Below are 57,671 nucleotides of genomic sequence, written 5' to 3'. Positions count from 1 at the left end.
TCTCCCCACCCCTGTCGAGAGAAGGAACCCGATGGTCCGAGAACTGACCCACTTCGTCGCCGGCAAGCCCACCGCCGGCACCTCCGGTCGCTTCGGCGACGTGTACGACCCCAACACCGGCCGGGTGCAGGCCCGGGTGCCGCTGGCCAGCCGGGCCGAGGTCGAGGCGGTGATCGCCGACGCCGCGCAGGCCCAGCCCGGGTGGGCCGCGTGGAACCCGCAGCGGCGGGCCCGCGTCCTGCTGCGCTTCCTCCAACTCGTCGAGCAGGAGAAGGACGAGCTGGCCCGGCTGCTGTCCGCCGAGCACGGCAAGACCGTGGCCGATGCCCACGGGGACATCCAGCGCGGCCTGGAGGTCGTGGAGTTCGCCGCCGGCATCCCGCACCTGCTGAAGGGCGAGTTCAGCGACAACGCGGGCACCGGCATCGACGTGTACTCGATGCGCCAGCCGCTCGGCGTGGTCGCGGGCATCACGCCGTTCAACTTCCCGGCGATGATCCCGCTCTGGAAGGCCGCACCCGCCCTCGCCTGCGGCAACGCCTTCGTCCTCAAGCCCTCGGAACGCGACCCCTCGGTGCCGCTGCGCCTCGCCGAACTGCTCCTGGAGGCCGGGCTGCCGCCGGGCGTGCTGAACGTGGTCAACGGCGGCAAGGAGGCCGTGGACACCCTGCTGGAGGACCCGCGGGTGCAGGCGGTCGGGTTCGTCGGCTCCACGCCGATCGCCCAGTACGTGTACGCCACCGCCGCCGCGCACGGGAAGCGGGCGCAGTGCTTCGGCGGTGCCAAGAACCACCTGGTCGTGATGCCGGACGCCGACCTCGACCAGGCCGCGGACGCGCTGATCGGCGCCGGCTACGGCTCGGCCGGCGAGCGCTGCATGGCGATCTCGGTGGCCGTCCCGGTGGGGGAGGAGACCGCCGACGCCCTGGTGGCCAAACTGGTCGAGCGGATCGCCGCGTTGAAGGTCGGGCGCTCGGACGACCCGGCGGCGGACTTCGGCCCGCTGGTCGGCGCCGACGCGCTGGAGCGGGTCCGCGGCTACCTGGACCTCGGGGTCGAGGAGGGCGCCGAACTCGTGGTCGACGGGCGGGACTTCCGGCTGGAGGGGCACGAGGGCGGCTACTTCCTCGGCGCCTCGCTGTTCGACCGCGTGACTCCCGACATGCGGATCTACCGGGAGGAGATCTTCGGCCCCGTCCTGACCGTGCTCCGTGCCGCCGACTACGAGGAGGCGCTGCGCCTGCCCAGCGAGCACGAGTTCGGCAACGGCGTGGCCGTCTACACCCGGGACGGCGACACGGCGCGGGACTTCGCGCGCCGGGTGAACACCGGCATGGTCGGCGTCAACGTGCCGATCCCCGTGCCGGTCGCGTACCACACCTTCGGCGGCTGGAAGCGCTCCGGGTTCGGCGACCTCAACCAGCACGGGCCGGACTCGATCCGCTTCTACACCCGCACCCGCACCGTCACCTCGCGCTGGCCCTCCGGGGTCAAGGAGGGCGCGAGCTTCACCATCCCGACGATGGGCTGAGGGCGCCGTGCACGACCTCACAGAGGACCAGCTCGCCATCGCGGCGACCACCCGGGCCTTCGCCCGCGAACACCTGGCGCCGAACGCGGTCGCGTGGGACCAGGCCAAGCACTTCCCGGTGGACGTGCTGCGCAAGGCGGCGGACGTCGGCCTGGCCGGTGTCTACGTCCGCGAGGAGTCCGGCGGCTCCGGACTCACCCGCGCCGACGGCGTGCTCGTGTTCGAGGCGCTGGCCACCGGCTGCCCGTCCATCGCCGCCTACCTGTCCATCCACAACATGGTCGCCTGGATGATCGACCGTTACGGCGACGACGCCCAGCGCGCCCGGTGGCTGCCGGGCCTCAGCGCCATGGCGACCCCCGCCAGCTACTGCCTCACCGAGCCCGGCGCGGGCTCGGACGCGGCGGCACTGACCACCCGGGCCCGCCGGGACGGGGACCACTGGGTCCTCGACGGCGTCAAGCAGTTCATCTCGGGCGCCGGCGTCTCCCGGGTCTACCTGGTGATGGCCCGCACCGGCGGACCGGGGGCCGGCGGGGTGTCCGCGTTCGTCGTCGAACGCGACGACGCCGGCGTCTCGTTCGGTCCCGACGAGAAGAAGATGGGGTGGAACGCCCAGCCCACCCGCCAGGTGCTCCTGGACGGCGTCCGGCTCCCGGCCGACCGCCTCCTCGGAGCCGAGGGCGAGGGCTTCCGGATCGCCATGAACGGGCTGAACGGAGGCCGGCTCGGCATCGCCGCCTGCTCCCTCGGCGGAGCGCAGGACGCTCTGGAGCGGGCCACCGGCTATCTGGCGGACCGCGAGGCGTTCGGCGCCCGGCTCCTGCACGCCCAGGCGCTGCAGTTCCGGCTCGCCGACATGGCCACGGAGCTGGAGGCGGCCAGGTCGCTGCTCTGGCGGGCCGCCTCGGCCCTGGACCGGGGGGACCCCAGGGCGCCGGAGCTGTGCGCGATGGCCAAGCGGCACGCCACCGACACCGGCTTCGAGGTCGCCAACCAGGCGCTCCAACTGCACGGCGGCTACGGCTACCTGGCCGAGTACGGCATCGAGAAGATCGTCCGCGACCTGCGGGTGCACCAGATCCTGGAAGGAACCAACGAGATCATGCGCGTCATCGTCGCCCGCGGCCTGATCGGGGCCGCGTGATGGCCGGGACCGACCTCGACGAGGTCCTGGTCCACCGCGAGGGCCGGGCGGGCCTGATCGTCCTCAACCGCCCCGCAGCCCTGAACGCCCTCACCCACGGCATGGTGCGGAGGATCTCCGAAGCGCTGGACGCGTGGGAGGAGGACGAGCGGGTCGCAACCGTGGTCATCACCGGCGCCGGTGAGCGGGCCTTCTGCGCCGGCGGCGACATCGTCGCCATCCACCGCGCCGCCACCGGCGCGGCCCCGGGCGCCGTCGAGGAGTTCTGGCGCGACGAGTACCGCCTCAACGCCCGCATCGCCCGCTACCCCAAGCCCTACGTCGCGCTCATGAGCGGCATCGTGATGGGCGGCGGGGTCGGGGTCTCCGCCCACGGCAGCGTCCGGATCGTCACCGAGACCACGCGCATCGCCATGCCCGAGGCCGGCATCGGCTTCGTCCCGGACGTGGGCGGCACCTACCTGCTCGCCCTCGCGCCCGGCGAGTCGGGTACCCACCTCGCCTTGACCGCGGGCTCCGTCGGCGCCGCGGACGCGCTGCTCTGCGGCCTCGCCGACCACTTCGTCCCGGCCGAGCGGCTGCCCGCGCTGCTGGACGACCTGGCCGAACTCCCCGTGCACGACGCCCTCGAACGGAACGTCGGGCCCGCACCGGCCGGCGTGCTGGACGGCCGGCGGGCGTGGATCGACCGCTGCTACGGGGCCGGCACCGTGGAGGAGATCCTCGACCGCCTGCGGGACAGCGGCGAACCGGAGGCCAAGGAGGCCGCGGACCGGATCGCCGCCAACTCGCCCGCCGCCGTGAAGGCCACCCTGGCGGCGCTGCGCCGGGCCCGTACCCTCGGCCCGCTGGAGGCCGTCCTCGACCAGGAGTACCGGACCTCCTGCGCGGCGCTCTCCACACCGGACCTGGCCGAGGGGATCCGCGCCCAGGTGATCGACAAGGACCGTTCCCCGCGGTGGAACCCGTCGACGCTGAGCGCCGTCGAGCCCGCCGCGGTGGCCCGCTACTTCGCCCCGCTCGGCGACCGGGAACTCGGCCTGGCCCCCACCACACCCCTGGAGCGCTGGTGACCCGCCGCAACGGAGTCAACGGATTCAACGGAGTCATCGGATTCATCGGCCTCGGCAACATGGGCGGCCCGATGGCCGCCAACCTCGCCGAGGCCGGGCACACCGTGACCGGCTACGACCTGGCACCCGAGGCGCTGCGGCGGGCGGAGGAGGGCGGCGTCCGTCCGGCGCGGTCCGCGACCGAGGCGGTGCGGGAGGCCGACGTCGTCATCAGCATGCTGCCGGCCGGCCGGCACGTGCTGGCCGCCTACGCGGACCTGCTGCCCGCCGCCCGCCCGGGAACGCTCTTCGTCGACTGCTCCACGATCGACGTCGCGGACGCCCGGGCGGCGCACGACCTGGCCGTGACCGCCGGGCACCGGGCAGTGGACGCGCCGGTCTCCGGCGGGGTGGTCGGTGCCACGGCCGCGAGCCTCACCTTCATGGTCGGAGCCGCCGAGCCGGACTTCGAGGCGGCCCGACCGGTGCTGGAGGCGATGGGCCGCAAGGTCGTGCACTGCGGATCCCCCGGAGCGGGGCAGGCCGCGAAGATCTGCAACAACATGATCCTGGGCATCTCGATGATCGCGGTCAGCGAGGCCTTCGTGCTCGGAGAGAGCCTCGGGCTCAGCCACCAGGCCCTCTACGACGTCGCCTCGACCGCCTCCGGCCAGTGCTGGGCGCTCACCACCAACTGCCCCGTCCCCGGGCCGGTGCCGACCAGCCCGGCCAACCGCGACTACGCGGCCGGGTTCGCCGCCGCCCTGATGGCCAAGGACCTCGGACTCGCCGCCGGGGCCGCCGACGCCGCGGGCCTGCCCACGGACCTCGGACGCAGGGCGGCACAGCTGTACGCGGACTTCGCTCAGGCCGACGGGGGCGCCGGCCTGGACTTCTCGGCGATCATCACCACCCTGCGGGAGGACGGCAAGTGACCGGCTACGAGACGATCCTGGTCGAGCGCAAGGGCCGGGTGGGGCTGATCACGCTCGACCGGCCCAAGGTGCTGAACGCGCTCAACACCCTGCTGATGAACGAAGTCGTGCAGGCGGCAACGGAGTTCGACCGTGACCCGGAGATCGGCGCGCTGGTGATCACCGGCTCCGAGAAGGCCTTCGCGGCCGGCGCCGACATCAAGGAGATGCAGTCGCTCGACTTCGTCGACGCCTACCTCGGCGACTGGTTCGCCGCCTGGGACCGCTTCGCCGCGCTGCGCAAGCCGGTGGTGGCGGCGGTGGCGGGCTACGCGCTGGGCGGCGGCTGCGAGCTGGCGATGCTGTGCGACGTCCTCCTGGCGGCGGACACCGCGAAGTTCGGGCAGCCGGAGATCAAGCTCGGCGTGATCCCCGGCATCGGCGGCTCGCAGCGGCTGACCCGGGCGGTCGGCAAGGCGAAGGCGATGGAACTCTGTCTGACCGGCCGGATGATGGGCGCCGAGGAGGCCGAGCGGGCCGGCCTGGTCTCCCGCATCGTCCCGGCGGGCCAACTGCAGGCCGAGGCCCTGGCGGTGGCCGAGACGATCGCGGCGATGTCCACCCCGGCGGCCGTCATGCTCAAGGAGAGCGTCAACCGCTCGTACGAGACCACGCTCGCCGAGGGCGTCCGCTTCGAACGGCGACTGTTCCACGCCACGTTCGCCACGGCGGACCAGAAGGAGGGCATGGCGGCCTTCGCCGAGAAGCGCCCACCGGAGTTCCTTCACCGCTGACGGTCCGAGCGGTTCGCGGCGCGATGTGGCGCGATGCGGCGGACGATCCCTTGACCGGGACTTCTCCGTCTCGCCATGATGGGCCGTCATGTTGTGACTCCGCCGCTGGGGGAAGTCCGGTTCGAATCCGGCGCTGACCCGCAACGGTAGGCCGCCGATCCGATGTCGGCGGCGAGCCCGAGTACCCGGCGGCGGAGGTGTGTCGTCCCCTCCTCCCGTCGTGGTCTGCGGGCCGGAGCTCCGAGGGCTGCCCGGCTTGTTGCCGCCGTCCTCCGGGCCCCTGCGTGCGGGCCCGGAAAGGCCCACCGTGTCCTCGTTCCGACGCCCCCTGCGCCTCTTCGCGATACCCGCGCTCGCCCTCGCCACCGTCCTCCCGGCGGCCGCTGCCGCCCACGCGGCACCTGCCGCCGCGACTTCGTCCCCGACGGTCCGCCCCGACGCCGCCGCGGGCGGCTGGCTCGCCCGCCAACTCGTCGACGGCGACCACTTCGAGTCCGTCTTCAACGGGACCGCCTACCCCGACCAGGGCCTGACCATCGACGCCGTGCTGGCCTTCGCCGCCTCGCACAGCTCCGACCAGGCCGCCACGAAGGCCACCGCCTGGCTGGCCAAGCCCGAGGTCATCAGCGGCTACCTCGGCGACGGCACCACCGAGGCCTACGCGGGCGCGACCGCCAAGCTGCTGCTCGCCGTCGAGGTGCGCGGCGGGAACCCGACGGCCTTCGGCGGCGTCGACCTGCCGGCCCGCCTGCGCTCGCTCCAGACCGCCGAGGGCCGGTTCTCCGACCGCTCGCAGTGGGGCGACTACAGCAACGCCTTCGGCCAGTCCCTGGCCGTGATCGCCCTGCACCGCACGGCCGGTGGGGCCCCGGCGACGGCCGTCGACTTCCTCGCCAACAGCCAGTGCGCGGACGGCGGGTACCCGGTCGCCTTCGGCCAGGCCACCTGCGCCAGCGACCCGGACGCCACCGCGCTCGCCGCCCAGGCCCTCGCCGCGACCGGCCGCACCGCCAAGGCCGACGCCGGACTCGGCTGGCTGACTGCCCACCAGAACGCCGACGGCGGCTTCTCGGCCGCCGGGGCCGCCGCGTCCAACGCCAACACCACCGGCCTCGCCACGCAGGCGCTGCTGGCCGGCGGACGCTTCGGGGCCGGCCTCAAGGGCTGGAGCAGCCTGGTCAAGCTCCAGCAGGGCTGCGCCACGGACCCGGGCGTGCGCGGGGCGGTCGCCTACGACGCGACCGGCTTCAACCCGGCCACCGGCGCCCGGGCCACGGCGCAGGCCGTCCTCGGCCTCGCGGGCACCCCGCTGGCCACCCTCTCCGCCGCCGGTGCCCGCCCGGACGCGCCCGTGCCGGCCTGCCCGGCGACCACCCGCTGACCCCGCGAGGAGAGCTCCGATGACCGACACCATGGCGCCCGCGCGCCCGGCCCGCCGCACCCTCGGGTCGATCGCCGCCGCCGCTGCCCTCACCGCCGGACTGCTCGGCGCCTCCGTCGTCCAGGCCCCGCAGGCGCGGGCCGCCGCCTGCGACGGCACCACCGGCGTCACCGTCGTGGTCGACTTCACCGCCGTCGGCGGTGGCATCCAGACCGGCTGCGCACCCGGCGACCCGGCCAGCGGCCTGGCCGCGCTGACCGGCGCCGGGTTCGCGTACACCTTCCACCCGCGCTACCCGGGCTTCGTCTGCACCATCAACGCCCTGCCGACGACCTGCGCCAACCCCACCGGCAGCGCCTACTGGTCGTACTGGCACGCCCAGCACGGCGGCCCCTGGTCGTACAGCAACCTCGGCGCGGGCAGCTACAACCCGGCGCCCGGCGACGTCGAGGGCTGGTCCTTCGGCGCCGGCGCCCAGCCGGGCGTCACCGCGCCCTGACCTCCGGAGACACCCCGGTGCCCCGGCCCCTCCGGAAGGGGGGCCGGGGCACCGGCGGTTCAGAGTTCAGACGGTGCGGGACGTTCGGCGCCGCCGGGCGAGCTGTTCGGTCAGCAGCTGTGCGAGCGGCCCCGCGCGCCGGGGTCGGTGCGCGGGGCCGCTGTGGGTCATCGGGTGGTTCAGCAGTGGGGCAGGCCGGGCACGTTGTGGAACATCGCCGCGCCGTCCACGTAGGGTGCGAACGTCCAGGAGGACCCCGAGGGGGTGACCACACCGTACTGGTACACCCACGTGGTGTGGTACCAGACGTCGCCGTCATTGCCGACGTTCCCGCCGGCCACCCAACAGTCCGCCCAGGCCGAGTCGCCCGGCGCGAGGGTGATGTTGTTGTACTTGCCGGACCCCGCGTCGGCGGCGGTGTAGACGCCCGCGGAGTGGCTGGTGCTCAGCCGGACCCACTGCGGGGAGGAACCGATGTTGGACGGGTTCGGGTCGGCGGACGCCAGCGACGTCACGCCGACGACGGATGCCCCGGCCAGAGCGAGTGCGGCGAGCGCCTTGATCGAACGGGTCATGATGTGATTCCCCGATTCCTCCCGGCCCTCCTGTAGGGCTGGTCGGTGATGAGCAAACCGCACCTCGACCGCGCAGTCCAGGCTGCAAACCGGCCAGGTCCCGTTCCCCAGAAGTCCCCCAGGCGGACCGCGAGTTGGGGGACCGTCGGGTCGCGAAGAGGGTGGCCTGGGGCGCCGGCGTCGGGTGGTGCGGGCTCGGCCCGCCGGTGGGCCCGGTGGAGGCCGCTCCGTGCACCGGAGAGCTGACGGCAGGTCAGTTCGTCGCTTTCGTGGCTTGGCTCGTACCCGGCGTCCAGGACGGCCAGGGTCTCCGGATCAGTTGCCGTAGCGGAGCGAGACGGTGTCGCCGAGGTGGACGGTGGTGGCCCGGGTGGCGCCGGTGGCGGTGGTGCCGTCCAGGCTGACCTGCCAGGTGGAGGAGCCGCTGTTGGCCGTGCCGTTGATCGCGGTGACGGTGTCGCCGCCGGTGGACGGGGCGACCGAGGTGACGCAGCCGCTCGGGGCGGCGCCGGCGGCCGCGTCGAGGACGTCGCCGAGGGTCGCGGTGGTGCCGGTCGGGGTGAGGGTGGCGGCGCAGACCTTGAGCGCGCCGGTGCCGTCGTCGATGACCAGCGCGAGCTTGGCGGCGGTGCCGGGGACGAAGGCGGTGGCGGCGGCCCAGGCGGGCTCGCCGGTGGTGGTCGGGGTCGGCGGGGTGGCGGTGAAGCCGGCGCCGGCGACGGCGCGCAGGCCGTCGACGGAGGCGTAGGGGGAGGGGGTGGTGTCGGTGGGCAGGTACTTGAAGCCGCCGCCGGGCTTGAACTGCTGGGCGATCAGGAAGTCGACGGGGCTCTTGCCGGTGCCGCTGGTGAAGTCGGTGCCCTGGGGGTTGATGCCGCAGGCGTTGAGGCCGGAGACGGCCCAGCCGTTGGAGTCGGTGTTGACGCCGAACACGGCGTTGAAGGCGCCGGAGGCGGTGAGCTTGCCTTTGAGGAAGTTCTTGGCGGCGACGATCGCCGGGTCGGTGGCGGGGACGCCCCCGGCGCAGAGCGAGGCCATGGCGGCGCCGGTCATGTCGATGTCGCTGCCCTGGGCGAGGGCGTTCGGGTCGCCCGCGGCCTTGCTGAAGTTCCAGCCGCCGTCGTTGTGCTGGTTGGCGCGCACCGCCGTGACGGAGGTGTCGAGCAGCGGCTGCGGGACGCGAGGGCTGCCGGCCTGGGTCTTGGCGCCCGCGAGGGCTAGGAGGCCGAAGACGGTGCCGTTGAAGTTGGCGGACGGGCCGTAGTAGCCGGGTTCGGCGGTCTGCCAGTAGGCGGCGAGGTCGGCGACGAGGTTGCGGCCCGGGCCGACCCGGGCGGGGTCGATGCCGGCGGCGTAGGCGTTGAGGATGCCGCGCTCGTAGTCCGTGACGACCGGCGAGGCGCTCGGCCAGCCGGGGGCGGCGAGCTGGCCGCGGTAGACCAGGCGGGCGTTCTTGGTGGGGTCGCCGCCGGGGGTGACGTCCGCGGCGGCCGTGCCGGCGGCCGCGAGTGCGCTGAACGCCCACTCGTTGGAGAGCCCGCCGCCGGTGGCGTAGCTGCCGTCGGCGGCCTGGAGCGACTTCAGGTAGGTGACGCCGGTGCTCTTCGAGGTGGCTATCTGGGTCGGGCTGGCCGTCGCGTGGGCGGGGACGGCGGAGAGCAGGAGCGAGCCGGCCGTCAGGGCGACGGTGACGGCGGAGGCGGCGCGGGCAGGGGTGGTCCGCGAGGGGGCGAGGAGGGACACGGGACAGGCTCCTTGGGGTGGCGGACGCCGACCCTGCCCCGGAGTTCCGGCGTCCGTTCGAGGGCGCGCGACGGCCGGAGCGGTCGCCGCCCGGATCGCGTGGGCCGGCTTTCGCCATGGTGCGTGGCCGGGCGGGCATCCGGGCTCGGGGCAGCACGATCGCCACCCCACACCGCTGCGCGTCAGCCCCGGATTCGCACCGGGTTCCCCCGCTCGGCCACCGCGGACGCTACCGCACGGCGCACCGGCCGACGAGGTGATGTGATCGACATGACGGACCGTTGACTCCCGTTCGGCCGTCGTGGTCTGATGAACCGATTTTTTGCCCTCGGCATTCAGGGGAAGCCGGTCCAACTCCGGCGCTGACCCGCAACCGTGGACCCACCTGTGGTGGGTGAGCCGGAATGCCTGGACCGGGGGCCCTGTTCACAGAGCACTTGCGTCGTCGCGGACTACGACGCGGTCCGGACGGTCCCTGCCCAGGAGACCGTGGGCTGCGCCGTTGCGCCCTGCGTCGACCGACCAGGGAGTCGTCGTGAGGGTCAGCAGCAGTCGCACACGTCACAGGAACCGGGACCTCGCCTCCTTGGTGGTCGCCGGTGCTGTCGCGGTCGCCGCCTGCGGAAGCGTCCTGTTCGGGCGCCCCGGCACTGCGGCCGCCGACCCGATCGAGCAGTGCACGGCGACGACGGGCGCGATCGTCGCCGTCGACTTCACCCACTGGGGCGGCGGCGTCGTCCGGGGCTGCGACGCCCGCCCCACGACCGGGATGAACCTGCTGCACGCCGCCGGCTTCACCACCGCCGGAACCGAGCACGACGGACCCGCCTTCATCTGCCGACTCGGAACCGGGACCTTCAACAGCGGCACCCAGTACCCGACGCCGGCCGAGGAACCCTGCGTCAACACCCCGCAGGCCACCGCGTACTGGTCGTACTGGATCGCCGAACCCGGCCAACAGGCCTGGTCCTACAGCCGGTTCGGCGCCGGGACGCAGAAGCCCAAGCCCGGCGAGGTCGAGGCCTGGGTGTACGGCGGCACCGACATCGGCGGCACCAGCGGGGCACCGGGCTTCACGCCGGACTCCGTCCGGGCGAAGAGCGGTGGTTCGCCGGCTTCGCCGTCCGCCTCGCCGTCGCCCTCGGCGACCCTGACCCCGACTCCGACCTCGACCCCGACTCCGACCGGGCCGTCCGCCGCCGGTGACCCGGCGGCCGCCGCGGCCTGGCTGGCCCGCCAACTCGTCGGCGGCGACCACATGGAGAACTGGGCCGTCGAGGGGCCGGACTACCCCCGGACCGCCCTCACCGCCATCGCCCTCGCCGCCGCCGGCACGCAGGACCCGGCGCTGCGCAGGACGGTCGCCTTCCTCTCCGCTCACACCGACGCCTTCCTCCACCCCGACGGACCGGCCGGCCGGCCCGATGCGAGGGCCGCCGCACTGCTGGCCCTCGTCGCCGAGAGCACCGGTGGCGATCCCCGGGCCTTCGGCGGCCGGGACCTGATCGCCGCGCTCACCGGCCATGTCTGCACGGCGGCGGGGGAGAACGGCAAGTGCACCGCCGCCGGGGACTTCCTCGGCGCGGCCTCGCCCTGGGTTCAGTCCCTCGGCGTCATCGCCCTCCAGCGCGCCGGCGTCACGCCACCCGCCCCGGCGCTCGCCCGCTTCACGGCGCTCCAGTGCGCCGACGGCGGGGTGGCCGGATCGATGATCGTCGCTGGCGACCACTGCGAGTCCGACCCGCTCACCACCGGCCTCGCGGTCCTCGCCCTGCGTACGGCGCCCGGGTACGAGACGGCCGCGAGGAAGGCTTCGGACCAGCTCGCGGCCGGACAGCAGGCCGACGGATCCCTCCTCCCGTACCTCGGCGCCCCCGGCGACACCATCAGCACCGCGAGCGCGGCCCAGGCGTTCAAGGCCACCGGACAGGACACCCGCCGGGCCGCCGCCACGGCCTGGCTCGCCGCCCGGCAGGGCACGGACGGCGGCTTCGGCCCCGACGCGTCGACCACCGACCCGGACCCGGCGGCCACCGAGCAGGCGATCCTGGCCCTGACCGGCACCGACCTCACCAGCGTCCGACACAACCCGGACGCCACCACCCCGCCGACGACACCCGCCAGCACGCCGCCGACCTCGCCCGCGACCACGCCGCCTGCCGGGAGAGCCCCCGACGCCGCCAAGGGCAGCGCCTACCTCACCGACCCGTCCCGCCTGATCAACGGCCGCTACTACGAGGGCTTCCCGGCCTTCGCCGACTTCGGCCTCACCATCGACGGCGCCTACGCCCTCGCGGCCACCGGCACCGACGACGCCGCGCTGCGCAGGATCGTCGACTTCCTGGACCAGCCGGGCAAGGACGCCGGCGAGCGCACCGTCAACGACTGGACCGGCATCGGCACCGAGTACGCAGGCGGCGGCTCGATCGGAAAGGAGGCGCTGCTCGCCGAGGTGGTCGGCCGCAACCCGCGCGCCTTCGGCGGCCACGACCTGATCGCCGCCCTGGCCGCCCTCGTGTGTATCAAGGCCGACCAGAACACCGGCTGCGCGGCGCCCGGCAACTACACCTACGCGACCTCGGTGTTCTCCCAGGCGCTCGGCATCATGGCCCAGCTCCGGGCCGGGGACTCGACGAACGCGGCTCCCGCGATCGCCTACCTGAAGGGCCTCCAGCACCAGGACGGCTCGTGGCCGAGCCTGATCCCCGCCACCGGTGACTCCGACGTGGACAGCACGGCGATGGCCGTCATGGCCCTCGCCCTCGTGCCGGGCGACGAAGCCGCGCGGGCCGTCGACCAGGGCCTCGGCTGGCTCGCCGCGCGGCAGCTGCCCGACGGCGGCTTCCCGGGAGCGGCCGGCGACTCGACCAACTCGGCCGCGCTCGCCATCCAGGGCATGACACTGCGCCAGTCCACGTACGGCGCCCAGATCGCCAAGGCGCGCGACTTCCTGTCGGGCCAGCAGAACGGCGACGGCGGGTTCAACGTGGCCTCCGCCGGGCAGCCGGGATCGGACGTCCGCGCGTCCACGCAGGTGCTCGGCGGTGCCACCGGGATCTCGTTCGGCACGCTGTTCCGGGAGCTCGGGGGAACGTCGACGCCGACGCCCACTCCGACTTCCACCGGGACGGCGACCCCGACGGCGACCCCGACGGGTTCGCCGACCAGCACCCCGACCGGCACGCCCACGGGCACACCGACCGGCACACCTACGAACATTCCCACGAACACGCCGGGCCCGACGGGCTTGCCCGCCACGGCTGGGCCCTCGGACACCGCCGCTCCCTCGACCGGCGACGGTTCGGCCACCTGGTCGGCCGGCGGCATCGACGCCCCGGCCGATGGCAGGGGCGCGCCCGCCGGTGGCGTGGCGGCGCAGACCGGCTCCGGCAGCCTGGCCGGGACCGGAACCCAGGCCCTGACGCTGACGGCGGGTGCGGGCGTGCTGACCGCGCTCGGCGCGGCGGCCGTCCTCGTCGCCCGGCGCCGCACCGCGGCCGCCCCGGGGCGTCACCGGTGAGCCGGGGACTCGGCGGTCGGCTCGGCCGGCTGTCCGGGGCGGCGGCCCTGACCTTCGCCCTCGCGTTCGGTGGCGTCGCCGTGGGCACCGCCCCGGCGTCCGCGGCGCCGCTGCCGATCGACCAGTGCACCACCGCCTCCGGCGTGGTGCTCGCCGTGGACTTCAGCAAGTGGGGCGGCCCGCTGCTGCGTTCCTGCGGGACCACCCCGACCACCGGCTTCACCCTGCTCAACCAGGGCGGCTGGAAGACCACCGGGACCGGCCACGACGGTCCGGCGTTCATCTGCCGGATCGGCTACAGCGGCTTCCAGGGCGGTAAGCAGTTCCCGGCCCCGGACCAGGAGAAGTGCGTCCTGACGCCCCCGGCCACGGCCTACTGGTCGTACTGGCACGCCGATCCGGGCCAGAACGAGTGGTCCTACAGCCAGCTCGGCGCGATGAGCTACCAGCCGAAGCCCGGCAGCGTCGACCTCTGGATCTTCGGTGGCACCAACGTCGAGGGCACCGAGGGGCGGCCGGGCTTCTCGCCGGACAGCGTTCGCGCCCACAACTCCAGCCCCGGCGGGCAGCCCGCCGACCCCGGTCAGGGCACCACGGGCGGCTCCGGCGATTCCAGCGTCTCCGGCGGCGGGTCGACGGGTGCCACGGGTACGACCGGCGGCAGCGGCAGCGGCACCGGTTCGAGCGACGGAACCGGCGGAACCGGCGGAACCGGCGGCACCGGCGGTACCGGAAACGCAAGCGGAACCGGCAGCACCGGCACCGCCGGTGGCACCGGATCGGGCCGGGCCCCGGCCCCCGCCAAGCCCCCGGCGGGCGGAGCCCGTCCGCCCGCGCCCGCCACTACCCCGGGGCCCGGCGCCGCCGCCACCCCCGAGGACGGCATCACTCCGCCCGGAGCGCCCGAGCCGACGCCCGTGCCCGCCACACCGGTGCCGGTCGAGCCGTCCACCGCGCCGCCGACGGACACCCCGAGCGATCAGCCGACCCCGCAGACGGTCGAGGCCGCGGCCGCGCCGACGTCGACCTCCGCCGTGCCCGGCGGCGTGGTGGACGCCAATCCGGTGGCCGACGCCCCGCACGACTCCGGGTCGATGGCCCCCGCCGTCATCGCGACCGCCCTCGTGGGGGCGCTGGGCGCGGCCACCGTGGTCGTCGCGCGACGGCGCCGCCGCCGGGCCGAGTGATCCGGTGACCATGCCCGACAAACCCGACGCCGGCCCCCCGAAGCCCACCCCGAAGCCGAAGCCCACCCCCGGACGGGACGCCGGGAGCCGGCGCAGCCCCCGGAACCTGCACCCGCTGGCCTGGTGGACCTGGGCGCTCGCCCTGGCGACGGCGGCCAGCCGCACCACCAACCCGCTGCTGCTCCTGCTCGTCCTCGCCGTGCTCGGCTACGTGGTCACCGCCCGCCGGACCGAGGCCCCGTGGGCGCGCGGGTTCACCTACTACCTGTGGCTGGCTCTGACCGTGGTGGCGATCCGGGTGGTGTTCCGGTGCGTCTTCGCCACCGGCATCACCCCGCACGACCACCTGCTCTTCTCGCTCCCGCACCTGCCCACCCCCGCCTGGTACGCGGGCATCCAGATCGGCGGGCCGGTCTCCCTGGAGGCGACCCTCTCCGCCGCCTTCGACGGGCTGCGCCTGGCCTGCCTGATCTGCTGCATCGGCGCCGCCAACACCCTCGCCAACCCCAAGCGCGCCCTGCGCGTCCTGCCCAGCGCCCTGTACGAGCTGGGCGTCGCCGTGACGGTGTCGCTCAGCGTCGCCCCGCAGCTGGTGCAGAGCGTCCAACGCGTCGCCCGGGCACGGCGGTTGCGCGCCGGGCAGCGGAAGGGCATCCGCGCGCTGCGCGGCATCGTCGTCCCGGTGCTGGAGGACGCGCTGGAGCGTTCGCTGCACCTGGCCGCCGCGATGGACTCGCGCGGCTACGGCCGCTCCGGCACCGCGACCCGCCGCTCCCGCCGCATCACCGGCGCCCTGATGCTGCTCGGCATGTGCGGCCTGTGCGCCGGGGTGTACGGGCTCCTGGACGGAACCGCCCCCGCTGCCCTGGGACTTCCCGCCTTCCTCGCGGGCGCCCTGCTCTGCGTGGCGGGGCTGATCCTCGGCGGCCGGCGCGTACGGCGCACCACCTACCGGCCGGACCGCTGGCGGGCCGCCGAGTGGGGCGTCGCGGGCTGCGGGGTGACCGCCGCCGTCCTGCTGTTCGCCACCGTCGGCTACGCCGCCACCGATCTCAACCCCTCGCTCTACCCGCTCAGTTGGCCGAGCCTGCCGCTCGTCCCGGTGCTCGCCCTGCTGCTGGCCGGCGCCGCCGGGGTCATCGCGCCTCCGCCCGGACGTACCCCGGAGCCCGGACGTACCCCGGAGCCCGCCGCCGGGACCCGCCGCACCGGCGCCGACCGCACGACCCCCGAGGTGAGCACGTGATCCGATTCGACCAGGTCGGCGTGGTGTACGACGGCGAGACCGCCCCCGTCCTGCGCGACGTCGACCTGCACATCCCGGAGGGCGAGCTCTGCCTGGTGGTCGGCCGCACCGGCGTCGGCAAGTCGACCCTGCTCGGCGCCGTCAACGGCCTCGTGCCGCACTTCACCGGCGGCACCCTGCGCGGCCGGGTGACCGTGGACGGCCGGGACACCGCGCACCACCCCCCTCGCGAACTGGCCGACGTGGTCGGCGTGGTGGGGCAGGACCCGCTGGCCGGCTTCACCACCGACACGGTGGAGGAGGAACTGGCCTACGTCATGGAGCAGTTGGCCGTCCCGCCGGAGGTGATGCGCAAGCGTGTCGAGGAGACCCTCGACCTGCTCGGCCTCGCCGACCTGCGCCACCGCGCCCTGCACGATCTCTCTGGCGGCCAGCAACAGCGCGTCGCCATCGGCTCGGTGCTCACCGCGCACCCGCGCGTCCTGGTCCTGGACGAACCGACCTCGGCGCTCGACCCGACCGCCGCCGAGGAGGTGCTCGCGGCCATCACCCGTCTGGTCCACGACCTCGGCGTCACCGTCCTGCTCGCCGAACACCGCCTGGAGCGGGTCGTCCAGTACGCCGACCGCGTCGCCTACCTGCCCGGCGACGGCACGGTCGTGCACGGGCCGCCCGCCGAGGTCTTCCGGCGCACCGCGATCGCGCCGCCGGTCGTCGACCTCGGGCGGCTGGCCGGGTGGCGGCCGCTGCCGCTCTCCGTCCGGGACGCCCGGCGCGCCGCCGCCCCGCTGCGGGAGCGGCTGAACGACGTGCCCGTTCCTCCGCCGCGCCGGGCAGCGGTGGCGGGGGAACGGGTGCTGGACGCCCGAGGGGTGGTCGTCCGGTACGGGCCGGTGGCCGCCGTCCGGGAGGTCGGGCTGGACCTGCGGGCCGGTGAGGTCACGGCGCTGATGGGGCGCAACGGCTCGGGCAAGTCCTCGCTCCTGTGGGCCCTCCAGGGCTCGGGCCCGCGACAGGGCGGCAGCGTGCAGGTCCTCGGAGCCGACGGCGGGCCGGCCGCGGACCCCAAGCGGCTCTCCGCGACCAGGGCCCGGCAGCTCGTCGGGCTCGTCCCGCAGACCCCGACCGACCTGCTGTACCTGGAGACGGTCGCCCAGGAACTCGCCCAGAGCGACCTGGAGGCCCGCCGCGCAGCCGGCTCGACCGTCGCCGGCCCGACCACAGCCGGCCCGACCGCGAGGCAGATCCTCGACCGGCTCGCCCCCGGGATCCCCGACGGCACCCACCCCCGGGACCTCTCCGAGGGCCAGAAGCTGGCCCTGGTCCTGGCGATCCAACTGGCCGCCGCGCCACGGGTGGTGCTGCTGGACGAACCCACCCGAGGGCTCGACTACCACGGGAAGGAAGCGCTCACCGGCATCGTGGACGCCCTCGCCGCCGAAGGCCGTACGGTCGTCGTCTCCACCCACGACGTCGAGTTCGTCGCCGCCGCCGCCGACCGGGTGGTGGTGATGGCCGAGGGCGAGATCGTCGCCGACGGCCCCACCGCCGAGGTCATCGTCGCCTCGCCCACCTTCGCCCCCCAGACCGCCAAGATCCTCGCCCCGCTGCCCTACCTGACCACCCGACAGGTCGCCGCCGCCCTCGCGCCCGCGCAGGCCGCCCGGTGAGCGCCGTCCGGATCCCCGGCCGGGCCCGCGTCGTCGCGGCCCTGGCCGCCTTCATCGGCCTGGTCGCCTTCACCTGGCCGTTCGTCGTCGCCCCCGGAAAGTTCGGCTCCTCCTACGCCCCGCCGCTGATCTTCGGCGCCCTGCTGGCCCTGGTGCTCGCCGTCGTCATCGCGGAGATCGCGGCCGGCGGCATCGACGCCAAGGCCCTCGCCATGCTCGGCGTCCTGTCCGCCGTCAACGCCGGGCTGCGCCCGCTCGGCGCCGGCACCGCAGGAGTGGAGACGGTCTTCTTCGTCCTCGTCCTGGCCGGCCGGGTCTTCGGCCCGGGCTTCGGCTTCACCCTCGGCTGCACCTCGCTGTTCGCCTCCGCGCTGCTCACCGGCGGCGTCGGCCCCTGGATGCCGTACCAGATGTTCGGCTGCGCGTTCGTCGGCATGCTCGCCGGGCTCCTGCCGAGAACCCGGCGGCGGCGCTGGGAGGTCCCGATGCTGGCCGCGTACGGGGCGTTCTCCGGGTACCTCTTCGGCTTCCTCCTCAACCTCTCCTTCTGGCCGTTCTCCACCGACCCGAACAGTTCCATCGCCTACCTGCCGGGGCTGCCCTTCACCGAGCAGTGGCACCGCTACCTGCTCTTCGACCTCGCCACCTCGCTCGGCTGGGACACCGGCCGTGCCGTCACCACCTTCACCGCCGTGCTCGTCGTCGGCCCGGCCGTCCTCACCGTCTTCCGCCGCGCGGCCCGCCGCGCCAACTTCGAGCCCATGGTGCGCTTCGAGGCCCCGGACGGTCGACGAGTCACCGCGAACGACACCGCCATCGGCTCCGCGAGCGGCGAGGGAGTCTCACCATGCGGACGGCTTCCGTGAATTCCGCGTCGGCCCCGGCGGTTTGCCCCTAAGCTGGCGACGCAGCTGGTTCGTCCTGCCCGCCAGGCAGGACGTCGCAAGAGGGAACCCGGTGGGAATCCGGGACTGCCCCGCAGCGGTGAGTGGGAACGACCGCCGTCATACGCACTGGACCCGGGACGGGTCTGGGAAGCGATGGCCAGTAGGTACCGGACGCCAACAGGCCCGGTGCGCCCACGAGTCCGAAGACCTGCCCGTTGCCCGCCCGCGGACCGTTCCGCGTGCGGATATCCCGGTGACCTCGTGGGCGGGTCGGCGACCATACCAGGCGGGTCCGGCACGCGCATCGACGTGAGCCGCCGCCCGGTTCGTCATCCCTTCGCGCTCTCGTCCCGTCCCCGGGCACTTGAGGAGCCAGACTCGCGAAGGAGAGTCCCTTGACCACGAAGTCCGCAGCCGCGGCAACCAGGGCCACCGTGTACGGCTACCCCCGGCAGGGCCAGGGCCGGGAGCTGAAGAAGGCCATCGAGGGCTACTGGAAGGGCACGGTCACCGCCGACGCCCTGCGGGAGACGGCGGTCGGCCTGCGCCGGGAGAACTGGGCGCAGCTCGCCCAGGCCGGGGCCTCGGAAGTGCCCACCGGCGACTTCTCGCTCTACGACCACGTACTGGACACCACGGTCGCCGTCGGCGCGATCCCGGCCCGCCACCGGGCGGCCGTCGAGGCGGACGCGCTGGACGGCTACTTCGCCATGGCGCGCGGCACCCAGGAGGTCGCGCCGCTGGAGATGACCAAGTGGTTCGACACCAACTACCACTACCTGGTGCCCGAACTCGGCCCGGACACCGTCTTCACCGCGAACCCGGCCAAGGCCGTCGGGGAGTTTCGGGAGGCGCTGGCGCTCGGCCACACCGCACGCCCCGTGCTGGTCGGCCCCCTCACCTACCTGCTGCTCGCCAAGCCCGCCCCCGGTGTCGCCGAGGACTTCCAGCCGATCACCCTGCTGGACCGGCTGCTGCCCGTCTACGCGCAGCTGCTGGCGGACCTGAAGGCGGCCGGCGCCGAGTGGGTGCAGCTGGACGAGCCCGCGCTGGTGCAGGACCGCACCCCGGCCGAGCTGAACGCCGCCGCCCGCGCCTACCGTGAGCTGGGCGGCCTTGCGGACCGTCCGAAGCTGCTGGTCGCGAGCTACTTCGACCGCCTGGGTGAGGCCCTGCCGGTGCTGGCCAAGGCCCCGGTCGAGGGCCTGGCGCTGGACTTCACGGGGCCCGCCGCGGCGAACCTGGACGATCTGGCCGCCGTCGGCGGGCTGCCCGGCAAGCGGCTGGTCGCCGGGGTGGTCGACGGGCGCAACATCTGGATCAACGACCTGGAGAAGTCGCTGGCCACCCTGGCGACCCTGCTGGGCCTCGCCGAGCGGGTCGACGTCGCGCCGTCCTGCTCCCTCCTGCACGTGCCGTTGGACGCCGCCGCCGAACGCGACGTCGACCCGCAGATCCTGCGCTGGCTCGCCTTCGCCAAGCAGAAGGCCAGGGAGGTGGCGCTGCTGGCCCGGGGCCTGCGCGAGGGCACGGGGGCGATCGCCGCCGACCTGGCCGCCAACCGCGCCGACCTCGCCTCGCGCGCCAACTCGCCGATCACCCACGACCCGGCGGTGCGCGCCCGTACCGCCGCCGTCACCGCCGACGACGCCCGCCGCGCCCAGGCCTACCCGCAGCGGGCCGAGGCCCAGCGCGCCCGGCTCGGCCTGCCACTGCTGCCGACCACCACCATCGGCTCGTTCCCGCAGACCTCCGAACTGCGGGTCGCGCGGGCCGATCTCACGGCGGGCCGGATCGACGCCCCGGCCTACCGCGAGCGCATCGAGGCGGAGGTCCGGGAGGTCATCGCCTTCCAGGAGAAGGCCGGACTGGACGTCCTGGTGCACGGCGAGCCCGAGCGCAACGACATGGTCCAGTACTTCGCCGAACAGCTCACCGGCTACCTCGCCACCCGGCACGGCTGGGTGCAGTCCTACGGCACCCGGTACGTGCGCCCGCCGGTCCTGGCCGGGGACATCTCCCGCCCGCACCCGATGACCGTCGATTGGTTCGGCTACGCGCAGGGCCTGACCGACCGCCCGGTCAAGGGCATGCTCACCGGCCCCGTCACGATGCTCGCCTGGTCCTTCGTCCGCGACGACCAGCCGCTCGGCGACACCGCCCGCCAGGTCGCCCTCGCCCTGCGCGACGAGGTCACCGACCTGGAGGCCGCCGGCGCGGCCGTCGTCCAGGTCGACGAGCCGGCCCTGCGCGAGACCCTGCCGCTGCGCGCCGCCGACCGCCCGGCGTACCTGGCGTGGGCGACCGAGTCCTTCCGCCTCGCCACCTCCGGGGTGCGGGCCGACACCCAGGTCCACACCCACATGTGCTACGCCGAGTTCGGCGCGATCATGACGGCGATCGACGAACTCGACGCGGACGTCATCTCGCTGGAGGCCACCCGCTCGCACATGGAGGTCGCCGGCGAACTCGCCGGGGCCGGCTACCCGCGCGAGGTCGGCCCGGGCGTCTGGGACATCCACTCCCCGCGCGTCCCGAGCACCGACGAGGCCATCGCCCTGCTGCGCGCGGGCCTCGCGGCCATCCCCGCCGAGCGGCTCTGGGTCAACCCCGACTGCGGCCTGAAGACCCGCGGCTGGACGGAGACCCGCGCCTCGCTCGACAGCCTCGTCGGCGCCGCCCGCCACCTGCGCGCGGAGCTCGCCGGCTGACCCCCCGGTGACGCGACCCGGCCGGGCCCCGCACGCCGTGCGGCGCCCGGCCGGGTCGGCCCGGGACCGTCCCCGGGCCGGGCCGCAACGGCGGCCCGGCCCGTTTCACCCGGACCCGGGAAGCCCGAGGTTCTGGTAGATCTCCGTCGTCACCGTGGAGAAGTTCATGGTCATGAAATGCAGCCCGGGAACTCCCTCGGAGAGCAGGCGCCGGCACATTCCGGTGGCCTGATCGATACCGATCGACCGGACGGCCTTCGGGTTGTCCTGGTGCTTCAGCATGCTCTCGGAGAGATCATCGGGAATGGCGGCAGTGGTCAGTGTCGGAATCCTCCGAAGCGACCGGATACTGGTCACCGGCATGATCTCCGGAATGACCGGAACGGTGCAGCCGGCCGATTCCAGTCGATCCCGGAAACGGAGGTAGCTGTCCACGTCGAAGAACATCTGGGTGATGGCGTAGTCGGCTCCCGCCCGGCACTTCTCGATGAAGTGCCTGATCTCGGAATCCCAGTCGGGGGACCTCGGGTGCAGGTCCGGGAACGCGGCCACGCCGACGCAGAAGTCGCCGGACTCCTTGATCAGCCGCACCAGGTCGGCGGCGTACTCCACTCCGTCGGGGTGGCGGTGCCAGGTGCCCAGCGGATCGCCCGGCGGGTCGCCGCGCAGCGCCAGGATGTTGCGAACTCCCTGGTCAGCGTAGTGGCCGAGGATGTTCCGCAGTTCGGCGACGCTGTGGCCGACTGCGGTCAGGTGGGCGGTCGGCGTGAGGGTGGTCTCCTGCGCGATGCGGCCGGTGACGTTCACCGTCCGCTCCCGTGTCGACCCGCCGGCACCGTAGGTCACGGAGACGAAGGTGGGGGACAGCGCTTCCAGGCGCCGGATCGCATTCCACAGGCCGACCTCCGCTTCGGCGCTCCGGGGCGGCATGAATTCGAAGGAATAGGAAAGCCTGCCGGTCGCGAGGAGTTCGCGGACGGAGGTCGCCCGATCCGTGCGCGTGGAGGGAATTCCGAGTGTCATGGCAGGAGGTTAACCAGCCGGGCTCGCGGTAGTCCTCAGGTGTCCACTCTGTGATACGAATTCTCTCGGTGGTACGAGTTGGGAGACGGGTGGGGCGGGCGGCACAATGGGCGCATGAAAAGACCTTCGCAGGTATTGTCGGGACTGCCCGGATGGGATCGGTGCGCGGTGATGGGAGTCGTGAACGTGACCCCCGACTCGTTCTCGGACGGCGGCCGCTGGCTGGACCCGGGGCGCGCGGTGGACCGTGGACTGCTGCTGGCCGAGCAGGGCGCGGACATCGTGGACGTCGGCGGGGAGTCGACCCGGCCGGGAGCGACCAGGGTGTCCGAGGAGGAGGAACTGCGCCGGGTCCTGCCGGTGGTGCGCTCGCTCACCGACAAGGGCGTCCTGGTCAGCATCGACACGATGCGGGCCCGGGTCGCCGAAGCGGCGGTGGAGGCTGGCGCCCGGATCATCAACGACGTCAGCGGGGGCCGGGCCGACGCGGGCATGGCCCGCGCCGCGGCCAGGGCCGGAGTGCCCTTCGTCGTCATGCACTGGCGCGGGCAGTCCGCCCACATGGACGAACTGGCCGCGTACGAGGACGTCGCGGCCGAGGTGATCCGCGAGGTCGCACGGCAGATGGACACGGTGGTGTCGGCCGGGGTCGACCTCTCCCAGGTCATCGTGGATCCGGGCCTCGGCTTCGCCAAACGCCGGCAGGACGACTGGGCGCTGCTGGCGTCGCTGGACGCCTGGCGCGTACTGGGGCGCCCGCTCCTGGTGGCGGCCTCGCGCAAGCGCTTCCTGGGCGAGCTGCTGGCCGACCCGCGGACGGGCGAGGCCCGTCCGGCCCGTGAACGCGACGCGGCCACCGCGGCGGCCAGCGTCCTGGCCGCCGCGCAGGGCGCCTGGGCGGTGCGGGTACACGAGGTCCGTGACACCGCCGACGCCGTCCGGGTCGAGGCCGCGATCCGAACCAACCGGGTCTGAGAGAGGAAGTACGCGCCATGCCACGTCCGACCGGGCGGAAGATCTACGCCCACGCCAAGCTGCGCCGACTGCGCCGCGAGCACGGCATGAACCAGGTCGAGCTGGCGCGCGAGCTCGGCATCTCGACCAGCTACCTCAACCAGATCGAGCACAGCCAGCGCCCGCTGACCGCCGCCGTGCTGCTGCGGATCGCCGAGGTGCTCGGGGTCGACCCGGAGTTCTTCTCCGAGGCCGAGGAGGAACGCCTCGGCACCGACCTGCGCACCGCGCTCGCGGACGAGGCCTGTGGCGGAGCCGTGCCGACGGAGGAGATCGCGGAGGTGAGCCGGAACCACCCGGAGGTGGCACGGGCCCTGGTCGCGCTGCACCGCGGCTACCGCGAGGCGCTCGCGCGGGTCGTCGACCTCGGTGAGCCCGGCACCGGGGCGGGCATCCGCCCGGCCGAACCCCATGACGAGGTCAGGGACTTCTTCTACACCCATCACAACCACATCGCCGCCCTGGACGAGGCGGCGGAGCGGACCGCGCGGTGCCTGGCGACGACGACCGCGGGCCGCACCGCCGCCGCGCTGGCCGCCCGCCTCGGCGAGCGGCACGGGGTGCGGCTGCTGGACGCCGACCACCTGCGGCCCGGCGACCTGCGGCGCTACGACCCGGCGGCCGGCACGCTGCGGCTCTCACCGTGGCTGGCCGACGGCCGGCGTGCCTTCCAACTCGCCACCCAACTGGCCCTGCTGGAGCACCGGCCGCTGCTCGACACGCTCGTGGCGGCGGCCGGGCCCGGCCTCACCTCACCCCAGGCCGCCGACCTGGCCAGGATCGGCCTGGCCAACTACTTCGCCGGCGCCCTGCTGATGCCGTACACCGCCTTCCACACGGCCGCCGAGGAGCTTCGGTACGACATCGAGCTGCTCCAGGCCCGCTTCGGGGTCGGGTTCGAGACGGTCTGCCACCGGCTGAGCACCCTCCAGCGTCCGGGCCGACGCGGCGTCCCGTTCTCCTTCCTGCGCGCCGACCGGGCGGGCAACATCTCCAAGCGCCAGTCCGCGACCGACTTCCACTTCTCCCGCCTCGGCGGCACCTGCCCGCTCTGGACGGTCTACGAGGCCTTCTCCGCGCCCGGCCGGATCCTCACCCAGGTCGCCGAGATGCCGGACGGGAAGCGCTACTTCTGGATCGCCCGCACCGTCTCCCACGGCGGCTTCGGGCACCGCGCACCGCGCAGCGAGTTCGCCGTCGCGCTCGGCTGCGAGCTGCGCCACGCCCACCGCCTCGTCTACGCCGAGGGCGTCGCGCTCGACGCTCCGGGAGCGGCGACCCCGATCGGGCTGGGCTGCCGGATCTGCGAGCGCCGCGACTGCGTCCAGCGCGCCCGCCCGCCGGCGGGCGGGCGCCTGGCGGTCGAGCCGGACCGCCGCAGCCGCGTTCCCTACGCCGTGCTCGGTGACAGCCCCGGCACCGGGCGCTGGCCGGGGCCGTCGTAGCAGGCGAGCGGGCGGATCAGGGAGTTGTGGGCGAGCTGTTCGGTGATGTGGGCGGTCCAGCCGGTGATGCGGCTCATCACGAAGACAGGTGTGAAGACGGGGGTGTCGAAGCCCATCAGGTGGTAGGCGAGGCCGGCGGGGTAGTCGAGGTTGGGGTGGATGCCCTTGCGTTCCAGCATCGCCTCGCGCAGTGCGGCGTGCAGGGCGGCCAGCCGGGCCGTCCCGGGGTCGGCGCTGCGGGCCACCAGGGCGTCCAGGGCGGCCTGCATGATCGGGACGCGGGAGTCGCCGTGCTGGTAGACGCGGTGGCCGAAGCCCATGATCTTCCGCTTGGCGGCGAGTGCCTCGTCGAGCCACTGCGCGGCCCGGGCGGTGTCGCCGATCTCCTCCAGCATGTGCATCACGGCCTCGTTGGCGCCGCCGTGCAGGGGGCCCTTGAGTGCGCCGATCGCGGCGGTGACGGCGCTGTAGAGGTCGGAGAGGGTGGAGGTGACGACGCGGGCGGTGAAGGTGGAGGCGTTGAAGCTGTGCTCGGCGTACAGCACGAGGGAGATCTCGAAGCAGCGGACCACCTCCGGGGCGGGCACCGCGCCGAAGCACATGTGGAAGAAGTTCTCCGCGTAGCCGAGCCCGGGGTCCGGCGGGACGGGCGCCAGGCCCCGGCGGCGGCGCTGGTCGGCGGCGACGACGGTCGGCAGTTTCGCCAGCAGGGTGAGGGACTTGGCGAGGTGGGGCGCGGGGCGGCCGTCGTCCTCGGTGGGGTCCTCGGCGCCGAAGAAGCTGACGGCGGTGCGCAGCACGTCCATCGGGTGGCAGGTCTCGGGCAGCTTGGCGAGCAGTTCGGCGGTGGTGCGGTCGAGCGGGCGCAGGGCGGCCTCGAGGGCCCGGAACTCCCGCAGCTGTCCGGGGTCGGGCAGCTCGCCGTGCCACAGCAGGTAGGCGACCTCCTCGAAGGAGCGCTGGGCGGCGAGGTCCTGGACGGGGTAGCCGCGGTAGGTGAGGGAGTTGGTCTCCTGGATGACGGTGGAGATCCCGGTGGTGTCGACGACGACACCGGCGAGTCCGCGGTGGATCCCGGGTGCGGTGGTGGGCATGGCTGGTCTCCGATGCGGGGTCAGGCGCCGGGCGGGAGGGTGAAGTCGAAGACGGCCGAGTCGAAGGCCGCGTACTGCTCGTAGCCGAGGAGTTCGTACAGCCGGGAGCGGGTCTGCATGCGCGGCAGCAGCGACTCCTGGGTGCCCTCGGCGGCGAGGGTGCGCAGGCCGTCCTCCACCGCGCCCATGGCCAGGCGCAGCAGGGTGACGGGGTAGAGCGCGATCTCGTACCCGAGGTCCTGGAGGGTGCGGGCGTCGAGCAGCGGGGACTTGCCGAACTCGGTCATGTTGGCGAGCAGCGGGACGTCGACGGCCTTGCGGAAGGCCTCGAACTCGGCCTCGTCGGCGAGGGCTTCGGGGAAGATCGCGTCGGCTCCGGCGTCGACGTAGGCCTTGGCCCGGTCGATCGCCGCGCGCAGTCCCTCGACGGAGCGGGCGTCGGTGCGGGCCATCAGCAGGAAGTCGGGGTCGCGGCGGGCGTCGACGGCGGCCCGCAGGCGGCGGGTCATGTCCTCGCGGGGGACGACCGCCTTGCCGTCGAGGTGGCCGCAGCGCTTGGGGTTGACCTGGTCCTCCAGGTGCAGGCCGGCGAGGCCGGCGTCCTCCATCAGCTGGACGGTGCGGGCGGCGTTCATGGGTTCGCCGAAGCCGGTGTCGGCGTCGATCAGCACCGGGAGGTCGGTGACCCGGGTGGTCTGCTGGGCGCGGGCGGCGACCTCGGTGGCGGTGGTGAGGCCGATGTCGGGCAGGCCGAGGTCGGCGGCGAGGACGGCGCCGGAGAGGTAGGCGGCCTCGAAGCCGAGGTCCTGGATGAGCCGGGCGGAGAGCGGGTTGAGCGCGCCGGGCATCGTCAACAGCCGCCCGGTGGCGAGGCGTTCGCGCAGGGCGCGGCGGCGCTGGGCGGGGGTGGTGCGGGTGTGCAGCATCAGAACAGGCCCTTCGGGAGGAGCGCGTCGAACGCGCGCACGGTCTCGGTGTCGACGGCCGGGAACAGCTCGTCCAGGTCCGGGGCCTTCAGCTCGGCGAGGTCGGCGGCGGCTGCCAGGAAGCGGTCCTGGTCGGCGGGGGAGACGATGCCCTCGGCCAGGGTGCGGAACTTCCGCTGGTAGGCGGGGCGGTCGAAGGGGCGCGCGCCGGCCGGGTGGGCGTCGGCGACGGCCAGCTCGTCCTGGATCACCGTGCCGTCGTCCCGGGTGATCACCACACGCCCGCCGAAGGCCCGCCGGGCCGGGTCGGGGTCGTGGTAGCGGGCGGTCCACTCCGGGTCCTCGACCGTGGTGATCTTCTGCCAGAGCGCCACGGTCTCCGGGCGTTGGGCCCGTTCGGGGGCGTAGGAGCGCTCGTGGTGCCAGGCGCCGTCCTCCAGGGCGACGGCGAGGATGTACGGGATCGAGTGGTCGAGGGTCTCCCGGCTGGCGCGCGGGTCGTACTTCTGCGGGTCGCCCGAGCCGGAGCCGATGACGTGGTGGGTGTGGTGGCTGGTGTGCAGGACGACCGAGCGGACGCCGTCCAGCGGCCCGGTCCTCTCGCGCAGCCGCCGGGCCAGGTCGATGATCGCCTGGGCCTGGTACTCGGCGGAGTGCTCCTTGGTGTAGGTGTCCAGGATCGCCCGCCTCGGCTCGCCGGGCGCGGGCAGCGGCACGGTGTAGTCGGACTGCGGGCCGTCGAGCAGCCAGGCGAGGAAGCCGTCCTCACCCTCGTAGACGGGGGACGGGGAGGTCTCGCCGCGCATCGCCCGGTCCACCGCCTCGATCGCGGCCTTGCCGGCGAAGGCGGGGGCGAAGGCCTTCCAGCTGGAGATCTCGCCCTTGCGGGACTGCCGGGTGGCCGTGGTGGTGTGCACGGCCTGCTGCACCGCCTGGTACACCGTCTCGGTCGGCAGCCGCAGCAGCGCCCCGAGCCCGCAGGCGGTGGCCGCGCTCAGGTGCGCGACGTGGTCGATCCGGTGGGCGTGCAGGCAGATGCCCCGCACCAGTGCGACGTGGACCTCGTAGGCGGCGACGATGCCGCGCAGCAGGTCGGCCCCGCTGCGGCCGGTGTGCTGGGCGACGGCCAGCAGCGGCGGGATGTTGTCGCCGGGGTGGGAGTAGTCGGCGGCGAGGTAGGTGTCGTGGAAGTCCAGCTCGCGCACCGCCGTCCCGTTGGCCCAGGCCGCCCACTCCGGTGAGACCCGGGCCAGGCTGCCGAACACCCGGGCGCCCGGCGCGCCGCGGTGGGCGAGCGCCTGGGCGCGGGCCACCGTCACGGGCCGGCGCAGCAGCGACGCGACGGCCACCGCCGCGTTGTCGATCACCCGGTTGACGGCCATGTTCACGCTGGCCGGGTCCAGCTCCTCGGTGCCGGTCGCGACGGCGGCCAGCTTCCAGGCGAGCTGCTCCTCACGCGGCAGCCGGTCGGCACTGGGGTGGACGCGGACGTGGTGCTCGATCACGGGACTCCTCGGGGGCGCTCGATGGCTCTCGGTCTTGCATGACCGAGCCTGCTCGTCGGACGGCCGATGATCCAGCATGCCAATCGGTGGAATCCGTACGGCGGATTCCTGCGAACCTGCGAAACCTGCGAACCCCGCCGGGGAACCGGCTCCTCCACTTCTCCCGCACCGGCGGCACCTGCCCGCTGTGGAACGTCTACGAATCCTTCGCCGCCCCCGGCCGGGTCCACGTCCAGGTCGCCGCCATGCCCGACGGCCGGCGCTACCTCTGGACCGCCCGCGCCGTCACCCGCTCACCCGGCGGCTGGGGCCGCCCCGGCAAGACCTTCGCCATCGGCCTCGGCTGCGAACTCCGCCACGCCGCACGGCTCGTGTACTCGGCGGGACTGGACCTCGGCGACGTGGCGGCTGCCACCCCGATCGGGCTCGGCTGCAAGGTGTGCGAACGCCCGGCGTGCCCGCAGCGCGCCGCGCCCGCCATCGGCCGGCCGCTGGCGCTCGACGAGCACACCAGCACCTTCATCCCGTACCCCGCGCTGCCCGATCCCCGGAACTGAACGCCGCCGGCCGACGTACCGGTCCGGCCGTCCGAGCCCGACGCCCCTCCGTCCGAGCCCGACGCCCGGCGGTGCACCCCCGGTGGGCTTCGCGCGGGCACCGCCCGACCCGCCCCGGGAATCCTGCGGTTGCCCGGAACTTCCCGGACGTCCGGCCCGACTTCTGGGCCGGGCGCCGTCGCCGACAGCGTCCGGCAGAGCACACCCCTTCACCCCAGGAGCGCGAGCATGTGCGGGATCACCGGCTGGGTGTCCTTCCACCAGTCCTTCCACCAGGACATCGGCCACGGGGCCGCCTCCGTCATCCAGGCGATGACCGACACCATGGCCCTGCGCGGACCCGACGCCGGCGGGGTCTGGCTCGGCCGCCACGCCGCGCTCGGCCACCGCCGCCTCGCCGTCATCGACATCGAGGGCGGCACCCAGCCCATGACCGACCGCCCCGAACACCCGCAGGTGGTGCTCACCTACAGCGGCGAGGTCTACAACCACCACCGGCTGAGATCCGAACTCGCCGCCAGGGGCCACCGGTTCGAGACACGGAGCGACACCGAGGTGGTCCTGCGCGCCTACCAGGAGTGGGGAGACGCCCTGGTCGACCACCTGGAGGGCATGTACGCCTTCGCCGTCTGGGACGACCGCGAGCAGCGCCTGCTGCTGGTCCGCGACCGGCTCGGGGTCAAGCCGCTGTTCTGGGCCGAAACCGACGGCGGCCTCGCCTTCGGCTCCGAACCCAAGGCCCTGTTCGCCCACCCCGAGGTGACCCCCACCGTGGACGCCGACGGCCTGCGCGAGGCCTACAGCCTCCTGTTCAACACCGGCCCCACCGTCTGGGCCGGCGTCCGCGAGGTGCACCCCGGCAGCATGCTCGTCCTCGACCGCGACGGCATCCGCGAACGGCGCTACTGGGAGCTGACCGCCCGCCCGCACACCGACGACCCGCAGACCACCACCGAGCTGATCGGTGGCCTGGTCGACCGCGCCGCCCGTACCCAGCTGGAGGCCGACGTCCCGCTGTGCAGCCTGCTCTCGGGCGGCCTCGACTCCACCGTCGTCACCGCCCTGATCGCCGACGAACTCCGGCTCCGCGAAGGGCCGCAGGCCACGCTGCGCTCCTACGCCGTCGACTACAGCGACCAGGCCGAACAGTTCACCGGCGACGTGCTGCGTACCGGCCACGACACCCCCTTCGCCGCCGAGGCCGGCGCGTTCATCGGCACCCGGCACTCCACCGTCGTCCTCGACCCCCGTGCCCTGCTCGACCCGGACAACCGGCGCGCCGTGGTCGTCGCCCGGGACTCGCCGATCGGCGTCGGCGACATGGACACCTCGCTCTACCTGCTGTTCGGAGAGATCCGCAAGCACTCCACCGTCGCCCTCTCCGGCGAGGCCGCCGACGAGGTCTTCGGAGGCTACCCGTGGTTCCACCACCCGAAGGCGCTCGCCGCTCGCGCCTTCCCCTGGCTCCTGGTGACCGGGGACCAGGCCGCCATGCCGCTCCACCCCGACCTCGCCGCCCGGCTGCGCATCCCCGAGTTCCGCGCCGACACCTACCGCACCGCCGTGGCCGCCGTCCCCCGCCTCGACTCCGAGAGCGCCGCCGAACACCGCCTGCGCGAGATGCAGCACCTCTCGCTCACCCGCTGGCTGCGCCAACTCCTGCACCGCAAGGACCGCCTCTCCATGGCCCAGGGCCTGGAGGTGCGCGTGCCCTACTGCGACCACCGCCTCGTCGAGTACGCCTTCAACACCCCCTGGGCGATGAAGAACCACGACGGCCGGGAGAAGAGCCTGCTGCGCGACCTCGGCCGGGGCATCGCCCCCGACTCGGTGCTGTGGCGGCCGAAGAACCACTACCCGGCCACCCACCACCCCGACTACAACGCAGGCCTGCAACGGCTGGCCCGCGAGGCGCTGGACGCACCGCACGTACGGGACATCGCCGACGAGACGGTCGTCGGGGCGGCCATCGACACGCCTGCCGAGCAGTTGCCGTGGGGCCACCGGCTCCGCCTGGAGCGGGTCGTCGACCTCGCGCTGTGGCTCGACCACCACCGCCCCGCCCTGGCCCTCTGACCTCGCGGCCTCGTCGGTGGTGTGGTCGGGGTTACTTGCCTGCGGCTGTCATGGAGGTGACGGCGTCGGCGGTGGTGGCGCGGTAGTTGCCCAGGTGGGGGTTGAGGACGCGGGTGTCGCTGGTGAGTGGGAAGTTGTGGGTGGCGGCGAGGGGCATGTTGGTGTCGTCCTGGTCGGCGAGGACGTTGAGTTCGTTGATGTCGGGGGTGGTGCCGGTGGTGGCGCCGCCGGGGTTGAGGTCGATGACGGCGTAGGCGTTCTGGCCGGCGGGGACGGGGAAGCGCTGGGTGCCGCTGGCGAGTACGGGCCGGATGTTGTTGCTCTGGTCGCGGGCGGTGGAGTTGCCGAGGTTGACGCCGGGGGAGGAGCTGAGGCTGCAGGCGGTGGTGCCGGTGTTGTGGATGTCGATGACCCGCTGGCTGGGTGCTCCGGGGCGTGCGGTGACGTGGATGGAGAGGTTGTTGATGTCGCACGGGCTGGCGTCGGTGGGGGCGGGGGCGTTGCCGGTGCCGGGTCGGGCGCTGGTGGAGGGGCTGGTGCCGGACGGTGTGTGGGGTGCGCCCGTGGGGGTGTGCGAGGCCGGGCCCGTGGCCGGGGCGGTCGGTGCCCCGGTTGCGGGGGCCGCGCCGGTGGGGGCGGGTGTGACGGCCGCGGTGGTGGGGGAGGCCTTCGGGCCGGCGGCCGGGTCGGTGTTGTCGGGCCCGCAGGCGGTCAGGACGAGTCCGGCGCCGACGGCGAGGACGGCGGTGACGAGCAGCGGGCGACGGCGGCGGACGGACATGGTGGCTCCCCGATGACGGTGCGTGCTGGCTTGCTGGACACCCACCATGACGGTCAATCAGTGACTTTCGGTGGCACGCGCGGCGTCACAATCGTCAGGACATCGCGAGGATCGGACTGTGACAATCGGCCAGGCGCAACACCATTGACACCGCGAGCCCCGGGCTCACCACTTCGCTCGCCTTCAGCCCCGCAGCCCCGCAGCCGGGCCTCCCCGTTTCCTGGCCGGAACCGGGCCGGGGAGGCCGGGGGCGTCAGCGCTGGGCGGTCAGGGGCGCGTAGGCGTCGGGGCGGCGGGTGGTGTTGAAGGGGAAGAGTTCGAGCCAGTCGTGGCGCTGGTCGAGGTCGAGGTCGGCGACCAGGACGGCGGCCTCGTCGCGCGGTGCCCGGGCGAGCACGCGGCCGTACGGGTCGACGATGAACGAGCTGCCGTAGAAGGTGAGTTCGCCTTCGGTGCCGATGCGGTTGGGGACGACCATGAAGGTGGCGTTGGCGATGGCGTTGCCGGTGATGACCTGCTGCCACAGCGGCTGGGTGTCGAAGCCGGGGTGGCCCGGCTCGGAGCCGATGGCGGTCGGGTAGACGAGCACGTCGGCGCCGGCGAGGGAGTAGGCGCGGGCGAGCTCGGGGAACCACTGGTCCCAGCAGGTCGGCAGGCCGACGGCGGCGTCGCCCACCTCGGCGAGGGGGAAGGCGTCCTCGCCGGCCGGGCCCTGGCGGAACCAGGTGTCCTCGTAGTAGCCCTCGGTCACGGGGATGTGCAGCTTGCGGGTGCGCTGCACCAGGGTGCCGTCGGGGGCGACGAGGATCGCGGTGTTGTAGCCGAGGCCGTCGGGGCCGTCCGGCCCGTCGGCCTTCTCGAAGAGCGAGGCGTGCACGTGGATGCCGTGCTCGCGGGCGGCGGCCGCGGCGAACGCGAAGGTCGGGCCGGTGCGCAGGTCCTCGGGCTCGACGGCCTGCGGGTGGTCGGACTGGCGCAGCACGGCGAAGTACGGGGAGAGCGTGAGCTCCTGGAGGGCGACGAGGGCGGCGCCCTGTTCGGCGGCGAGGCGGATTCCCTCCAGCAGGCCGGCCCGGTGCTGCTCGGGGTCCGCGTGCCAGCGCTGCTGGACGAGGGCGACCCGCAGGGCGGCGCGCCGGGGCGCGCGGGTGCGGGCCGGGGACGCGGGCGGGTTCAGGGCGGTGATCAGGCGCATGGCGGGTCCTCGGGTCATCTCGGGTCATGGTGTCGGGAGCAGCGGCCGAAGCTGTGCCGGAACGTTCCGGCACGGATGACCCTAAGCCTTGCCGGAACGTTCCGGCAAGGGGGTTCGAGGAGCATGGCAGGCGCCCGGACCACGGGTGGCCTCCGGTTCTGCGTCTAGACTTCCGGGCTGTGACCAGCCGATCCGTGACCCTGTTCGACGTGGCCCGGGCGGCCGGGGTGTCCAAGAGCACCGCCTCCGACGCCCTCCTCGGATCCGGCCGGGTGGCCGAGGCGACGCGTGAACGCGTCCAGGCCGCGGCCCGAGAGCTCGGCTACCGGCCGAACTCGGCGGCGCGCAGCCTGCGCCGCTCCAGCACCGGGGCAGTGGGCCTGTACCTGCCGCGCACGGCGACCCGTCTCGACTACTACATGAAGCTGGCGTTCGGCGCCGTCGAGCGAGCCCGCGAGGACGGCCTCGACGTGGTGCTGCTGGCCCCCGGGAAGGCGGCGGAGGGCGGGCTGGCCGCCCGGGTCGACGGGCTGATGGTCATCGATCCGGAGGTCGACGACCCGGCCGTGCCCGGTCTGCTGGCCGCCGGCGTACCCGTGGTCACCGGGGAGCGCTACCTCGGAGGCGGGGCCGCACCCAGCGGATCGGTGGTGTGCGACAACGCCACCTCGCTCGCCGCGCTGCTGGACCACCTCGCGCACCGCGGCGCACGCCGCCCGGCACTGCTGGCCCCCGGCCCGGGATCCGACTGGGCGGCCGCCCTGCGGGCCGCCGCCGCCGACTGGACCGGGCGCCACGGCGTCGAGGTCGCCGTGCGAACGGTCCCGTTCGCGGCCACGCCGACCGAGGCCGAGGCCGCCACCACGGACCTGCTCGCCGGCACCCCGGGCCTGGACGCCGTGGTCTGCGCCCCCGACGGCGCGGTGCCCGGCGTGCTGGCAGCCGTGGCCCGGGCAGGCCTGCGGGCCGGAACCGAGGTGCTGGTGGCCGCCTGCGTCGACGGCGCCGCGGCACGCGGGTCGAGCCCGCAGGTGACGGCGGTGGACCTGCGCGCGGCGGAGTACGGCCGCGAATGCGCGGCCCTGCTCAGCGACCTGCTGTCGGGCGCGGCGGAACCGGGCGTGGTACGGACCCACGCCTGGGAACTCCGCGTCCGGGCTTCCACCGCCGGTCGCGGCTGACACCGACCCGAACGGACACCGACCCGAACGGACACCGACCGCGGCCCCGGACGACGACCGGGCGTCCTCGTCTCCGGGGTCGAGGGCGAATGCATTCGTTCGGGTGGATTGGCACCGATAGCGGCAGGTGGGGCGCGGTCCGGCCGCCATGATGCCGTCACGGAACGACCACCCGTTGGGAGCGCTCACCATGACGACGCAAGGCCGGACCACCACCGAGTCCGGCGACGAACCACTGGACCTGGCGGATCAGGAGCTGGTCCGCGATCCGTTCACCTCCTACGCGCACATCCGCGAACGCGAGCACCTGGTGCGGGGCTGCGTCCGAGGCGTCGACCCCATGTGGGTGGCGACCCGCCACGACGACATCCGCACGATCATGAGCGATCCCGACTTCACCATCGACGCCGCGACCGTCCCCGGCGCGAAGGTGGCCCACCGCACCGAACAGACCTGGCAGGCCCGCGGCATGTACGCGGGCTACGAGAAGTACCTGCGCGCCGGGATCTTCGACTCGGACGGCTCCGACCACCGCCGTCTGCGCGGCCTGGTCGCCGCCGCGTTCTCCCCGCGCCGCGTGGCCGCGCTGCGCCCCCGGATCGAAGCCATCGCCGCCGACCTGCTCGACCGCCTGCCGGACCACGCCGAGGACGGCGTCGTCGACCTGATCGAACACTTCGCCCGACCGCTGCCCATCACCGTCATCTGCGAACTCATCGCCGTCCCCGAAGCCGACCGCGACCGCTGGCGGAGTCGCAGCGCCACCCTGGCCGCCGGCACCTGCGGCGAGGAACTGGGCGACGCGCTTGCCGGCATGGTCGCCGACGCCCACCTCCTCGTCGGCCTCCACACCGCCGACCCGGGCGACGACCTCATCTCCGAACTGCTCGCGCCCCACCACGACGACCGCCTGAGCACCGACGAGCTCGTCTCGCTCATCACCAACCTGGTCGTCGCCGGGCACATCACCACCGTCAACCTCATCGCCAACAGCACCGAAGCGCTCCTCGCCCACCCCGACCAGCTCGCCCTGCTGCGCGAGGACCCCGCCCTCATGCCGCACGCCGTCGATGAACTCATGCGCTACTGCGGGCCCGTCGTGCGTGCGCTGCCCCGTTACGCCACCCGCGACACCACCGTCGGCGCCACCCCGGTGTGCGCCGGAGAAGCCGTCCTCCCGATCGTGTCCGCGGCCAACCGGGACCCCGCCGCCTTCGCCGACCCCGACCGCCTCGACCTCGGCCGCACCCGCCACAGCAAGGAGCCCCACCTCGGCTTCGGACACGGCGCGCACCGCTGCCTGGGCGCGCACCTCGCCCAGGAGGAGGCCGCCGTCGCCCTGGCCGCGCTGTTCAGCCGGGTACCCGACCTGCAACTCGCCGTCGACCCGGAGCACCTGCAACGCGGCACCAACCCGCTCAACTGGCACCTGAAGACCCTCCCCGTACGCCTCCAACCCCCGAGCCACACGGCGCCGGCCAGGAACGAGGCACACCCGGCCTAGCTGGCAGAGAACGGCAAGGGCAACGCGCGCAGTGTCCCCGAGCAAGGCGCGGAGGTGAGTGGCCGGGAAGTACTCGCACATGACGGAATGTTGAACGCCCGGGCGGCCGCGAGAGACTGTCCGGGCACCTACCGCGACCCGCTGATCCACCGAAAGCCGGCTGACTTCCATGGACTTGACCACCGACGGGATCGACAGCCTCCTCGCGCGCTACATGCACGGGGACGGTGGCGCCCTGGAGGACCTGGTGGCTGCCGGACCGGTGAGCCTTCGCCGACTCCTCGACGTGTTCGCGGGCCGGGCGGAGAAGAGCTGGGACCTGGCGGAGATCGTGAGCCGCGACCGGGACGAGTACCGGCGCCCCGCCTCGCTGCAGGTACTCCTGGCGGAGGCTCTCCCGGACGGGTTGTTCGACGCGCTGGCGGACGACCCCTCGCTCGAATCGCTGCTGGCCCGTGAGACGTTCGCACATGTCAGGGACCCGCGGACGGTGCCGTTCCTGGAGCGCCAACTTCGGTCCGGTAGGCCGGAGTTCCGTCGCCGGGCGTTGCTCGGTCTGGCAGAGAACGGGTCCGCTGAACACACGGAGGCCGTCGTCGGGTGTCTGGCGGACCCCGCGATGCGGTCCGAGGCGGTGGAGACGCTGGCCCGGCTGGGCGATGCCCGCGCGGTCGGGCCGTTGCTGCGTGAGCACCTCGCGGACGACTCCGACTTCGCCCGGCGCGCCGGAACGGCTCTGGACCTGGTCGAGCAGCGCATCGGCGGGCCGCCGACGCCCCCGGTCTGGCGCGAGCTCGGGCCGGTGGAGTTCGTGGTGACGCCCAAGATGGGCGTCCCGTGGTGTGTGACAGAGGTCCTGGTGGTGCCCGGACAGACGGTCCGGGGAGGCGAACTCATGGCCGCCATGGAGAACGACGCGCTGAGCAACGATCTGATCGCCGACTGGCCCGGCACGGTGACGGAGGTCCGGATCGCGGTGGACGACGAACTGCCCGAGGAGATCGTCGCCCTTGTCGTGCAGAGTCGCAGGCGGGTCGGGTAACGGGAGTGACGATCCGGCAGTGCGGCCCGGGAGCCTTCGCCCGCCGCTGTCGGACCCCGCCGCTAAGGTCGGTCCCATGACCGATCGGACGACCTACGCACCCCTGATCCTCTCCGCCTACGACCACGAGCCGGAGTCCTACTACCTGATGCTCACCGACGACGCCATGGTCGCCGTCGAGGACGAGTTCGAGGCCTGCGGCCAGTACGGCAACGGGTACGGCTGGGCGGGCGTCGCCCGGGCCGCGGTGCTCGCGCACGCGCCGGAGGTGTCGGAGCGGCTGACCTACGATCCCGAGGCGGGGATGTTCATCGCCCGCAGTCGGGACCTGGACGCTCTGCAACGCCTCGCCGCGCTCCTGAGTCAGGCGTTCCACGACCGCGCCCGGCTCGCCGAGTTGATACGCGGCGTCGATCCGGACGACTTCGACTGACTGTCGGCCGGGCGCCTCCCGCCGTACCGCGGGGTGGGGGACGACCCGCGCGCCGGGCGGCACCCTCACGGCGGCTGCGGCTGACACGTTCGGTCCGCCTGCACCGGAAGCCGTCGGCGACGTCGCGGAGCGATGCGACAGCGGTTGCGGCGGTGGCGAAACGGATCGTGGAGGGACCGGTGTACGGGGCGCGCGGGCCAACAGCCGGCTACGGCTTGCGGGCCAGTGCGCAGGAGATCAGCTGTTCCCACACCGTCGGAGCGGGCCTGTCCACGCCGTTCCCGGTGCCGTCGTCGTCCGGCGCGGGGTCCGGCCGCCACAGGGAGCAGGGGACCAGGCCCGGTTCGAGGAGCTCAAGGCCGTCGAACAGGCCGGTGATCTCCTCGTCGGTGCGCCAGCGGCCGCGGCCGAAACTGCTCTGCAGCTTCTGCTCCATGAGCCGGGTCTCCTCGTTCCCGCCGGAGCGGAAGTGGGAGATGTAGACCTGACTGCCCGACGGCACCCGGTCCACCCACCAGCGCGCGAGCTCGGCGGGGCGTTCGGCATCGGTGAGGTGGTGCAGCACGGCGCTGAAGACGACGCCCACCGGCTCGTCGAAGTCGATCAACTCCTGTAGGCCGGGGTCGTGGTAGAGCTCCTCCGGCGCGCGCAGGTCCGCCCGGATCACGGTGGTGCGGTCGTCGGCGGCCAGCAGGGCCCGGCTGTGCGCGACCACGACCGGGTCGTGGTCGACGTAGACGACGCGCGCGTCCGGACGGTGCCGCTGGGCGACCTGGTGCACGTTGTCGGCGGTGGGCAGGCCGCTGCCCATGTCGACGAACTGGGAGACGCCGTCGCGGGCCATGGCCGCCACGGCGCGAACGAGGGCCCCGCGATTGGCGAAGGCCATCGCCCGCGAACCGGGCAGGTCCTTGATGAAGAAGTCGCCGATCTCGCGGTCGACGGCGTAGTTGTCCTTGCCGCCGAGCAGATAGTCGTAGACCCGGGCGATGCTCGGCTTCGACTGATCATCCTCTGTGCTGCGATCGGTCACGGCAGCCGACTCCCCGTCCCTCGGACCAGTGCGGCCTCAAGCCTAGGGTGTGTCATCCCACCCCCGCCTGCGCGCCGACGCCGGTGCGCCGGGCGTTCGTGCGTTTGGGGGCACAGCGCGTGGCGTGTCCTGGAAGCGCCCTGACCGTGCGTCTTACTGGGGAGCGGCTGCTGGGACCGGCGGCCTCTGGACCGCCGCCCCAGCAGAGGAGAGCACAGTGGCGCAGAGCAGGGCAGCCCTCGATCTCATTCCTTCGTGGAGCCGCGTTCCGAGGGTTGACGTCGCGCCGGCCCGGGATCCGGAGGCGGTGCGAGATCCGGAGGCGGTGGGGCTGCCGGTGGTCCAAGGGGCGGTGGCGGTGCCGGCGTGGATCGGGCTGGGCCCGGGGGCCGTGGAGGCCGCCGGCATGACGGGGGCGACGGGCCGGGTGCTGCTGGTGCCCCGGGAGGACGGGCCGGACGTCGTGCTCTACGGGACGGGGCCGGAGGGTGAGGCAGGTCCCGATGTGCTGAGGGACGCCGGGGCGGCCGTGGCGCTCGCGGTGCCGGGCCGTTCGCGGCTGGCCGTCGTGGTGCCGTCCGGGGCGGGTGCGACGCCGGCGGAGGCGGCGCAGGCGTTGGTGGAGGGGGTGCTGCTGGCCCGTTACGGCTTCGATCCGCTCAAGCGCGAGCCGTCCGGCACGGCGCTGGAGACTGTCACGGTCGTGGAGGGTTCGGGCTCGGGTTCGGATTCGGACTCGCGCGAGGCCGTCGAGCGGGGCGCAGAGCGCGGGGTGTGGCTGGCCCGCGCGACGATGCTGGCCCGGGACCTGGCCAGCGCGCCGCCCAGCCTGCTGACCGCGCCGGACCTGGCCGAGGTTGCGGTGCGGCTCGGCGCGCAGTGCGGCCTGAGGGTGGAGGTGTTCGGGCAGCGGGAGCTGGAGGAGCTGGGCTGCGGCGGCCTGCTGGGCGTGAACCGGGGCGGCGTGGACGAAGCCCGCATGATCAAGCTCACCTACCTGCCCTCCGGCGCCGGTGACGGGACGCCCCGGCTGGCCCTGGTGGGCAAGGGCATCACGTACGACTCCGGGGGCATCAGCCTCAAGCCCGCCGACGCCGTGCACGCGACGATGAAGAACGACATGTCCGGTGCAGGGGCGATCCTGGCGGCCCTGTGCGTCCTGGCCGGGCTCGGCTGCCGGACGGCCGTGACGGGCTACCTGATGTGCACGGACAACATGCCCTCGGGCTCGGCGCTCAAGCTGGGCGACGTGCTGTGGATGCGCGGCGGCACGAGCGTGGAGGTGGTCAACGCCGACGCGGAGGGCCGCCTGGTCATGGCGGACGCCCTGGTCCTGGCCGGCGAGGAGCCGGGGGACGCGATCGTGGACATCGCCACCCTGACCGGCGCGTGTCTGCGGGCGCTCGGCGCCGAGACCGCGGGCGTGTTCGGCAACGCCCAGCCGCTGGTCGACCAGGTCCTGGACGCCGCCGCCCGCACCGGCGAGCCGGCCTGGCAGCTGCCGCTGTCGCGGCGCTACCGGCCGGAGCTGGACTCGGAGGTGGCGGACCTGAAGAACATGGGCGGCCCCAACGGCGGGGCGATCCATGCCGCGCTGTTCCTGGAGGAGTTCGTCGCCGGCCGCCCCTGGGCGCACATCGACATCGCCGGGCCGGCCCAGAACGACAAGCCGAGCGGCTGGCGCACCAAGGGCTGCACCGGCTTCGGCGCGCGCCTGCTCGCAGAGCTCGCGCTGGCCTTCACCCCTCCGTCGACGGCCGCGCGGACCGACTCCACCCGCTCGATCAGTGAGGAGGCCGGCCGGTGAGCGCCCTCGCCCACGCCCAGGCCGACGGCCCGCAGGACAAGAGCGCCACCGCCTCCGGGAACGGAAAGTCCGGCGGAGGGTCGGGGCGCGTCCTGGACGCCATCGAGAAGATCGGGAACAAGGTCCCGCACCCGGCCATCATCTTCCTGCTGCTGTGCGTCCTGGTGATCGTGCTGTCGGCGGTCCTGGCCGCGTTCGACGTCCACGTCACCGGCGAGACGGTCAAGTCCGTTCCCTACCCGGCCACGCAGGTCCACGAGGGCGGCACCGAGTACGCGGGCACCCACCTGCCGCCGGAGTCGACGTACACCCACCACTACGAGACCGTCGTCGAGACGACGAAGGTCGAGAGCCTGCTGTCCGGCGACGGCGTCCGGTTCCTGTTCACCTCCGCGGCGCACAACTTCAACGACTTCGGCGTCGTCGCGGTCATCCTCGTCATCATGGTCGGCGTCGGGCTCGCGGAGGAGGCCGGACTGATCGCGGCCCTGATCCGACGCCTGGTCAGGATCTCACCACCGGAGACCCTCACCGCGATCATCGTCTTCGCCGGCATCCTGTCCAGCATCGCCTCCGACGCCGGCTACCTCGTCCTCATCCCGCTGGGAGCGGTCGCCTTCATCAGCGCCGGGCGCCACCCGCTCGCCGGGATCGCCGCGGCCTTCGGCGGGGTCAGCGCGGCCTTCAGCGTCAACCTGCTCATCGCCCCGATCGACGGCATCATGACCGAGATCACCAACCAGGCGATCAGGCTCGTCAACCCCGGGCAGTCCCTCAACCTGACCGCGAACTACTACTTCGCGATCGGCTCCACCCTGTTCCTCACCATCGTCATCACCTTCATCACCGAACGCATCATCGAACCCCGCCTGGGCCCCTGGCAGCCGCGGGACACCGCCGCCGTCGCGGACAGCGAGGAGCCCCCCGTCGACACCGCGGCCGAGGCCCGGGGGCTGCGCTACGCCGGCCTCTCGCTGATCGCGCTCGTGGTGGCCGTCACGCTGCTGGCGTTCATCCCCGGCGCGCCGCTGCGCAACCCGGAGACGGGGAGCCTGTTCGAGGACTCGCCGTTCATGGACGGCCTGATCGTCATCATCATGATCGCGTTCCTGGTGATGGGCCTGGCCTTCGGCGCGGGCGCGAAGACCCTGCGCGGCAGCGCCGCCGCGATGGACGCGATCACCAAGACCTTCGCCGGGCTCGGCGGCCTGATCTTCCTGCTGCTGATCATCGCCCAGTTCATCTCGTACTTCAATTACAGCAACATCGCCACGGTGGTCGCCGTGCAGCTCGCCGACCAGCTGGAGAGCGCGAACATCGGTGCGATCTGGCTCCTGATCGCCTTCATCCTGCTGACCTACGTCATCAACCTGATCATCCCCGGGATCATCCCCAAGTGGGCGATCTTCGCGCCGATCTTCGTGCCCCTGTTCATCCGCCTCGGCGTCGCGCCGCAGACCGTGCTGGCCGCCTACCGGGTCGGCGACTCCCCGACGAACGTCGTCACCCCGCTGATGGTCTACCTGCCGTTCATCGTCCTGCAGTGCCAGAAGTTCAGGAAGCAGGCCGGTGTCGGCACCGTCATCTCCCTGATGATCCCCTACACGGTCATCGTGGCGGTGGCCTGGCTGCTGTTCTTCGTCGCCTGGTACGCCATCGGCATCCCGATGGGGCCGGGCGCACCCGTCAAGCTGTGAACCTGTGCTTGCCGGTGCTCACTCGGCTCTCTCGGCCGGGGTGTCGCTCCGGTCTGCGGACGGCCTTCGGACCAGGCCCGCGGGGTCGACGAAGCGCACCGTCGTCCGGGCCCGGAGGCCGGCGGCGCAGTCGGCCAGCAGCCTGCGGGCGATCGGGCGCACGGCGGTGACGTGGGAGAGGTCGACCGTGACCAGCGGCCGGGGCTGATCGCGGGCCAGGCGACGGACGCAGTGGACGATCTCCTCGGCGGCGGCGAAACCGAGGTCGCCCAACAGCTCCAGGTGGTGCGCGCCGTGGTCGGTGCGCACCGCCTGGAGCGGTGAGCGCGCACGCTCGGTGTGCCGCAGGACGTGCAGGCCCAGTTCGGCGGACAGCTCCCGCAGGACGGCGCTCGCGCGGACGCTGTTGCCCCGAGGGTCCAGCGGGGGGCTGAACACGCCGACGCCGAACTGGCCGGGGCTCACGGCGCAGACCCCTCCGCCGACGCCGCTCTTGGCCGGCAGGCCCACCCTCAGCATCCATTCCCCGCTGTGGTCGTACATGCCGCAGGTGGCCATGACCGACAGCGTCGCGCTCGCCGCGTCGGCGTCCACGACGCGGCGCCCGGTCACCGGGTTGCGCCCGCCGTTGGCCAGCGTGGCGCCCATGACGGCCAGGTCGACGGCGGTGACCTCGATCGCGCACTGGCGGAAGTACACGTCGCAGGCCTGCTGGGCCGGGCGCTCCAGCACGCCCTGGGAGAGCGTGAGGTAGGCCAGCGCCCGGTTGCGGTCCCCGGTGGCGGCCTCGGACCGGTAGACGTCCTCGTCGACCGTCAGCCGGCGGCCGGCGAAGCCCGACAGGGTGTCGCGGATCCGTTCGAACGCGGCCTCGCAGTCGCCGCCGATCAGCGCGGTCGTCACGATCGCCCCGGCGTTGATCAGCGGGTTCGCCGGGCGCCCGGTGCCGGCCTCCAGGCTGATCGCGTTGAACGGCTCCCCGCTCGGCTCGAACCCGACCCTCCTGGCCACCTCCGCCAGGCCCAGCTCCGACAGTGCCAGCGAGTACACGAAGGGCTTCGAGACCGACTGGATCGTGAAGGCGGCCGACGCGTCACCGGCCTGATAGGCGTGGCCCTGGACGCTGACCATGGCGAGGCCGAAGGCGTGCGGGTCGGCGCGGGCGAGTTCGGGGATGTAGCGGGCGACGTCACCGGCGGTATCGGCGCGGTGCCGTTCGACGAGTTCGGCGAGCACCGCCGTCACGGGCTCCATCACCGCACCACGGCGGCGCAGCGCGCGGGCCCGGTCGGGCCCTGCCCCCCGTGCGGGCGCCGTCCGGCGGAGGGGGTTCACGAGGTGAGGAGGCGTTGCTTGGCCGCCGTGAACTCGTCGTCGGTCAGCATCCCGCTCTGCCGCAGTTCGACGAGGCGTTCGAGCTGGGCGAGCGTCTGGTCGTTCGGCGCGGCGCCCGGCACGGCCTGAGACGCGGGTGCGGGCGACGGCGGTGCCGGGGCCGCCTGCGCGGTTGCCTGCTGGTGCCGGGCGGCGACCCTGCTCGACACGGACGTGGCGGTCCCGGCGATGACGGCGGTGCGGGCGGCGGTGCCGATGAGCCCCGGGCGCCCGCTGCGCGACAGACGACGGCCGATCATGACAGCTCCTTCTCGGAGTCCGGCTCCCCTTTTGGAGTCCGATCTTTCAGAGACCGATCGCGGCGAGGTCGGCCGCCACCACGGTGTGCGGCACGTGCTCGCGCGTGACCAGGACCCCGTCCGCGTCGTCGAGTGCCCGCAGCAGCGGCGCGGCCCAGCGGTGCTCCCAGACGATGATCGCCGCCGAGCACCCCGCCGGGATCTCGTCGCAGACGCTGGCCAGGTCCTCGTCGCTCAGCAGGCCCATGATCTCGCCGTCCAGTTCGGCGAACACGGCGGCTTCGTCGCTGTCCAGGGCATCGAGTTCGAGGACGCGGACCGTCCCCCGCTCGTCCCTCTTGATGAAGGTGAGGTCGAGGATGCGGATGATCCCCTCGGAGGTCAGGCGCTTGAGCTCCGGCAGGATCGCCCCCCGGAACCGGTTGCCCGGGAAGGCCATGACGGCGTACTCGACCGGCCCGACGTCCATGGCGCCACGCCCCTTCCGCATCGCGTCCCGCCCGTACCCTCATCCTCCGCCGCCCCCAGCGCCGCCGCGACCGCGCGGACGGCTCACCCGTACTGATGACGTACTGAGGGCGCGCTGTTGACGAGTGGAACCGGATCGCCGGGGGCCGCACCACCGCCTCCGGCGATCCGCCGTACCACCGGGACCTGCGGAAAGCCGCCGCGGACGGGTGAGCGCGGGCGGCCCGCCGGGGCGTGGGCGAGGGGCGGAAACGGGCGCCCGGCCGCAACGGGGAGCGGTACCGTCGGGCGGTGACCCGACCGGCCGACGAACCCTGCGACCGGACCTGCCGCGCACCCGCCGCGGCCGTGTGAGAAGGAGTCCCGTGTCATCGCCTTGTGACCCCCGATACGCCGCCGTCGGCGATGTGAGCACCGCGCTCATGATGATCGACTCCCGGCTCAAGGCCGTCTACGACGGTAGGACCGGGACGGACCCCGTACAGCAGCGGCTGGTCGACGAGTTCGCCGCATCCGTGGGCCCCGAAGAGTTCAACGCGCTGCTGGACGGCGCGTGCACGCTCATCTACCTGTTCATGAACTGGCTGCGGTCGGCCTGCGAGGAGCACGACAAGGACGTCATCGAGCACGTGGTGCCCACCCTCGTGGCCACGATGCGGATGATGCCCAGGACCTTCCGCCCCGAGGTCATCCCCACCATGGCCGGCCTGGTGATCGCCGCGGGCAGCGGCCTGAGCCCCAACCTGTGGCGCGCGCAGTACGGGCCCTGGACCGACGCCGAGATGAACCCCCTGGAAGCCACGGCCACCCTGCTCGCGGAGCACGTCAACCGGGTGTCCGGCGACGACCACGACTTCGCCACCCGCCTGATCACCGACGCCCTGTCCAAGCTGGACCAGGACTGAGGCGCCACCGCGTGCCCTCGACCACCGGGTCGAGGGCCGGTCATCCGGTCATCCGGTGATCGCGGAGAGCCGCCGTCGCGGTGTCACGACTGCTCCCCCGCCCGCAGTTCGGTGGCGATCTGGCGCCGGCCGGCGACCAGCGTCTCCAGCACCACCCCGAGGCCGACCAGCAGGGCCAGGCCCGCGGTGGGCAGCAGCACCGGCATCAGCGCGGGGGTGACGACCTCCCCGACCCTGGCACCGACCAGGGTCGAGATGTCGAACGCGCCGCCCAGCAGGGCGACCGCCGCCACCGCGACCAGCCCGCCGCCGACGGCCGCCACCAGGGTCCGCGGCAGCGCCTCGGCGACGATCAACGCCAGCCCCTGGCGGGGCCGCAGGCCCATGGTGCGCAGCCGGGCGAGCACGGCCGTGCGGTCGGGCGCGGCCCGGAACAGCGTCAGCAGCACCGCGAGCAGGGCGAACCCGGCGCCGGCGGCACCCGAGTACCGGAACAGCCGCCCGGCGGCGTGCTGCAGCGGGTCGTCGCCGAGCTCGGCGACGGTCTCCCGGCTGCTGTGCACCGTGTATCCCGCGGGCAGGCCGCGGACGGCCTTGCCGACGGCTGCGGCGTCGTCCGCGATCATCTTGGCCAGGCCGGTCGGCTGGACCCCGCCGTTGTCCCGCAGTGCTGTCCTGACCCCTTCGGGGTCGATCTCGCCGACGGCGAACCACTGGTTCACCCGCTTGGCGTCCGGCAGTCGCTCCCAGGCGGGGCCGGCGGGAACGACGGCGAACGGCTTGCCCGGGTCCGGCAGGGCGGGGGTGGCGCCGACGGTCCCGGCGACGGCGAGGCGCAGGTCGTTGCCGTTGGGCGTGCGCACCTGGGACGACCCTGCGGCCAGGCGCTCGGCCAGGTCGCGGCTGACCAGCGCGGGCACCGGGGTGTCCCGGCCGCCGGCCGCCCCGGCCAACTTCGCCGGATCGAACTCGCCGGCCCCGAGGGTCCGGGCGATCTCGGCGTACGCCGCCGGATCGACCACCATGATCAGGTAGGCCTCGGTGTAGCGCTGGTCGGCGCCGACGATGCGGGCGTTGGGCTCGACCCAGACCGCGGTCGAGGCCCGCACGCCCGGCAGGGCGTCGGCGGCCTTGGTGAACGACTCGGACAGGGTGGCGTAGCCCGGGAGGGAGACGCCGATGTCCCCGCCCGTGGCGATGCGCGCGGCGCGGGTCCGGGCGTGATCGACGGTGTCGAGCACGGTGGCGCCGAAGCCGGTCGTGGTGACGGCGATGACCAGGGCGAGCAGCGGCAGCGCGGAGGGCCTGCGGCGGCCCGAGTCGTCGCGGGCGGCGCGGGCCAGGCCGAGGAAGCCGATCAGGCCGCGGCCTCGGCCGACGAGGGCGGCCAGCCGGCCGACCACCACCGGCTCGATCCGGGCCAGCAGCAGGCCGCCGGTGACGGCGAGCAGGAGCGGGGCGGCCACCAGCAGTGGATCCGGCCCGGAGCCGGTGCCGACGCCCCGGTGCCGGACCTCTGCCACGGCCGCGGCGGTGACGGCGAGGACGGCGAGTTCGCCGACCAGTCGGCGTCGGCCGCCGGCCGGCCGCCGGCGTGCCCACAGCAGGGCCGCGCGGGCCGGGAAGGCCAGCAGCGCGATCAGGGCCGCGGCCAGGGCCGCCAGCACCGCGCGGTCCCAGCGGGGGGTGGGCAGCAGCACCAGGGCGAGGGCCGTTCCGAGCACGGTGGCCGGCAGGACGGTGACCGCGCCCTCGGCGATCAGCCGTCGCAGCACCCCGGCACGGGAGCCGCCGCGGGCCTGGAGCAGCCTGATCTCGGCGGTGCGCCGGTCGGTGGTGAGGGCGGCGGCCAGGAACAGCACCACGGTGGCGACGCCCGCGACGGCGGCCGGGCCGATCGTGCTGAGCGGCAGCGAGGCCTGGTAGCGGTCGTCCGCCCGGTTGAGGATTTCGGGAAGGCCCGAGGAGGTGTGCAGGTCGGGACGCCGGGTCGCGTCGGCCAGGGCGGTGGCGTCGCGCCCGGTCAGGAAGGAGCTGAGGATGCCGCGGGTGCGGTCGAGCTGGTCGGCGTGCAGCGAGGCGGCGTCGACGGGCAGCCGCCAGAAGTTCTCGGCGTTCGAACCCCAGCGGGCCAGCGCGGGCAGGCTGTCGCCGTCGACGAATCCGCTGGTCATCCAGTGCTCGTGCTCGGGGTCGGCCCTCAGGCAGGCGCGGGCCGGGCAGCCGAGCTCCTCCCAGAACGGGTCCTGGGGGTCGTTGACCTGGTAGAGGCCGACCACCACGGTGGTCCGCTTGGCGCCCGAACCCTCGGTGCCGTTGTCGATGACGTCACCGAGCTTGATGTGGATGCTCTCGGCGGCCTTCTCGCTGATCACGATCGGCAGCGGACCGCCGGCGGCGCCGGGGGTCGGCCAGGTGCCGTCGGTGAGGGTGGCCCGGGCGGCCAGGTCGTGCAGGTAGAGCAGGCCGAGGGCCGGGTCGGTCCTCCTTTCCGCGAACCGGTCGTACTCCGGATTGCCCATGCCGCGGTCGCCCAGGGCGCGGGCGCCGTAGGCCTGGCCCGACTGGGTCAGCGTCAGCTGTCGACCGACCATCTCGGTGAGCTGCCGCTGCACCCGGTCGAGTTCGGCGGCCTTGTCGTCGTCCCGCGTCTTGGACGTGGTCTGCAGGCTGGTCTGGTTGAGGCCCTTGTGACCGACGAAGTCCTGGAGCGCCGTGTCCGCGCCCCGGTCCGCGATGCGGGGGAAGGCCGCCGCAAGGAAGACGGCGACGAACGCCAGGGCCGCCATGAGCAGCGCGGCCAGCGGGTTCGCCCGCAGCCTGGTGCGGACCCAGCGCGCGGGGCGGTGGGCGGTCCCGGGAGCGGTCCCGGTGGTGGGCGCGGTGGTGGGTACGGTGGTGCCGGTCCGGGGGGTCACCGCTCCTCCACGTGGCGCAGCCGGGTGGCCACGTCCCGACGGCGGCGTCCGATGGGGAAGGCCGACAGCAGCGGGGCGGCAGCCGCCAGCGGCGGTCGCCCGCGCGGTCGGCGCACGACGAAGCCGAGCATCAGGTTCTCCCCCCAGTCGTATCCCGGCCCACCCATTGATCCGATCCAGGCACAGATCGGCCGTGGACGGACACCCGCGGGCGCACCGGCGCAGTGATCACCGACATTCGGTCGCCGGATAGCGGACGATGCTGTCAGATTCGTTCCGGGAACGGAAGGGATTTGGGCGAATCAAGTAAGCAAGGGCAAATGCCATGCACACTTCACAATTCTGGTATTTGCTGCACTCCTTTGACCGGTGGAAATTCCTTTCCCGAATCTTCTGCTCGGGATCGTGAACCCGTGAGCCGCCGCATCCGTTGGCCCGGGCGACCATCGGCTCGGTGGTAGCCGTGGCCGCACCCGTTCCGGAGGAGGTTCGACAGCGATATTCTGTCGCGTTGTCCGAGGAATCCGGGGTTGTGGCCGGAAAGCGCGGCCATTCGAGATCACCGGCCTGGGCGGATTCCCGGTGTGCCGATCGCGGGAATGAGCCCAGGCGGTGGAGCGAAGAAGGGCTCGGACCAGGTCTCCTGACGCAGGAGTTCGAGCAGGGCCGTTTCCGCCGGGCCCGCAGCGTGGCGGACGACGGCGATGACGGGCTGGGAGACGGGCGGGGACACCGGGCGCGCGAGGTGCTCGTGGCCGTGGGGCACCGCGGAGGCCGGGACGAGTGTCACCCCCAGCCCGTGGGCGGCCCAGCGTACGGCCGTCGCCGTCTGGGACACCCGGGCGACCGTGGTCGGGGTCAGCCCGTTCTCGAGCAGCACGTCCAGCAGCACGCCGTCGAGCGCGCTGTCGCGGTCGAACCGCACCCACGGCTCCCCGTCCAGGTCGCGCAGCTCGACCCGGTCCGTGGCGAGCAGCCGGTGCCCGGCGCCCAGCACCACGACGAACTCCTCGTCGCCGAGGTGGTGGGCGTCGGCGGGGCTCCGCTCGCACACCGCCATCAGGGCGAGGTCCAGCGTGCCCCGGCGGCCCAGCCGCTCCATCTCGGCGGAGCTCGGCTCCTCGAAGACGGTGACCTCCAGCCGGGGGAAGCGGCGGCGCAGCGCGCCCAAGGCGCCCGGCAGTTGCCGGGTGCCGAAGCCCATCTGCACCGCGACCGTCAGCTCGCCCACCAGCTCGTCGGCGCCGGCCCGCGCCGTCGCCCTCGCCCGCCGCGCCGCGCTCACCGCGGCCTCCGCCTCCCGCAGGAACGCGCGGCCGACCACGGTGGGCACCAGCCCGGTCGGCGTGCGGGCGAACAGCTCCACACCGAGCTCCCGCTCCAGGGCGCGGATCTGCTGGGACACCGACGGCTGGGCGACGTGCAGCAGCTCCGCCGCGGCCGTCACCGAACCCTCCTCGGCAACGGCCAGGGCGTACTCGAACTGACGAAGACTCATCGACTCCCCTCCCCTCCCCACGTCGTCCTCGGGTGCACGAGGCGGCGCCTCGTCGCGTCCCAGGTGGACGGGTCCCAGGCTATGAGGTGGTCGACGAGACGCCGGTCGCCGGCCACCACCGGCGGACAGGGCCTATAAGACGAGGGGATCCGGATCCTTCGCCGCCGGATGCTCCTCCGAGGCCGTGGTGCTCAGCGCGCGGGCCTCGCGGTCGAGGGCCAGGTGGAGGCCGACGGCCAGCATGGGAATCGCGGCGAGCACGAACGCCCACTGTATGTCCCAGCCGACCAGCAGGCCCATGGCCGCGATGGAGAGCGGTTCCAGCGTGGCCCGGGGCAGTTCCATCACGCTGCTGACCCGGCCCAGCACGTCCGTCGGGGTCCTGGTCTGGATGAACGTCGGCAGCGCGACGTCGCTGGAGTACGCGACGCCGATCCCCAGCAGGGTGAGCACCACCGCCGCGCTCCACACGCTGGGAAGGAAGCCCAGCAGTACGAAGGCGGTCCCCTCGCAGAGCGTCATCCCGATGATGAGCAGTCCCCAGCGGCGCGGCAGCCCGGTGAAGACCGCGCCGATGGTGCCGATCAGCTGCCCCAGTCCCCAGGCGGACAGCAGGACGCCCAGTGCGAGCGAGCCCTGGGGGAAGGTCTTGGCCAGCGCGGGAAGCCCCACGCTGAAGAGGCCGCTGTAGCTGAGGGCCGCCGCGCCGATCAGCAGGAGGACAGTGCGGATCTCCCTGCTGCGTCCGGCGTAGCGGAGACCCTCGACGATCTCCCGCCGGATCGCCGTGAACGACTTGGCGCCCTCGTCGGCCTCGCCCGCCTGGTCGGAGGCCTGGTCGCCCGCCTGGTCGGACGGTTGTCTGCGGGGTGCGCCGAAGACCGTCAGGGCGGCGAAGAAGAAGGTGAAGGCATTGAGCAGGATGGTGGTCGACGTCCCCACCGCGGCCACGAGGGCGCCGCCCAGGATCGGCCCCAGCAGCCGGGCCCCCTGCTCCCCGAAGCCGACGAGCGCGTTGCCCCGGGCGAGGTGCTCGGGCGGCAGGAGGGAGGGGATGATGCTGCCGGCGGCCGGCCAGAAGAACGCTTCGGCGACGCCGGTGAGCGCGCCGAGGGCGTAGAGGTGCCACGTGCTCACGTGGTCCGTCAGGGCGACCAGCCCCAGCGTGGCGACGGCGAGCCCCCTGAGCGTGTGGGAGCAGAACATGACGGCGCGCGGGGAGAGCCGGTCGGTCACCGCGCCGCCCACCAGCATCAGCACGCCCCGGGGGACGGCCTGGACGAGCAGGATCGTGGCCAGCGTGGTCGTCGATCCGGTCTCGTTCAGGATCAGCCAGATGAAGGCGACCTCGAAGCTGTAGTCCCCCACCAGGGAGACGGTCTCGCCCAGCCACACCCGCCGGAAGGGCCGGTGTTTCAGCGGCTGTCGCACCTTGTCGAGCATCGACTACCTCTCTGCTGTTCCACTTTTCCACGATGAAGGACTGCGGGACACTGCGGGGCACCTGCTCTTCGACGCTCTCGGCGGGGCGTGCGCGGCCGGTCTGTGGTGGGGAACGTTCTCTTCACTGGGGTGCGAACTCCAGGTGGAATCTGTCATGGACGGACGTGACGAGCCGGAGCAGTTCGTCATGGGTGGCGACGGCGCCCCGGACGAACGCCAGGCGCTGTGCGGGGTGGCGCCAGTCGACGGGCTGCCCAGGGGCCGTCGCCACGTCGACCTCGCCGACGCCGGGGAGGGCCCGTACGGCGTCGGCGCCGTCGATCGCCCGGACGGTGCCGACCGTGCGCGGTGGCACGATGAAGTACTCGAAGGTCACCGCCGCCGGCCGGGGGGCCGTGACGGGCTCGACGCCGCGCTCCAGGGCCAACTCGAAGGCGAGGGCCAGAAGATCGATGCCCAGCGCCCGGTCCAGCAGGCCCACGGCGCGCCCGCCGACGCGTCCGTTGACCTCGATGACGCGGGGGCCGTCCGGGGTGAGCTTCACCTCCGTGTGGGTCACCCCGGTCGTCACGCCGAGGGCCCGGACCGCGGCCGCGGCGAGCTCGGCGACGTCCTTCTCCACGGCGGGCGTGAGGGTGGCGGGCAGGAACAGTCCGGTCTCCCGCAGCGGGTCCGCCAGGGCGAACTTGCCGGTGACGCAGAGGGTCGTGACCTCCGCGTGCTGCACGACGGCCTCGACGGAGACGTAGTCCCCCCAGCCCGGTCCGGCCACCGCGGGGTCCCCGGGCAGGTACTTCTCCACGACGAAGTCGCGCGGGCCGCCGCCCGGGCCCGCCGGCCCGTCACCGGGCCCGGGGGCGAGGCCGACGTCGGCCAGGGCGCGCCGCTGCTGCTCGGGGTCTGCCAGCCGTACGGTGTCCTGACTGCCCGCCCCGGTACGGGGTTTGAGCACCACGGGGTAGCCCAGGCGGGCCACGGCGGTGTCGACCTCGGCGGCGGAGCGCACCACGACGCTCGGGGTGTGGTCGACCCCCGCCGCCGCGAACGCCGCGCGCTGGTCGGCCTTGTCGGTGAGCAGCCGGACGGTGTCCGGCCGGTGGTAGGGCAGGCCGAGGGCCTGGGCCAGCCGCGCGGTGCCGGCGAGGCAGTACTCGCTGAAGGTGACGATGCCCGCGGGGCCGTGCTCGCGCAGCAGTTCGGCGGCGGGGGTGTCGTGTCCGCTGATCTCGCAGACCCGCGCCCGCCGGCGCATCCCCGCGAGCAGCGGCGCCACGCCCGGTACGGCCGGGTCGCAGACGAAGACCACGTCGCACAGGCCGCGGGCGGCGCCGAGGATCTCGGCCGGCCCCGCCGACCCCCTGCCGTAGACGACGGCGACCGTGGGAAGCGTGTCGGTCACGGGGACCCCGGGGAGCCGGCCGGGCCCGCGGGGGCCGGTGCGGCGGGGGCCGCCTCGCGCCGGGCGGACTTCGGGGTCATGTCGTCCCACTCCTCCTCGATCCTGCGCAGGCAGTCCTCGCGGGACGCCGGCTCGCCCACCGTCCGCCACCCCTGGGGGACGTCGTGGTAGGTGGGCCAGATCGAGTACTGCTCCTCGTGGTTGACGACGATGCGGTACTGGTCCTCGGTCACGGCGCGTCGTTCTCCTTTGCCTTCGGGGCGAGCTCGGGCAGGCCGTGACGTTCCACAGCGGTCACGTACAACTCGCGCAGGAGCGGGTCGCGTACGCGGCCCCGTTCGTAGTGGGCGCGGAAGTTCTGATCGTAAATCCTGAACCAGGCGCGGTGCTTGTACAAGAAGAGCACATCGTGGGGCGCCATCCGGCGGATCGCGAACAGGCCGACAGGGGCCACGGAGACGGGGAAGAGCGGGTTGCGCACGGCCCGTTCGTCGCAGTGCGGGTGGAACTGGCCGACCATCAGCCCGTGGGCGACCGCGTTGTTCTTCAGGTCTTCGTACGCCTCGTCGAGGACCCGCCAGCCCTCCGGCCCGGTGGCCGGCAGCACCACGATGCGGCAGTCGAGGGAGGCTCCGGTGTGCGTACGGCTGCGCTCCGTGCCGAGGGCGAACGTGGACATCTCCGCCTCCAGGGCCTCGCGCAGCTGCTGCTCGTCCTTCCCGGTGACGTCGTAGCGGAAGCTGAACTGGGCGTCCTTGCCGCTGAGGGCGGGTGGGATGAAGGGGCAGACCGGCCCGGTGCGGCCGATCTCGTCGTGGGGCCGGCTGATGTACTGGCGCAGCCAGGTGTGGACCTGGGCGAAGTCCCGGGCGTGCCGGGCGGGTGACTGGGGTTCGATCACCCGGATCCACAGGCCGTCCATTCTGGCCAGATCATTGTCCTGATCCTGCATCACCTGCGTCATGCGACGGTCTCCTGGGCTCGGTCGCCGGGGGGTGCCGGGGTGGCGCTCGGGGCGGTCAGCCGGCACAGATCGGCGTACGTGGGAGCGGCGTAGAGCTGGGCGAAGTCGAGGGTCGGTCCGAGCTGGGTGCGCACCTGTTCGACCAGGCGCATCAGCCCCAGGGAGGTGCCGCCGTCGGCGAAGAAGTCGGAGTCGGGCAGCGGGTGGTGCCCCGTCTGGGACTCCCAGGCCGCGGCGAGTGCGGGGTGGCCCTGGGCGGCGGTGTCGTGCGTCCGGGCGTCCGCGTCGTGCGTCCGAGGATTCGCGTCGTCCGCGTCGTGCGTCCGGGCGTCCGCGAGACGGGCGAGGGCGGCGCGGTCCACCTTTCCGGTGGGCCCCAGCGGAAGGGCGTCGACCGCGATGATCCGCTCGGCCACCAGATGGCGCGGTGCCCGCTGCCACGCGCCCCGGCGCACCGCGTCGGTGTCGACGGACGCCGGCGTGAGGAAGGCGGTCAGGACGGCGCCGTCGGGACCGGTACCGGCGATGACCACGGCGTCGTCGACGGCGGGGTCGGCGGCGAGGACCGCCGCCGCCTCCGCCGGATCGGTGCGGAAGCCCCGGACCTTCACCTCGTCGTCGGCGCGCCCGAGGAAGTCCAGGGCGCCGTCGGGGAGGTGCCGTACGCGGTCACCGGTGCGGTACATGCGGGCACCGGGCCGCGCGGAGAAGGGGTCGGGCACGAACCGCGCGGCGGTCGCGGCGGGGTCGTGCAGGTAGCCGCGGGCGAGCCGGGGGCCGCCGAGGTAGAGCTCGCCCACCGCGCCCGGGGCGACGGGCCGCAGCCGTTCGTCGAGGACGTGGCACGTCGTTCCCGCGACGGCGGTGCCGATCGGGAACGCGGCGGAGTGCTCGCGGTCCCACGCGGAGGCGTCCCCCAGGGTGCTGAAGGTGGTGTTCTCGGTCGGGCCGTAGCCGTTGACCAGCCGGGTGGCGGGGTGGGCGGCGGTGAAGGAGCGCGCGGTGCCGGCCGGGACGGTGTCACCGCCGGTGACGAGGGTGCGCAGGGTGCCCAGCGCCAGACCGTGGTGGGTGGCCATGAGGCGGAAGAGCGGGGCCGTCAGCCAGGCCGTGGTGATCTGCGGCCGGGCCAGCAGGGCGGCCAGTTCGTGGAGTGCGAGGGGGTTGCGGTCCGCGGCCGTGATCCGGGCCCCGGCCAGCAGCGGGGACCAGATCTCGAACGTCGACGCGTCGAAGGCGAGGGTGGAGTGCAGGAGCACACCGTCGCCGGGGCCCAGCCGCAGGGACTCCGCCCCGAGCGCCAGCCCGGTGACCCCCCGGTGGGTGACGCCCACGGCCTTGGGGGCTCCCGTGGTGCCGGAGGTGAACATGACGTAGGCCAGGTCGTCGGGGCCGGCCGGTGAGGACGGCACCGCCGTGGTGGTCCGCTCCGCGAGGAGGGAGGCGATGTCGTGCACGGGGATGCCCAGGTCCGCCACGGTCGGGCTGTCGGCGCTGTCGGCGCTGTCGGCGCTGTCGGCGCTGTCACCGCCGTCGCCGGCGTGCAGGGCCAGGGCCGCCCGGGCCGTGCCGGCCATGAGCCGGACGCGGTCAGCCGGGTACCGGGGGTCCACCGGCACGTAGCAGCCGCCCGCCATCAGGACGGCCAGCATGGCGAGGACGGTCCGGCGGTCACCGTGCCCGACGATCAGCACGGCGGTACCGGAGTCGACGCCCTTCGCCCGCAGCGACGCCGCCGCGGTGCGCGCCCGCGTCAGGAGCTCCCCGTAGCGGATCTCACCGTACCGGTCGGCCAACGCCACGCGCTCGGGGAACGCCTCGGCGACGGCGGTGAAGCACTGCTCGATCCGGGCGTGCGGCGCGGTCGTCATCGTGCCCCCGAGGGGTGCTTGCGGGTGTTGCTGAGGCCGATGGTTGCGGTGCCGGTGCCGGTGCCGGTGCCGGTGTCGGTGTCGTTGGTGGTGCCGTTGGCGGTGTCGGGGTGCGGGGTGAACACGGCGCGCGGGCTGGGGTCCGGCGTCAGGGCGATGGCCGGTCGGAGCCCGGTCGCGGCCCGGTCGCCCAGCAGGGTGAACCGGCCGTGCGCGAGGATCGTCGCCGTGGCGAGCTGGGCCTCCAGCAGCGAGAACTGCCGCCCCAGGCACTGGTGGGGGCCCGCCCCGAAGGGGAAGTACTGCTGGACGGGCGGGCGCCGGCCCAGGAAGCGATCCGGGCGGAACTCCTCGGGTGCCTCCCACAGGGCCGGGGCGCGGTGGATGGCGTAGGTGCTGGCCAGGACGAGGTCGCCGGGCTCCAGCCGTACGCCGGCCGCTTCGACGGGGGTGTCGATGCGGCGGAAGAGCGCCCACGCGGGCGGGTGCAGCCGCAGGGATTCCTCGACCACCGCCAGGGTGTACGGCAAGGTCCCCTGGGGGATCGACGGCGCGGCGCGCAGGGCGCCGAGGTCGGTGGAGCGGACCTCGTCGAGGGTGCGGGCCAGGGCCGGGGGCGAGCCGGCCAGGTTGTGGAAGGTCCAGGTGAGCAGGGTGCCCATGGTCTCCACGCCGGCCACGAAGATCGACATCAGTTCCTCGCGCAGCACGTCCTCGGGACGGTCGCCGAGCGTGTCCCCCCGCTGGTGCAGGGCGGCGACGAGCGACGGCAGGACCCCGTCGGCCGTGGCCGCCGCGGGTACCTGGGCCGCCCGGTGCGCGATGAACTCCTCCAGCACCGCCCTGTCCCGCGCGAACGCCTCGCCGTCCGCGTCGGTGACGGTCTGCGGGGAGAACAGCCGCCGGTCCAGGTAGTGGACGGCCGTGTCCACCGTCGAGGCCAGGGAGGCCAGTTCGGCGCCGGTCAGCTCCGGGTCCACGAGCCGGAGGATGATCTCGATGCTCAGCTGCTGGAGGGTGTGTCCGAGGTCGAACTCGCGGCCCGCCGCGGGCAGCAGCCGACGGCGCACGAAGTCCTCCGCGCTCTCCAGCACCAGGGTGTGCAACTCCGCCACGGCCCGGGCCGAGAACATCGGGCGCAGCAGGGCGCGGCGATGGCGCCACTGCTCCCCGGAGGCGACCACGAACAGTCCGCTGCCCACCAGTTCGCGCAGCAGCCCGCGGTGGTTGCGGGTGCCGTGGGCGAGGGCCGCGGCGGCGACGGCGGGCTCCGCCGCGACGATCAGCCTCGTGCCGTCGTCCAGCGGGACGGCGCTGACCGTCCCCTCGTCGCGCAGCCGCGTCATCAGCCCCAGGGGGTCGCTGCCGAGCTCCTGGTCGAACTCCTCGTAGCCGACCGAACTCACGGTGATGCTCGCCATGGCTAGCCCCGCCCCTCGGCGGATTTCTCCGCGTCTTCCGCGAGCGTGATGATCTGCTGGGAGTGATCGTTCATCGTCCAGCCCTCGGCGGTGCGCACCGAGGTGCGCTGCTGCTCCGTGTAGCCCCTGCCCCGGTCGTGGAAGTGCCAGGCGAACGGCGGGCGGAGCAGCCGGCGTTCGACCGGGGTCCACTCCTCGCCCGGGAGGTCCTCGGGCACGGGCGCGGGAGCGGTGTGCTGCACCATGCCTGCGGTGTAGCGGCAGAAGACGACCCGGCGTTCGAAGTCGGCGGCCCAGGGCCAGCTGCCGTGGGTGGCGGTGTCCGCGAAGAGGACCACCGAGCCGGCCCTGACCGGGACGCGGGAGACCCAGTCGCCGACCTTCTGCCAGGTCTGGAAGTCCTCCGGGATCTCGAAGGCCGACTTGTGGCTGCCGGGGACCACCGCGAAGCCGCCCTGGTCGGCGAGGGCGTCGGTGAGGCAGAACGCGACGATCAGGTGTCCGCCGTAGATCCGGCCGTCGCGGACCTGGTAGGTCAGCGGGGGGTACTCCCACGGGGTGTTCCCGTTGTGCAGGATCAGCGCTCCGGCGCCCTTGCGGGCGTAGAGCACCTGCCCCTCGTCGTAGCGCAGGTCGGGGCCGAGCACCTCCTCCAGGTGCGGCAGCACCTTCTCGTGGCTGATCAGGTCGCGCACCGGGCGCGGGGTGGTGTGGAGGGGGCCGGCGTTGGCGATGAACGGGTTGTACCGCTTGAGCAGCGAGTAGTCGAGCTTGTTCTCGCCGTCCCACAGGCCGTGGCCGTCGAGGGCGGCGTTGACGGCGGCGAGTTCCTGCGCGGAGAGGATGTCCTCCAGGACCAGGTAGCCGCGCAGGTCGAACAGGTACTTCTGCTCTTCGTCCATGACTTTTCCCCTTGTGTCGGATGCGTCGGATATGTCGGAGAGCGGGCGGTTGGGACGCGGGCGCGACGGGCGCACCGCGCGGGGGGTACGGCCGGGGCGGGTAGGGCTGGGGCGGGTGCGGCTGGGGGGCCGGGCCTCAGCCCTGGTCGGGTTCGAGCTCCGCCAGGGCCCGGGCGAGGTGCTCGCGCAGCTCGGCCTGCGGGAAGAGGCCGACGGCTCCGGTCAGGAGCACCGAACACCCTCCCGAGCGGGCCGGTTGCACGTGGAGGACGAGGTCGAGGTCCGCCCAGTGCTCGGGCACGGTGTCGTGGGGCGGGTCGTCCGGCACCACGGCCGGGTTCTCCTCCTGCCCGTGGACGACCAGCCCGGCCGCGCAGACCGGCGGCCGGAGCGCGGGGTCGACCGGATCGGCGAGCTCGGCGATGTGCAGCAGCGGCAGGTCGGCGTGGTCCAGGGCCGACAGCAGCGCCCGGTGGGCGTGGCCGGCCCCGGTGGCGCCGAGCACCACCGGCAGCAGGTCGACGGCGCGGCCGACGAGCGTTTCCTCGGTGGCCGCCGAGCGGTGGGAGACCGGCATGCCGATCACCGTGGACGTGCCGCCCGACATCCGGGAGACGATCCGGCCGAGCAGGTCGAGGAAGGCGGCCGTGGTGGTCGTGCCCGCCGTCCGGCCCGCCCGCTGGAGGCGCGCGTACGCGTCGGCGGGGAGGACCTTCCGCACCCCGTGGTTGCGGAAGGTCCTCGGGCCGGTGCGGCGCTCGGCGAACGGGTCCGGGGGGACCGGGCCCAGGCTGGTGCGCCAGTACTGTTCCAGTTCGGCGCGCCGGGCCGTGCGGCGGGAGGCCCTGGCGCTGGCGTAGTCGCTGTAGCGCGGGGCCGGCCGGGGCAGGTCGCGTCCGGCGAGCAGGGCGAGGAGCTCGTCGGCGAGGATGCCCACGGAGGCGCCGTCGCCCCGGTGGCGGGCCAGCCTCAGCAGCAGGTGCCGGACGGTGCCGCCCTCTCCGGTCAGCAGGACGACCTCCAGCCCCGGTGATCCTGCGGGCAGTGGCCGCTCGATCAGTGCGGTGTCCCAGTGGAC

At 73.7% G+C, this 57,671-nt stretch carries 46 protein-coding genes, 1 pseudogene and 4 riboswitches (1 of these 51 only partly in view); of the genes and pseudogenes, 24 read left to right on the top strand and 23 right to left on the bottom strand.

The features are described 5' to 3' along the window. Window positions 1-31 precede the first annotated feature (31 nt). From ACIP37_RS20260 to ACIP37_RS20230, 7 genes are all read left to right on the top strand, one after another. The gene (locus tag ACIP37_RS20260; RefSeq protein WP_400808305.1) at window positions 32-1,531 is read left to right on the top strand and encodes a CoA-acylating methylmalonate-semialdehyde dehydrogenase; all 1,500 of its coding nucleotides are present in this window, start codon (window positions 32-34) and stop codon (window positions 1,529-1,531) included. A 7-nt stretch (window positions 1,532-1,538) separates the two neighbouring features. Beyond that, the gene (locus ACIP37_RS20255; protein WP_363583478.1) at window positions 1,539-2,678 is read left to right on the top strand and encodes an acyl-CoA dehydrogenase family protein; all 1,140 of its coding nucleotides are present in this window, start codon (window positions 1,539-1,541) and stop codon (window positions 2,676-2,678) included. Continuing rightward, window positions 2,678-3,751 (top strand): enoyl-CoA hydratase/isomerase family protein, encoded by a 1,074-nt coding sequence (locus tag ACIP37_RS20250; RefSeq protein WP_400808302.1) that lies wholly within the window; start codon window positions 2,678-2,680, stop codon window positions 3,749-3,751. Before ACIP37_RS20255 ends, ACIP37_RS20250 begins: the two co-directional genes overlap by 1 nt. Continuing rightward, window positions 3,748-4,665 carry a 3-hydroxyisobutyrate dehydrogenase gene (mmsB, locus tag ACIP37_RS20245; protein WP_400808299.1) on the top strand — a complete coding sequence of 306 codons (918 nt, stop codon included), beginning with the start codon at window positions 3,748-3,750 and terminating at the stop codon, window positions 4,663-4,665. Before ACIP37_RS20250 ends, mmsB begins: the two co-directional genes overlap by 4 nt. Further along, window positions 4,662-5,438: an enoyl-CoA hydratase gene (locus ACIP37_RS20240; protein ID WP_400808296.1), complete on the top strand. Its 777-nt coding sequence runs from the start codon at window positions 4,662-4,664 to the stop codon at window positions 5,436-5,438. The genes mmsB and ACIP37_RS20240 overlap by 4 nt, the downstream gene beginning before the upstream one ends. 86 nt (window positions 5,439-5,524) lie before the next feature. Continuing rightward, window positions 5,525-5,646, top strand: a riboswitch (cobalamin riboswitch). Between the two features lie 99 nt (window positions 5,647-5,745). Next, on the top strand, window positions 5,746-6,819 hold the full coding sequence (locus ACIP37_RS20235) for a peptidase (protein WP_400808293.1): 1,074 nt from the start codon (window positions 5,746-5,748) through the stop codon (window positions 6,817-6,819). A gap of 19 nt (window positions 6,820-6,838) precedes the next feature. Further along, complete coding sequence (locus ACIP37_RS20230) at window positions 6,839-7,318, top strand: flagellar hook-length control protein FliK (protein WP_400808291.1); 480 nt, start codon at window positions 6,839-6,841, stop codon at window positions 7,316-7,318. A gap of 179 nt (window positions 7,319-7,497) precedes the next feature. Here ACIP37_RS20230 and ACIP37_RS20225 read toward each other — a convergent pair whose 3' ends face one another. Next, window positions 7,498-7,893 (bottom strand): hypothetical protein, encoded by a 396-nt coding sequence (locus ACIP37_RS20225; RefSeq protein ID WP_400808288.1) that lies wholly within the window; start codon window positions 7,891-7,893, stop codon window positions 7,498-7,500. Window positions 7,894-8,208: 315 nt separating this feature from the next. Continuing rightward, a complete protein-coding gene (locus tag ACIP37_RS20220) occupies window positions 8,209-9,636 on the bottom strand; it encodes a hypothetical protein (RefSeq protein ID WP_400808285.1) in 1,428 nt (475 codons plus the stop codon). 133 nt (window positions 9,637-9,769) lie between these two features. After that, window positions 9,770-9,846: riboswitch (cobalamin riboswitch) on the bottom strand. A 77-nt stretch (window positions 9,847-9,923) separates the two neighbouring features. Continuing rightward, window positions 9,924-10,067, top strand: a riboswitch (cobalamin riboswitch). Between the two features lie 104 nt (window positions 10,068-10,171). Here ACIP37_RS20220 and ACIP37_RS20215 point away from each other — a divergent pair. From ACIP37_RS20215 to metE, 6 genes are all read left to right on the top strand, one after another. Next, window positions 10,172-13,156 (top strand): prenyltransferase/squalene oxidase repeat-containing protein, encoded by a 2,985-nt coding sequence (locus tag ACIP37_RS20215; RefSeq protein WP_400808282.1) that lies wholly within the window; start codon window positions 10,172-10,174, stop codon window positions 13,154-13,156. Next, a complete protein-coding gene (locus ACIP37_RS20210) occupies window positions 13,153-14,343 on the top strand; it encodes a hypothetical protein (protein ID WP_363583494.1) in 1,191 nt (396 codons plus the stop codon). The genes ACIP37_RS20215 and ACIP37_RS20210 overlap by 4 nt, the downstream gene beginning before the upstream one ends. A 10-nt stretch (window positions 14,344-14,353) precedes the next feature. Then, the gene (locus ACIP37_RS20205; RefSeq protein WP_400808278.1) at window positions 14,354-15,589 is read left to right on the top strand and encodes a CbiQ family ECF transporter T component; all 1,236 of its coding nucleotides are present in this window, start codon (window positions 14,354-14,356) and stop codon (window positions 15,587-15,589) included. Further along, window positions 15,586-17,259 (top strand): ABC transporter ATP-binding protein, encoded by a 1,674-nt coding sequence (locus ACIP37_RS20200; protein WP_400808275.1) that lies wholly within the window; start codon window positions 15,586-15,588, stop codon window positions 17,257-17,259. Before ACIP37_RS20205 ends, ACIP37_RS20200 begins: the two co-directional genes overlap by 4 nt. Beyond that, window positions 17,256-18,125 (top strand): ECF transporter S component, encoded by an 870-nt coding sequence (locus ACIP37_RS20195; protein ID WP_400808272.1) that lies wholly within the window; start codon window positions 17,256-17,258, stop codon window positions 18,123-18,125. The genes ACIP37_RS20200 and ACIP37_RS20195 overlap by 4 nt, the downstream gene beginning before the upstream one ends. Window positions 18,126-18,154: 29 nt before the next feature. Then, window positions 18,155-18,377: riboswitch (cobalamin riboswitch) on the top strand. A 164-nt stretch (window positions 18,378-18,541) separates the two neighbouring features. Continuing rightward, on the top strand, window positions 18,542-20,857 hold the full coding sequence (metE, locus tag ACIP37_RS20190; RefSeq protein ID WP_363583502.1) for a 5-methyltetrahydropteroyltriglutamate--homocysteine S-methyltransferase: 2,316 nt from the start codon (window positions 18,542-18,544) through the stop codon (window positions 20,855-20,857). Between the two features lie 105 nt (window positions 20,858-20,962). On the opposite strand, the gene metF is transcribed toward metE, so the two are convergent. Continuing rightward, a complete protein-coding gene (gene metF, locus ACIP37_RS20185) occupies window positions 20,963-21,880 on the bottom strand; it encodes a methylenetetrahydrofolate reductase [NAD(P)H] (protein ID WP_400808269.1) in 918 nt (305 codons plus the stop codon). Between the two features lie 114 nt (window positions 21,881-21,994). On the opposite strand from metF, the gene folP reads away from it, so the two are divergent. Together folP and ACIP37_RS20175 are read left to right on the top strand one after the other, a co-directional pair. Next, window positions 21,995-22,855, top strand: coding sequence for a dihydropteroate synthase (gene folP / locus ACIP37_RS20180; RefSeq protein ID WP_400808266.1), 861 nt, complete (start codon window positions 21,995-21,997; stop codon window positions 22,853-22,855). Window positions 22,856-22,872: 17 nt separating this feature from the next. Next, window positions 22,873-24,339 (top strand): short-chain fatty acyl-CoA regulator family protein, encoded by a 1,467-nt coding sequence (locus ACIP37_RS20175; RefSeq protein WP_400808264.1) that lies wholly within the window; start codon window positions 22,873-22,875, stop codon window positions 24,337-24,339. On the opposite strand, the gene ACIP37_RS20170 is transcribed toward ACIP37_RS20175, so the two are convergent. Genes ACIP37_RS20170 through ACIP37_RS20160 form a run of 3 tightly spaced genes read right to left on the bottom strand, consistent with a single transcriptional unit; the run spans window position 24,285 to window position 27,864 of the window. Continuing rightward, on the bottom strand, window positions 24,285-25,433 hold the full coding sequence (locus ACIP37_RS20170; RefSeq protein ID WP_400808260.1) for a bifunctional 2-methylcitrate synthase/citrate synthase: 1,149 nt from the start codon (window positions 25,431-25,433) through the stop codon (window positions 24,285-24,287). The two genes, ACIP37_RS20175 and ACIP37_RS20170, sit on opposite strands and share 55 nt — an antisense overlap. Window positions 25,434-25,453: 20 nt before the next feature. Then, a complete protein-coding gene (gene prpB, locus ACIP37_RS20165; protein ID WP_400808257.1) occupies window positions 25,454-26,359 on the bottom strand; it encodes a methylisocitrate lyase in 906 nt (301 codons plus the stop codon). Beyond that, a complete protein-coding gene (locus tag ACIP37_RS20160) occupies window positions 26,359-27,864 on the bottom strand; it encodes an MmgE/PrpD family protein (RefSeq protein ID WP_400808255.1) in 1,506 nt (501 codons plus the stop codon). The genes prpB and ACIP37_RS20160 overlap by 1 nt, the downstream gene beginning before the upstream one ends. A gap of 155 nt (window positions 27,865-28,019) precedes the next feature. Between ACIP37_RS20160 and ACIP37_RS20155 the strand changes: the two are divergent. Further along, window positions 28,020-28,421 (top strand): annotated as a pseudogene (locus tag ACIP37_RS20155) (short-chain fatty acyl-CoA regulator family protein); the annotation flags it as partial. 228 nt (window positions 28,422-28,649) lie between these two features. Next, window positions 28,650-30,497 (top strand): asparagine synthase (glutamine-hydrolyzing), encoded by a 1,848-nt coding sequence (gene asnB, locus ACIP37_RS20150; RefSeq protein WP_400808253.1) that lies wholly within the window; start codon window positions 28,650-28,652, stop codon window positions 30,495-30,497. A 31-nt stretch (window positions 30,498-30,528) separates the two neighbouring features. On the opposite strand, the gene ACIP37_RS20145 is transcribed toward asnB, so the two are convergent. After that, window positions 30,529-31,278, bottom strand: coding sequence for a DUF4232 domain-containing protein (locus ACIP37_RS20145; RefSeq protein WP_400808250.1), 750 nt, complete (start codon window positions 31,276-31,278; stop codon window positions 30,529-30,531). 253 nt (window positions 31,279-31,531) lie between these two features. Beyond that, window positions 31,532-32,473, bottom strand: a complete 942-nt coding sequence (locus ACIP37_RS20140; protein WP_350876327.1) for a nitrilase-related carbon-nitrogen hydrolase — start codon at window positions 32,471-32,473, stop codon at window positions 31,532-31,534. A 179-nt stretch (window positions 32,474-32,652) separates the two neighbouring features. Here ACIP37_RS20140 and ACIP37_RS20135 point away from each other — a divergent pair, with 179 nt between their 5' ends. From ACIP37_RS20135 to ACIP37_RS20120, 4 genes are all read left to right on the top strand, one after another. Next, window positions 32,653-33,654 carry a LacI family DNA-binding transcriptional regulator gene (locus ACIP37_RS20135; protein WP_363631861.1) on the top strand — a complete coding sequence of 334 codons (1,002 nt, stop codon included), beginning with the start codon at window positions 32,653-32,655 and terminating at the stop codon, window positions 33,652-33,654. A 190-nt stretch (window positions 33,655-33,844) separates the two neighbouring features. Next, window positions 33,845-35,158, top strand: a complete 1,314-nt coding sequence (locus tag ACIP37_RS20130; RefSeq protein WP_400808246.1) for a cytochrome P450 — start codon at window positions 33,845-33,847, stop codon at window positions 35,156-35,158. Between the two features lie 169 nt (window positions 35,159-35,327). After that, the gene (locus ACIP37_RS20125) at window positions 35,328-36,200 is read left to right on the top strand and encodes a HEAT repeat domain-containing protein (RefSeq protein ID WP_400808243.1); all 873 of its coding nucleotides are present in this window, start codon (window positions 35,328-35,330) and stop codon (window positions 36,198-36,200) included. Between the two features lie 76 nt (window positions 36,201-36,276). Further along, the gene (locus ACIP37_RS20120) at window positions 36,277-36,633 is read left to right on the top strand and encodes an immunity 51 family protein (RefSeq protein ID WP_363586167.1); all 357 of its coding nucleotides are present in this window, start codon (window positions 36,277-36,279) and stop codon (window positions 36,631-36,633) included. Window positions 36,634-36,841: 208 nt separating this feature from the next. Here the strand turns inward: ACIP37_RS20120 and ACIP37_RS20115 are convergent, their stop codons facing one another. After that, a complete protein-coding gene (locus ACIP37_RS20115) occupies window positions 36,842-37,666 on the bottom strand; it encodes an SAM-dependent methyltransferase (protein ID WP_363619732.1) in 825 nt (274 codons plus the stop codon). A 307-nt stretch (window positions 37,667-37,973) separates the two neighbouring features. Here ACIP37_RS20115 and ACIP37_RS20110 point away from each other — a divergent pair, with 307 nt between their 5' ends. Next, on the top strand, window positions 37,974-39,473 hold the full coding sequence (locus ACIP37_RS20110; protein ID WP_400808239.1) for a leucyl aminopeptidase family protein: 1,500 nt from the start codon (window positions 37,974-37,976) through the stop codon (window positions 39,471-39,473). Beyond that, entirely contained in the window at window positions 39,470-41,170 is a 1,701-nt protein-coding gene (locus ACIP37_RS20105) for an AbgT family transporter (protein ID WP_363586170.1), read from the top strand. The genes ACIP37_RS20110 and ACIP37_RS20105 overlap by 4 nt, the downstream gene beginning before the upstream one ends. Before the next feature lie 18 nt (window positions 41,171-41,188). On the opposite strand, the gene glsA is transcribed toward ACIP37_RS20105, so the two are convergent. The 3 genes from glsA to ACIP37_RS20090 all read right to left on the bottom strand — a co-directional run bounded on the left by glsA (window position 41,189) and on the right by ACIP37_RS20090 (window position 43,273). After that, window positions 41,189-42,424 (bottom strand): glutaminase A, encoded by a 1,236-nt coding sequence (gene glsA / locus ACIP37_RS20100; protein WP_363586171.1) that lies wholly within the window; start codon window positions 42,422-42,424, stop codon window positions 41,189-41,191. Window positions 42,425-42,501: 77 nt separating this feature from the next. Beyond that, entirely contained in the window at window positions 42,502-42,804 is a 303-nt protein-coding gene (locus ACIP37_RS20095; RefSeq protein WP_363586172.1) for an SHOCT domain-containing protein, read from the bottom strand. Window positions 42,805-42,850: 46 nt separating this feature from the next. Next, window positions 42,851-43,273 (bottom strand): DUF6325 family protein, encoded by a 423-nt coding sequence (locus ACIP37_RS20090; RefSeq protein WP_400328034.1) that lies wholly within the window; start codon window positions 43,271-43,273, stop codon window positions 42,851-42,853. Window positions 43,274-43,637: 364 nt separating this feature from the next. On the opposite strand from ACIP37_RS20090, the gene ACIP37_RS20085 reads away from it, so the two are divergent. Then, a complete protein-coding gene (locus ACIP37_RS20085; protein ID WP_363586174.1) occupies window positions 43,638-44,177 on the top strand; it encodes a hypothetical protein in 540 nt (179 codons plus the stop codon). Between the two features lie 83 nt (window positions 44,178-44,260). On the opposite strand, the gene ACIP37_RS20080 is transcribed toward ACIP37_RS20085, so the two are convergent. The 11 genes from ACIP37_RS20080 to ACIP37_RS20030 form a co-directional block, all read right to left on the bottom strand. Further along, the gene (locus ACIP37_RS20080; RefSeq protein WP_400808232.1) at window positions 44,261-47,095 is read right to left on the bottom strand and encodes a hypothetical protein; all 2,835 of its coding nucleotides are present in this window, start codon (window positions 47,093-47,095) and stop codon (window positions 44,261-44,263) included. Beyond that, on the bottom strand, window positions 47,092-47,262 hold the full coding sequence (locus tag ACIP37_RS20075; RefSeq protein WP_363586176.1) for a hypothetical protein: 171 nt from the start codon (window positions 47,260-47,262) through the stop codon (window positions 47,092-47,094). Before ACIP37_RS20075 ends, ACIP37_RS20080 begins: the two co-directional genes overlap by 4 nt. A gap of 392 nt (window positions 47,263-47,654) precedes the next feature. Continuing rightward, complete coding sequence (locus ACIP37_RS20070; protein ID WP_363631853.1) at window positions 47,655-48,593, bottom strand: LysR family transcriptional regulator; 939 nt, start codon at window positions 48,591-48,593, stop codon at window positions 47,655-47,657. Window positions 48,594-48,725: 132 nt separating this feature from the next. Continuing rightward, complete coding sequence (locus tag ACIP37_RS20065) at window positions 48,726-50,036, bottom strand: MFS transporter (RefSeq protein ID WP_363586178.1); 1,311 nt, start codon at window positions 50,034-50,036, stop codon at window positions 48,726-48,728. A 121-nt stretch (window positions 50,037-50,157) separates the two neighbouring features. Continuing rightward, entirely contained in the window at window positions 50,158-51,435 is a 1,278-nt protein-coding gene (locus ACIP37_RS20060; protein WP_363586179.1) for an ATP-grasp domain-containing protein, read from the bottom strand. Then, entirely contained in the window at window positions 51,432-51,668 is a 237-nt protein-coding gene (locus ACIP37_RS20055) for an MbtH family protein (RefSeq protein WP_400808226.1), read from the bottom strand. Before ACIP37_RS20055 ends, ACIP37_RS20060 begins: the two co-directional genes overlap by 4 nt. Then, window positions 51,665-52,399: a DUF6875 domain-containing protein gene (locus ACIP37_RS20050; protein ID WP_363631851.1), complete on the bottom strand. Its 735-nt coding sequence runs from the start codon at window positions 52,397-52,399 to the stop codon at window positions 51,665-51,667. Before ACIP37_RS20050 ends, ACIP37_RS20055 begins: the two co-directional genes overlap by 4 nt. After that, window positions 52,396-54,270 (bottom strand): non-ribosomal peptide synthetase, encoded by a 1,875-nt coding sequence (locus tag ACIP37_RS20045; protein ID WP_400844188.1) that lies wholly within the window; start codon window positions 54,268-54,270, stop codon window positions 52,396-52,398. The genes ACIP37_RS20050 and ACIP37_RS20045 overlap by 4 nt, the downstream gene beginning before the upstream one ends. Continuing rightward, window positions 54,267-55,691, bottom strand: coding sequence for a cytochrome P450 (locus ACIP37_RS20040; RefSeq protein ID WP_400844185.1), 1,425 nt, complete (start codon window positions 55,689-55,691; stop codon window positions 54,267-54,269). The genes ACIP37_RS20045 and ACIP37_RS20040 overlap by 4 nt, the downstream gene beginning before the upstream one ends. Before the next feature lie 2 nt (window positions 55,692-55,693). Then, entirely contained in the window at window positions 55,694-56,593 is a 900-nt protein-coding gene (locus ACIP37_RS20035; RefSeq protein ID WP_400808217.1) for a phytanoyl-CoA dioxygenase family protein, read from the bottom strand. Window positions 56,594-56,729: 136 nt separating this feature from the next. Beyond that, window positions 56,730-57,671 carry the end of an amino acid adenylation domain-containing protein gene (locus ACIP37_RS20030; protein WP_400808214.1) on the bottom strand. Its footprint extends 3,699 nt past the window's final position, so the window shows 942 of its 4,641 coding nt (coding positions 3,700-4,641); the start codon falls outside the window, past its right edge; its stop codon occupies window positions 56,730-56,732.

It is taken from the genome of Kitasatospora sp. NPDC088861 (assembly GCF_044750105.1).
GTDB lineage: Bacteria > Actinomycetota > Actinomycetes > Streptomycetales > Streptomycetaceae > Kitasatospora.
This window is presented reverse-complemented; position numbering and strand designations above follow the sequence as displayed.

Bases quoted from the DNA above. Each gene is read 5' to 3' on its own strand.
- ACIP37_RS20140 (WP_350876327.1), bottom strand. From the start codon at position 32,473: ATGCGCCTGATCACCGCCCTGAACCCGCCCGCGTCCCCGGCCCGCACC.
- metF (WP_400808269.1), bottom strand. From the start codon at position 21,880: ATGACACTCGGAATTCCCTCCACGCGCACGGATCGGGCGACCTCCGTC.
- ACIP37_RS20145 (WP_400808250.1), bottom strand. From the start codon at position 31,278: ATGTCCGTCCGCCGCCGTCGCCCGCTGCTCGTCACCGCCGTCCTCGCC.
- ACIP37_RS20260 (WP_400808305.1), top strand. From the start codon at position 32: ATGGTCCGAGAACTGACCCACTTCGTCGCCGGCAAGCCCACCGCCGGC.
- ACIP37_RS20225 (WP_400808288.1), bottom strand. From the start codon at position 7,893: ATGACCCGTTCGATCAAGGCGCTCGCCGCACTCGCTCTGGCCGGGGCA.
- ACIP37_RS20045 (WP_400844188.1), bottom strand. From the start codon at position 54,270: ATGACGACCGCGCCGCACGCCCGGATCGAGCAGTGCTTCACCGCCGTC.
- ACIP37_RS20040 (WP_400844185.1), bottom strand. From the start codon at position 55,691: ATGGCGAGCATCACCGTGAGTTCGGTCGGCTACGAGGAGTTCGACCAG.
- ACIP37_RS20070 (WP_363631853.1), bottom strand. From the start codon at position 48,593: ATGAGTCTTCGTCAGTTCGAGTACGCCCTGGCCGTTGCCGAGGAGGGT.
- ACIP37_RS20065 (WP_363586178.1), bottom strand. From the start codon at position 50,036: ATGCTCGACAAGGTGCGACAGCCGCTGAAACACCGGCCCTTCCGGCGG.
- ACIP37_RS20125 (WP_400808243.1), top strand. From the start codon at position 35,328: ATGGACTTGACCACCGACGGGATCGACAGCCTCCTCGCGCGCTACATG.
- ACIP37_RS20075 (WP_363586176.1), bottom strand. From the start codon at position 47,262: ATGGGTGGGCCGGGATACGACTGGGGGGAGAACCTGATGCTCGGCTTC.
- ACIP37_RS20120 (WP_363586167.1), top strand. From the start codon at position 36,277: ATGACCGATCGGACGACCTACGCACCCCTGATCCTCTCCGCCTACGAC.
- ACIP37_RS20170 (WP_400808260.1), bottom strand. From the start codon at position 25,433: ATGCCCACCACCGCACCCGGGATCCACCGCGGACTCGCCGGTGTCGTC.
- ACIP37_RS20090 (WP_400328034.1), bottom strand. From the start codon at position 43,273: ATGGACGTCGGGCCGGTCGAGTACGCCGTCATGGCCTTCCCGGGCAAC.
- ACIP37_RS20130 (WP_400808246.1), top strand. From the start codon at position 33,845: ATGACGACGCAAGGCCGGACCACCACCGAGTCCGGCGACGAACCACTG.
- ACIP37_RS20035 (WP_400808217.1), bottom strand. From the start codon at position 56,593: ATGGACGAAGAGCAGAAGTACCTGTTCGACCTGCGCGGCTACCTGGTC.
- asnB (WP_400808253.1), top strand. From the start codon at position 28,650: ATGTGCGGGATCACCGGCTGGGTGTCCTTCCACCAGTCCTTCCACCAG.
- ACIP37_RS20175 (WP_400808264.1), top strand. From the start codon at position 22,873: ATGCCACGTCCGACCGGGCGGAAGATCTACGCCCACGCCAAGCTGCGC.
- ACIP37_RS20230 (WP_400808291.1), top strand. From the start codon at position 6,839: ATGACCGACACCATGGCGCCCGCGCGCCCGGCCCGCCGCACCCTCGGG.
- ACIP37_RS20050 (WP_363631851.1), bottom strand. From the start codon at position 52,399: ATGACGCAGGTGATGCAGGATCAGGACAATGATCTGGCCAGAATGGAC.
- folP (WP_400808266.1), top strand. From the start codon at position 21,995: ATGAAAAGACCTTCGCAGGTATTGTCGGGACTGCCCGGATGGGATCGG.
- glsA (WP_363586171.1), bottom strand. From the start codon at position 42,424: ATGGAGCCCGTGACGGCGGTGCTCGCCGAACTCGTCGAACGGCACCGC.
- ACIP37_RS20250 (WP_400808302.1), top strand. From the start codon at position 2,678: ATGGCCGGGACCGACCTCGACGAGGTCCTGGTCCACCGCGAGGGCCGG.
- ACIP37_RS20095 (WP_363586172.1), bottom strand. From the start codon at position 42,804: ATGATCGGCCGTCGTCTGTCGCGCAGCGGGCGCCCGGGGCTCATCGGC.
- prpB (WP_400808257.1), bottom strand. From the start codon at position 26,359: ATGCTGCACACCCGCACCACCCCCGCCCAGCGCCGCCGCGCCCTGCGC.
- ACIP37_RS20205 (WP_400808278.1), top strand. From the start codon at position 14,354: ATGCCCGACAAACCCGACGCCGGCCCCCCGAAGCCCACCCCGAAGCCG.